The 56,586-nt window shown below is 65.8% G+C and carries 53 protein-coding genes (2 of these 53 cut by a window edge); 26 read left to right on the forward strand and 27 right to left on the reverse strand.

Going from position 1 to position 56,586, the window contains the following annotated elements:
• Positions 1 to 565 carry the 3' portion of a phytanoyl-CoA dioxygenase family protein gene (locus EWM63_RS23400; protein WP_229487461.1) on the forward strand. 287 nt of this gene lie to the left of the window's left edge, so 565 of the gene's 852 nt are visible here — the last part of the coding sequence; its start codon lies off the left edge, out of view; the stop codon is at positions 563 to 565.
• 35 nt (positions 566 to 600) lie between these two features.
• Here EWM63_RS23400 and EWM63_RS23405 read toward each other — a convergent pair whose 3' ends face one another.
• Together EWM63_RS23405 and EWM63_RS23410 are read right to left on the reverse strand one after the other, a co-directional pair.
• Positions 601 to 1,323 (reverse strand): HAD-IA family hydrolase, encoded by a 723-nt coding sequence (locus tag EWM63_RS23405; RefSeq protein ID WP_130188683.1) that lies wholly within the window; start codon positions 1,321 to 1,323, stop codon positions 601 to 603.
• 91 nt (positions 1,324 to 1,414) lie between these two features.
• A complete protein-coding gene (locus EWM63_RS23410) occupies positions 1,415 to 1,765 on the reverse strand; it encodes a hypothetical protein (RefSeq protein WP_229487462.1) in 351 nt (116 codons plus the stop codon).
• Between the two features lie 334 nt (positions 1,766 to 2,099).
• Here EWM63_RS23410 and EWM63_RS23415 point away from each other — a divergent pair, with 334 nt between their 5' ends.
• From EWM63_RS23415 to EWM63_RS23425, 3 genes are all read left to right on the forward strand, one after another.
• Positions 2,100 to 3,290 carry an alpha/beta hydrolase family protein gene (locus tag EWM63_RS23415; protein ID WP_229487463.1) on the forward strand — a complete coding sequence of 397 codons (1,191 nt, stop codon included), beginning with the start codon at positions 2,100 to 2,102 and terminating at the stop codon, positions 3,288 to 3,290.
• A 116-nt stretch (positions 3,291 to 3,406) separates the two neighbouring features.
• A complete protein-coding gene (locus tag EWM63_RS23420) occupies positions 3,407 to 4,114 on the forward strand; it encodes an SOS response-associated peptidase (protein WP_130188684.1) in 708 nt (235 codons plus the stop codon).
• Positions 4,111 to 6,645 carry an excinuclease ABC subunit UvrA gene (locus EWM63_RS23425; RefSeq protein ID WP_130188685.1) on the forward strand — a complete coding sequence of 845 codons (2,535 nt, stop codon included), beginning with the start codon at positions 4,111 to 4,113 and terminating at the stop codon, positions 6,643 to 6,645. Before EWM63_RS23420 ends, EWM63_RS23425 begins: the two co-directional genes overlap by 4 nt.
• Here the strand turns inward: EWM63_RS23425 and EWM63_RS23430 are convergent.
• On the reverse strand, positions 6,630 to 7,061 hold the full coding sequence (locus tag EWM63_RS23430) for a hypothetical protein (RefSeq protein WP_130188686.1): 432 nt from the start codon (positions 7,059 to 7,061) through the stop codon (positions 6,630 to 6,632). The two genes, EWM63_RS23425 and EWM63_RS23430, sit on opposite strands and share 16 nt — an antisense overlap.
• 347 nt (positions 7,062 to 7,408) lie before the next feature.
• Here EWM63_RS23430 and EWM63_RS23435 point away from each other — a divergent pair, with 347 nt between their 5' ends.
• The 7 genes from EWM63_RS23435 to EWM63_RS23465 all read left to right on the forward strand — a co-directional run bounded on the left by EWM63_RS23435 (position 7,409) and on the right by EWM63_RS23465 (position 13,398).
• Positions 7,409 to 8,002 (forward strand): phasin family protein, encoded by a 594-nt coding sequence (locus EWM63_RS23435; protein ID WP_130188687.1) that lies wholly within the window; start codon positions 7,409 to 7,411, stop codon positions 8,000 to 8,002.
• A 155-nt stretch (positions 8,003 to 8,157) separates the two neighbouring features.
• A complete protein-coding gene (locus EWM63_RS23440; protein WP_130188688.1) occupies positions 8,158 to 8,406 on the forward strand; it encodes a YgjV family protein in 249 nt (82 codons plus the stop codon).
• Complete coding sequence (trxC, locus tag EWM63_RS23445) at positions 8,403 to 8,840, forward strand: thioredoxin TrxC (RefSeq protein WP_130188689.1); 438 nt, start codon at positions 8,403 to 8,405, stop codon at positions 8,838 to 8,840. The genes EWM63_RS23440 and trxC overlap by 4 nt, the downstream gene beginning before the upstream one ends.
• Positions 8,841 to 8,920: 80 nt before the next feature.
• A complete protein-coding gene (locus EWM63_RS23450; protein WP_130188690.1) occupies positions 8,921 to 10,144 on the forward strand; it encodes an MFS transporter in 1,224 nt (407 codons plus the stop codon).
• 13 nt (positions 10,145 to 10,157) lie between these two features.
• Positions 10,158 to 10,778: a helix-turn-helix transcriptional regulator gene (locus tag EWM63_RS23455; RefSeq protein WP_130188691.1), complete on the forward strand. Its 621-nt coding sequence runs from the start codon at positions 10,158 to 10,160 to the stop codon at positions 10,776 to 10,778.
• A gap of 403 nt (positions 10,779 to 11,181) precedes the next feature.
• The gene (locus EWM63_RS23460) at positions 11,182 to 13,077 is read left to right on the forward strand and encodes a hypothetical protein (RefSeq protein WP_130188692.1); all 1,896 of its coding nucleotides are present in this window, start codon (positions 11,182 to 11,184) and stop codon (positions 13,075 to 13,077) included.
• A 60-nt stretch (positions 13,078 to 13,137) separates the two neighbouring features.
• Positions 13,138 to 13,398 (forward strand): hypothetical protein, encoded by a 261-nt coding sequence (locus tag EWM63_RS23465; protein WP_229487464.1) that lies wholly within the window; start codon positions 13,138 to 13,140, stop codon positions 13,396 to 13,398.
• A gap of 193 nt (positions 13,399 to 13,591) precedes the next feature.
• Here EWM63_RS23465 and EWM63_RS23470 read toward each other — a convergent pair whose 3' ends face one another.
• Positions 13,592 to 14,758, reverse strand: a complete 1,167-nt coding sequence (locus tag EWM63_RS23470) for a multidrug effflux MFS transporter (RefSeq protein ID WP_130188693.1) — start codon at positions 14,756 to 14,758, stop codon at positions 13,592 to 13,594.
• 182 nt (positions 14,759 to 14,940) lie between these two features.
• On the opposite strand from EWM63_RS23470, the gene epsC reads away from it, so the two are divergent.
• Complete coding sequence (gene epsC / locus EWM63_RS23475; protein ID WP_130188694.1) at positions 14,941 to 15,861, forward strand: serine O-acetyltransferase EpsC; 921 nt, start codon at positions 14,941 to 14,943, stop codon at positions 15,859 to 15,861.
• Positions 15,862 to 15,869: 8 nt separating this feature from the next.
• Here the strand turns inward: epsC and EWM63_RS23480 are convergent, their stop codons facing one another.
• From EWM63_RS23480 to EWM63_RS23515, 8 genes are all read right to left on the reverse strand, one after another.
• Positions 15,870 to 16,160 (reverse strand): putative signal transducing protein, encoded by a 291-nt coding sequence (locus tag EWM63_RS23480; RefSeq protein ID WP_229487465.1) that lies wholly within the window; start codon positions 16,158 to 16,160, stop codon positions 15,870 to 15,872.
• Between the two features lie 53 nt (positions 16,161 to 16,213).
• Positions 16,214 to 16,948: an ABC transporter ATP-binding protein gene (locus EWM63_RS23485; protein WP_130188695.1), complete on the reverse strand. Its 735-nt coding sequence runs from the start codon at positions 16,946 to 16,948 to the stop codon at positions 16,214 to 16,216.
• The gene (locus EWM63_RS23490) at positions 16,945 to 17,775 is read right to left on the reverse strand and encodes an ABC transporter permease (protein WP_371861252.1); all 831 of its coding nucleotides are present in this window, start codon (positions 17,773 to 17,775) and stop codon (positions 16,945 to 16,947) included. The genes EWM63_RS23485 and EWM63_RS23490 overlap by 4 nt, the downstream gene beginning before the upstream one ends.
• Positions 17,776 to 17,840: 65 nt before the next feature.
• Positions 17,841 to 18,824 carry an aliphatic sulfonate ABC transporter substrate-binding protein gene (locus tag EWM63_RS23495; protein ID WP_130188697.1) on the reverse strand — a complete coding sequence of 328 codons (984 nt, stop codon included), beginning with the start codon at positions 18,822 to 18,824 and terminating at the stop codon, positions 17,841 to 17,843.
• Positions 18,825 to 18,879: 55 nt separating this feature from the next.
• A complete protein-coding gene (locus tag EWM63_RS23500) occupies positions 18,880 to 19,719 on the reverse strand; it encodes a MetQ/NlpA family ABC transporter substrate-binding protein (protein WP_130188698.1) in 840 nt (279 codons plus the stop codon).
• 8 nt (positions 19,720 to 19,727) lie between these two features.
• Positions 19,728 to 20,393 (reverse strand): methionine ABC transporter permease, encoded by a 666-nt coding sequence (locus EWM63_RS23505; RefSeq protein ID WP_130188699.1) that lies wholly within the window; start codon positions 20,391 to 20,393, stop codon positions 19,728 to 19,730.
• Positions 20,386 to 21,186, reverse strand: coding sequence for a methionine ABC transporter ATP-binding protein (locus EWM63_RS23510; RefSeq protein WP_130188700.1), 801 nt, complete (start codon positions 21,184 to 21,186; stop codon positions 20,386 to 20,388). The genes EWM63_RS23505 and EWM63_RS23510 overlap by 8 nt, the downstream gene beginning before the upstream one ends.
• Before the next feature lie 28 nt (positions 21,187 to 21,214).
• A complete protein-coding gene (locus EWM63_RS23515; RefSeq protein WP_130188701.1) occupies positions 21,215 to 22,438 on the reverse strand; it encodes an acyl-CoA dehydrogenase family protein in 1,224 nt (407 codons plus the stop codon).
• A gap of 194 nt (positions 22,439 to 22,632) precedes the next feature.
• On the opposite strand from EWM63_RS23515, the gene ssuE reads away from it, so the two are divergent.
• From ssuE to EWM63_RS23555, 8 genes are all read left to right on the forward strand, one after another.
• Positions 22,633 to 23,235: an NADPH-dependent FMN reductase gene (ssuE, locus tag EWM63_RS23520; RefSeq protein WP_130188702.1), complete on the forward strand. Its 603-nt coding sequence runs from the start codon at positions 22,633 to 22,635 to the stop codon at positions 23,233 to 23,235.
• Positions 23,232 to 24,212: a sulfonate ABC transporter substrate-binding protein gene (locus EWM63_RS23525; protein ID WP_130188703.1), complete on the forward strand. Its 981-nt coding sequence runs from the start codon at positions 23,232 to 23,234 to the stop codon at positions 24,210 to 24,212. The genes ssuE and EWM63_RS23525 overlap by 4 nt, the downstream gene beginning before the upstream one ends.
• Positions 24,213 to 24,231: 19 nt before the next feature.
• The gene (gene ssuD / locus EWM63_RS23530) at positions 24,232 to 25,392 is read left to right on the forward strand and encodes an FMNH2-dependent alkanesulfonate monooxygenase (RefSeq protein WP_130188704.1); all 1,161 of its coding nucleotides are present in this window, start codon (positions 24,232 to 24,234) and stop codon (positions 25,390 to 25,392) included.
• A gap of 1 nt (position 25,393) precedes the next feature.
• Positions 25,394 to 26,200, forward strand: a complete 807-nt coding sequence (gene ssuC, locus EWM63_RS23535; protein ID WP_130188705.1) for an aliphatic sulfonate ABC transporter permease SsuC — start codon at positions 25,394 to 25,396, stop codon at positions 26,198 to 26,200.
• 26 nt (positions 26,201 to 26,226) lie between these two features.
• Entirely contained in the window at positions 26,227 to 27,045 is an 819-nt protein-coding gene (locus EWM63_RS23540; protein ID WP_130188706.1) for an ATP-binding cassette domain-containing protein, read from the forward strand.
• A 242-nt stretch (positions 27,046 to 27,287) separates the two neighbouring features.
• The gene (locus tag EWM63_RS23545) at positions 27,288 to 27,854 is read left to right on the forward strand and encodes a YceI family protein (RefSeq protein ID WP_130188707.1); all 567 of its coding nucleotides are present in this window, start codon (positions 27,288 to 27,290) and stop codon (positions 27,852 to 27,854) included.
• Positions 27,855 to 27,923: 69 nt separating this feature from the next.
• Positions 27,924 to 29,696 (forward strand): amidohydrolase, encoded by a 1,773-nt coding sequence (locus EWM63_RS23550; protein WP_130188708.1) that lies wholly within the window; start codon positions 27,924 to 27,926, stop codon positions 29,694 to 29,696.
• An 18-nt stretch (positions 29,697 to 29,714) separates the two neighbouring features.
• The gene (locus EWM63_RS23555; protein ID WP_130188709.1) at positions 29,715 to 30,119 is read left to right on the forward strand and encodes a DoxX family protein; all 405 of its coding nucleotides are present in this window, start codon (positions 29,715 to 29,717) and stop codon (positions 30,117 to 30,119) included.
• 3 nt (positions 30,120 to 30,122) lie between these two features.
• Here EWM63_RS23555 and EWM63_RS23560 read toward each other — a convergent pair whose 3' ends face one another.
• From EWM63_RS23560 to EWM63_RS23605, 11 genes are all read right to left on the reverse strand, one after another.
• Entirely contained in the window at positions 30,123 to 30,722 is a 600-nt protein-coding gene (locus EWM63_RS23560; protein ID WP_130188710.1) for a chromate transporter, read from the reverse strand.
• A complete protein-coding gene (locus EWM63_RS23565) occupies positions 30,719 to 31,282 on the reverse strand; it encodes a chromate transporter (RefSeq protein WP_130188711.1) in 564 nt (187 codons plus the stop codon). Before EWM63_RS23565 ends, EWM63_RS23560 begins: the two co-directional genes overlap by 4 nt.
• Before the next feature lie 54 nt (positions 31,283 to 31,336).
• Complete coding sequence (locus EWM63_RS31860; protein WP_165390901.1) at positions 31,337 to 31,501, reverse strand: hypothetical protein; 165 nt, start codon at positions 31,499 to 31,501, stop codon at positions 31,337 to 31,339.
• 457 nt (positions 31,502 to 31,958) lie between these two features.
• Positions 31,959 to 32,681, reverse strand: coding sequence for a response regulator (locus EWM63_RS32515; RefSeq protein WP_229487466.1), 723 nt, complete (start codon positions 32,679 to 32,681; stop codon positions 31,959 to 31,961).
• Between the two features lie 342 nt (positions 32,682 to 33,023).
• Positions 33,024 to 33,617, reverse strand: coding sequence for a phosphohydrolase (locus EWM63_RS23575; RefSeq protein WP_130190571.1), 594 nt, complete (start codon positions 33,615 to 33,617; stop codon positions 33,024 to 33,026).
• A 166-nt stretch (positions 33,618 to 33,783) separates the two neighbouring features.
• Positions 33,784 to 34,479 carry a YceI family protein gene (locus EWM63_RS23580; protein ID WP_229487467.1) on the reverse strand — a complete coding sequence of 232 codons (696 nt, stop codon included), beginning with the start codon at positions 34,477 to 34,479 and terminating at the stop codon, positions 33,784 to 33,786.
• 111 nt (positions 34,480 to 34,590) lie between these two features.
• The gene (locus EWM63_RS23585; RefSeq protein ID WP_130188713.1) at positions 34,591 to 36,657 is read right to left on the reverse strand and encodes a methyl-accepting chemotaxis protein; all 2,067 of its coding nucleotides are present in this window, start codon (positions 36,655 to 36,657) and stop codon (positions 34,591 to 34,593) included.
• Positions 36,658 to 37,128: 471 nt separating this feature from the next.
• Positions 37,129 to 38,037, reverse strand: coding sequence for a CheR family methyltransferase (locus EWM63_RS23590; RefSeq protein WP_229487468.1), 909 nt, complete (start codon positions 38,035 to 38,037; stop codon positions 37,129 to 37,131).
• Entirely contained in the window at positions 38,025 to 42,926 is a 4,902-nt protein-coding gene (locus EWM63_RS23595; RefSeq protein ID WP_130188714.1) for a HAMP domain-containing protein, read from the reverse strand. The genes EWM63_RS23590 and EWM63_RS23595 overlap by 13 nt, the downstream gene beginning before the upstream one ends.
• A 19-nt stretch (positions 42,927 to 42,945) precedes the next feature.
• Positions 42,946 to 44,826 carry a putative bifunctional diguanylate cyclase/phosphodiesterase gene (locus EWM63_RS23600; protein ID WP_130188715.1) on the reverse strand — a complete coding sequence of 627 codons (1,881 nt, stop codon included), beginning with the start codon at positions 44,824 to 44,826 and terminating at the stop codon, positions 42,946 to 42,948.
• Positions 44,827 to 45,060: 234 nt separating this feature from the next.
• Positions 45,061 to 45,246, reverse strand: coding sequence for a hypothetical protein (locus EWM63_RS23605; protein ID WP_130188716.1), 186 nt, complete (start codon positions 45,244 to 45,246; stop codon positions 45,061 to 45,063).
• Between the two features lie 419 nt (positions 45,247 to 45,665).
• On the opposite strand from EWM63_RS23605, the gene EWM63_RS23610 reads away from it, so the two are divergent.
• The 4 genes from EWM63_RS23610 (at position 45,666) to EWM63_RS23625 (ending at position 51,276) form a co-directional block, all read left to right on the forward strand.
• Entirely contained in the window at positions 45,666 to 46,265 is a 600-nt protein-coding gene (locus tag EWM63_RS23610) for an SMI1/KNR4 family protein (RefSeq protein WP_130188717.1), read from the forward strand.
• A 224-nt stretch (positions 46,266 to 46,489) separates the two neighbouring features.
• Positions 46,490 to 47,776 (forward strand): alpha/beta hydrolase family protein, encoded by a 1,287-nt coding sequence (locus EWM63_RS23615; protein ID WP_130188718.1) that lies wholly within the window; start codon positions 46,490 to 46,492, stop codon positions 47,774 to 47,776.
• A 287-nt stretch (positions 47,777 to 48,063) separates the two neighbouring features.
• Positions 48,064 to 49,170 carry a porin gene (locus EWM63_RS23620; protein WP_130188719.1) on the forward strand — a complete coding sequence of 369 codons (1,107 nt, stop codon included), beginning with the start codon at positions 48,064 to 48,066 and terminating at the stop codon, positions 49,168 to 49,170.
• Between the two features lie 33 nt (positions 49,171 to 49,203).
• On the forward strand, positions 49,204 to 51,276 hold the full coding sequence (locus EWM63_RS23625) for a methyl-accepting chemotaxis protein (protein ID WP_229487469.1): 2,073 nt from the start codon (positions 49,204 to 49,206) through the stop codon (positions 51,274 to 51,276).
• A gap of 151 nt (positions 51,277 to 51,427) precedes the next feature.
• Here the strand turns inward: EWM63_RS23625 and EWM63_RS23630 are convergent, their stop codons facing one another.
• Positions 51,428 to 53,470, reverse strand: coding sequence for a prolyl oligopeptidase family serine peptidase (locus EWM63_RS23630; RefSeq protein ID WP_130188720.1), 2,043 nt, complete (start codon positions 53,468 to 53,470; stop codon positions 51,428 to 51,430).
• Positions 53,471 to 53,591: 121 nt separating this feature from the next.
• Here EWM63_RS23630 and xth point away from each other — a divergent pair, with 121 nt between their 5' ends.
• Positions 53,592 to 54,410 (forward strand): exodeoxyribonuclease III, encoded by an 819-nt coding sequence (gene xth / locus EWM63_RS23635; RefSeq protein ID WP_130188721.1) that lies wholly within the window; start codon positions 53,592 to 53,594, stop codon positions 54,408 to 54,410.
• A gap of 34 nt (positions 54,411 to 54,444) precedes the next feature.
• Here the strand turns inward: xth and EWM63_RS23640 are convergent, their stop codons facing one another.
• The 3 genes from EWM63_RS23640 to EWM63_RS23650 all read right to left on the reverse strand — a co-directional run bounded on the left by EWM63_RS23640 (position 54,445) and on the right by EWM63_RS23650 (position 55,818).
• The gene (locus EWM63_RS23640; RefSeq protein ID WP_229487470.1) at positions 54,445 to 54,744 is read right to left on the reverse strand and encodes a barstar family protein; all 300 of its coding nucleotides are present in this window, start codon (positions 54,742 to 54,744) and stop codon (positions 54,445 to 54,447) included.
• A 40-nt stretch (positions 54,745 to 54,784) separates the two neighbouring features.
• Positions 54,785 to 54,982, reverse strand: coding sequence for a hypothetical protein (locus EWM63_RS23645; protein ID WP_130188722.1), 198 nt, complete (start codon positions 54,980 to 54,982; stop codon positions 54,785 to 54,787).
• A gap of 86 nt (positions 54,983 to 55,068) precedes the next feature.
• Positions 55,069 to 55,818: an MOSC domain-containing protein gene (locus tag EWM63_RS23650; protein WP_229487471.1), complete on the reverse strand. Its 750-nt coding sequence runs from the start codon at positions 55,816 to 55,818 to the stop codon at positions 55,069 to 55,071.
• A 310-nt stretch (positions 55,819 to 56,128) separates the two neighbouring features.
• On the opposite strand from EWM63_RS23650, the gene EWM63_RS23655 reads away from it, so the two are divergent.
• Positions 56,129 to 56,586, forward strand: the 5' portion of a protein-coding gene (locus tag EWM63_RS23655; protein ID WP_229487472.1) for a CHASE domain-containing hybrid sensor histidine kinase/response regulator family protein. 1,807 nt of this gene lie beyond the right edge of the window; only the first 458 of its 2,265 coding nucleotides appear in the window; the start codon lies at positions 56,129 to 56,131; the stop codon falls past the right edge of the window.

Consider the following 56,586-nt stretch of genomic DNA (forward strand, 5'->3'; position numbering starts at 1 on the left):
CTACCGGATCGTCGAAGCGGGCTTCGACGTGCCCGGTCCCGGCGCGCTGCACCAGCCATGGCACCGCGATTTCGCGAGCCCGGAAGCCACGCTCGTGGGGCGCCGGCTGAACTCGCTGGCATTCAATATCACCACGGTCGACGTCACCGAGGACATGGGGCCGTTCGAGATCGCGCCCGGCACGCAATGGGACGACCTGGCCGGCGGCCACCACATGTTCCCGGCCCAGGACCTGTGGCCGCGCTACGAGGCGCGCGCGCAGCGCAAGCTGGCGCAGATGGGCGACATTTCGGCGCGCTCGGCGCTGACCATCCACCGCGGTACCGCCAACCGCTCGGACAAGTCGCGGCCCGTCTTCGTGCTCGGCGTGGATGCGCCGGACGGCACGAATGCCGACAAGCACGACCTGCAGGTCACGCGCGGCTATTGGGACAGCCTGCCGGAAGACGTGCGCCGCCACCTGGCATGCCGCGTCGTCGACCGGCTCGAGCCGATCGTGCAGGGGCATGCGATCGCGGGCCTGCTGCAGGGTGTCGGCGAACCGACGATGGGTGGGCCGGGCTGAAATGTCGGGTGGCGCGCAGCCGCGCCATCGCGGGCTTACCCGGCCAGCAGTCGGCCGACCAGCGCCGGCAATTCCGCCATCGCGCCGAACACGTGAGCGGCGCCCGCGTCGCGCAGCAGCTGCGCCTGGCCCGGCGGGCTGTGCTCGCCGCCACCGAAGCCCAGCACGGTGGCGCCCGCGGCCACGGCGGCATGCACGCCGGTCACGCTGTCCTCGATGACGATGCAGCGTGCCGGGGCGGTGCCCATGCCGGCCGCGGCGGCCAGGTAAACGGCGGGATCGGGCTTCGGGCGGCCGGCGATGTCGGCCGTGTAGATGCCGCCTTCGAACAGCGGCGCCAGGCCGGTGCGCCCCAGTAATCCCTGCACGCGCACGTGGCGGCTGTTGCTGGCCACGGCCTTCACCAGCGCAATCGCCGCATAGGCATCGCGTACGCCCGGTATCGGCTGTGCCTTGCGGTCGCATTCGCCTTCCACCACGGAGCGCATCACGGCCAGGTCCGGCACGGTGGGTTCGGGCAGGCCAAGTTCGGCGCACACGCCGAGCACGAGCGCTTCCAGCTTCAGGCCGAGGCGGGGCCGGATCAAGGCGGCAAGCGCCGCGCGGTCGGCATGCAGCGGCGCCAGGAAATCGACGAGCGCCTGCAGGGCCACGGCTTCGCTGTCGATCAGCACGCCGTCGCAATCGGAAATCAGGTGGGTGTATCGTCCGCCGAGGGTGTCGGTGAGTGCGTCGCTGCGTGGTTCGATAAGCGTCATGCCCGGTCCGTCTGAAAAGTGACCGGACGATCATGCCATAACGGCGCGAATTGAACAGGCGTAACGGATCTCCCGGATAGGAGGGCGGCGCTCAGGCGCGGATGTCGATCAGCGTGCCGAGACGTTCGTCGGCGGCCTGGATCAGCTTGGCGGACAGGTCGAAGCCCGCCTTGTACATGAGGGAATTGGTGAGCGACGAGGCAAACGACGCGGCCGGGTCGGTGCCGGACGGCGCGCCGCCGACACGATCGGCGGCCGACAGGTCGCGCGCCGCGATCGACAGCGTGACGCCGGTGCCGGCCGGCCGCGCTTCGTTGAAGCTGGCCGACTGGGGAACGAAATGATCGGTGTTCATGTTGGCGGTGTTATGCGCCTGCACGCCCAACGCGTTGACATTGGCTTGCAGTCCCGTCAAGCCGATGCCCAATGCCGAAATCGCCACGAAGTTTTTCCCTCAAGAAGAGCCACCAGTTTACTGGAACCACGCCGTGGTGGCCCGGTTGATCCAGTCGGGCGCGGCAAGGGTGTCGTAAATAGGAGAAATCCACGGGAAAGCCGTGGATACCTCGGCAACGAGTTGGCTGAATGCCATGGCGGCTGCGCCGCCGGGAAGATGCAAGATGTGCGTGACTGACAATCCGGAGTTCCATAAAGCAACGAAATGGATGTTGCGAACGCGCAAAAGTTACTCAGATTAATCTTTTTGGATTGCAATAGATGGGGATTGACACCAGAATTGGGTTATTGCCTTACGCCAATTTTCCCGAGAGTTTGCCGTGTCCGTATCGTCCCGCCTTCGCCAGTTTGCCGCCGTCCTGTCGAGCACCGTGCTGTCGTGCGCCATGCTGGCACCGTCCGCGGGTGCGCAGCAGATCCCCCTCGATACGCGCCTGAACGAGCAGATCGTGATGGTACCGGCCGGGCCGCGGATGAACGTGAAGCTCGAGACCACGCTGTACAAGCCCGCCGGCCCCGGCCCGTTCCCCCTGTTGGTCATCAATCACGGCAAATCGCCGGGCGATCCGCGCGCACAGCCGCGCGACCGCTTCGTCTACATGGCCACGCAGTTCGTACGCCGTGGCTATGCGGTGATGGTGCCGATGCGTACCGGCTTCGCGCATTCGGGCGGCACGTATTCGGACTTCGGCTGCAACATGAAGGCCAACGGCTACCAGCAGGCCGGCGATATCGCCGACGTGGTGGCCTATGCGCGCGAGCAGGCCTATGTCGATCCGAACCGCATCGTCATCGCCGGGCAGTCGTACGGCGGACTGGCCAGCGTTGCGCTGTCCACGCAGGACTTGCCGGGCGTGCGCGGCATCATGAATTTCGCCGGCGGCCTGAAGGTGCACGGCGGCAGCTGCGACTGGCAGCAGTCGCTGGTGGGCGCCTTCGCCGAGTTCGGCCGCAAGAACCGCATTGAAACATTGTGGATGTATGGCGCCAACGACAGTTATTTCGGCCCCGCCCTCGTGAACCGCATGTACGACGCGTTTTCCGCCAACGGCGGCAAGGTGCAGCTGGTGGCCTACGGCCCGTTCAAGCACGATGCGCACACGATGCTGGGCAGCCGCGACGGCCAGCAGGTGTGGTTGCCCGAAGTGGAACGCTTCCTGCGCCAGCTGGGCATGCCGACTGAGCAGGTGTATGCCGTGGCCGAGCCGGCACCGCGGCCGCGCACCAACTACGCATTGCTCGACGACGTGGCGGCCGTGCCGTTCCTGCCCGAGAAGGGGCGCCTGCAGTACAAGGCCTTCCTGACCAAGCAGACGCCGCGCGCGTTCGCCGTGTCGTCGTCCGGCGCGTGGGGCTGGGCCGAGGAGGGCGAAATGCCGAACGAACGCGCCCTGGCCGCCTGCCAGGCCGCCAGCCGCGAACCCTGCAAGCTGTACTCGGTGGATGACTACGTGGTGTGGGGCGAAGTGACCGAGCAGCCGAAGGACACGATGACGGGCCGCACCGACTGAGTCCACAGCCGGGTTCGTGTCCACCATGGGGCCAGGCCCGTTTTCGGACACGAGCCGGGCCGTTGGTGCTGGCAGTCGTGCGCAGCGGCTGAATGCCATGCTGCTACCATGGCAACATGTGTGGACGCTTCGATCAAAACGACATCGCGCGGCGCTATGTTGCCGCCTTCGGCTGGGCAGACGCCGTCTATGACAGCGAAGCCCGCCCGACCTTCAACGCGGCACCCGGCACGTACCGGCCGGTCCTGCATCTCGTCGACGGCAAGCTGCATGTGGACGACCTTCACTGGGGCTACCGCGCCTCGTGGGCGGCGGAGAAGCTGCCCATCAGCGTGAACGCGCGCCTCGAGAAACTGACCAGCAGCTACTGGAGCCGTCTGATGAAAGGCGGCCGCGCCGTCGTGCCCGCGAGCGGCTGGTATGAATGGACGGGCGCGAAGGGCAAGCGCCAGCCGTGGCACATCCACCGCAAGGACCGCGAGCCGCTGTTCATGCTGGCGCTGGCCGACTTCCGCCCGCTGCGCGACGGCAACCCGGAGAACAAGGCCGAATCCGGCTTCGTGCTGGTGACGGCCGATGCCGAGGGCGGCATGGTCGACGTGCATGACCGGCGCCCCGTCGTGCTGAACGCGGCCGATGCGGCCACGTGGCTGGATCCGGACCTGCCGCGCGAACAGGCCGAGATGCTGGCGCGGCAGATGGCGCTCGGGCCCGGGGCGTTCGAGTGGTACCGGGTCAGCACCGAGGTCAATTACGCCGGACGCGATGGCGAGCACCTGGCCGAGCCGCTGCCGGAATCCCTGGACGGCGAGGGCGACGCATGAGCGGCAAGGCAAAGGCGGGATACGTCACGGTGCGCGGCGCGCGCGAACACAATCTCAAGAACGTCGACCTGGAGGTCCCGCGCGACGCGCTCGTCGTGTTCACGGGCGTGTCCGGGTCGGGCAAGTCGTCGCTGGCGTTCGGCACCCTGTATGCGGAGGCGCAGCGGCGTTACCTCGAATCCGTGTCGCCGTATGCAAGGCGGCTGTTCCACCAGATGCCGGTGCCCCAGGTCGACGAGATCGAAGGGTTGCCGCCCGCCGTGGCCCTGCAGCAGCAGCGCGGCACGCCCACCACGCGCTCCTCGGTCGGCAGCGTGACCACGCTTTCGAACTCCCTGCGCATGCTGTATTCGCGCGCCGGCGACTACCCGCCCGGCCAGGAACTGCTGTACGCCGAATCGTTCTCTCCTAATACGCCGGAAGGCGCCTGCCCGCAATGCCATGGCCTGGGCCGGGTGTACGAAGCCACCGAAGCTTCCATGGTGCCCGACGATACGCTGACGATCCGCGAGCGCGCCGTCGCCGCGTGGCCCACGGCGTGGCATGGCCAGAACCTGCGCGACATCCTCGTCACGATGGGCTACGACGTCGACACGCCGTGGCGCGACTTGCCGAAGAAAACGCGCGACTGGATCCTGTTCACCGACGAGCAGCCCACCGTGCCGGTCTACGCCGGCCTGACGCCGGAAGAAACGAAGCGCGCGCTGAAGCGCAAGGAAACGCCGAGCTACCAGGGAACGTTTACGGGCGCGCGCAAGTACGTGTTGCAGACCTTCGCCAACACGGAAAGCGCGTCGATGAAAAAACACGTGGCGCGCTACATGGTCAGCACCGAATGCCCGGCGTGCCGGGGCCGGCGGCTGCGCCCCGAAGCGCTGTCCATCACGTTCGCCGGGCACGACATCACGGAGCTGGCCCGACTGCCGCTGCAAAGGCTGGCGAGCACCATGGCGTCGTATGCCGACGGCACCGCGAAGGTGGGCGCGAAGCAGCGGGCGGAACATCCCGAAAAGCTGATCGTCACGCAGCGCATCGCGCAGGACGTGATGGCCCGGCTGGAGGTGCTGCTGGACCTGGGCCTGGGCTATCTGGCGCTGGACCGCGGCACGCCCACGCTGTCGCCCGGCGAGCTGCAGCGCCTGCGGCTGGCCACGCAGGTGCGCTCGAACCTGTTCGGCGTGGTCTACGTGCTCGACGAGCCATCGGCCGGCCTGCATCCGGCCGACACGGTGGCGCTGCTGCGCGCGATGGACCGGCTAAAGGCGGGCGGCAATTCGCTGTTCGTCGTCGAGCACTCGCTGGACGTGATCCGCCATGCCGACTGGCTCGTGGACGTGGGCCCGGCGGCCGGCGAGGGCGGCGGCCACGTGCTCTACAGCGGCGACCCCGCCGGCCTGCAAGCCATCGACGCATCGCAGACGAGGCGCTACCTGTTCCCCGCATCCGCGCCGCCGGCGCGTGAACCGCGCGCGCCGCAGGGCTGGCTGAAGCTGGCCGGTGTCACGCGCAACAACCTGCACCGGCTGTCGTGCGATTTCCCGCTGGGCGTGTTCAGCACCGTGACGGGCATTTCCGGTTCGGGCAAGTCGAGCCTCGTCAGCCAGGTGCTGGTCGACCTGGTGACGCGCGCGCTGGGCCATGAACCGGAAGTGGAACCGGAAGAGGGCGACGAGCTGGAACAGCAGGCCCCGGCCGCCCTCGAAGGCAGGATCACGGCCGGCCTGGAAACGATCCGGCGCCTGGTGCGCGTCGACCAGAAGCCGATCGGCCGCACGCCGCGCTCCAACCTTGCCACCTACACGGGTCTGTTCGACCACGTGCGCAAGCTGTTCGCCGAAACAAAGACAGCGAAATCGCGCCGCTACGATGCCGGCCGCTTCTCCTTCAACGTGGCCAAGGGCCGCTGCGACAATTGCGAAGGCGAAGGCTTCGTGATGGTGGAGCTGCTGTTCCTGCCCAGCGTTTATGCGCCTTGCCCGGTGTGCGGCGGCGCGCGCTACAACGCGAAGACGCTCGAAGTGACGTACCGCGACCGCAATGTGGCCGAGGTGCTGGCCATGACGGTGGACGCGGCGTGGGAATTCTTTGCCGAGGAACCGGCGCTGCGCCGGGCGCTGGACGTCTTGCGCGACGTGGGCCTCGGCTACCTGCGGCTGGGCCAGCCCGCCACCGAACTGTCGGGCGGCGAGGCGCAGCGCATCAAGCTGGCCACCGAGTTGCAGCGCGCGAGCCGCGGCAGCATGCTGTACATCCTCGACGAGCCGACCACGGGGCTGCACCCGGCGGATGTGGAGCGGCTGGTGGCGCAACTGCAGAAGCTCGTCGATGCCGGCAACACGGTGATCGCCGTCGAGCACGACATGCGCGTGGTGGCGGCCAGCGACTGGGTCATCGACATCGGCCCGGGTGCCGGCGAGGAAGGCGGCCGCATCGTCGCCGCCGGCCCGCCATCGAAGGTGGCCGCGGCGGCGGAGAGCCGCACCGCGCCTTACCTAAAACGGTTCTTGAAGGGGCGTCACAACCAGCCGTGAGCAGCCGCGTAGGCGGCCACGGCCAGCGCCGCGCTGGCCCAGATCATCGGCTTCACAGCGCCGCGGATGCTGTGCGCCAGCACGGCGCTGGCATGGTGCAGCCGCACCAGCGCCACCACGGCCAGCAGGTTCTGGGCCGCCACCGCGAGGTTCAACAGCACGGCGCCGGCGAGGCACCAGGCCACCGCATCGGCGCGGCGCTGCGCATCGCTTGCGGCCAGTTCGGCGCCGGCCAGCGCCAGCAAGGCGCCATGCGCCACGGCGAGTACCAGTCCATACAGGGTCGTGTTGACGAAACGGGGCTGGAAATGGCGGGCGCGAAATTGTGGCACGAGGGCGAGCACGTGCAGCGCGATCGCCAGGATCACGCCCATGCGCAGCGGTCCCGCGAGCTGGATCAGCAGGGTGGCATTCATTGCGATAACTCCCCGGTGCCCCGGATTGTTCCGGCATGACGCGGCTTGCGAGTGATATCGCAACATGATGCCGCAAGCAGCCTGTCGCCGAAGCGCCGCATTCGCCGGGAAGGGGGGCTCATACCGGCTGGGTCGCATGCGATCGAACATAGCGGCGATCACGAACGGTCGGCGCACGATAGCGCCCAATCGCGTTGTCCAGCCGTGCACGTTTGATCGAGATCATGCCTGGTCGTTCCAGCACACGTAGCCTTGTCACTCGCGCCACATGAGGTGGCGTCGATTCCCTGATCAACCTGTATTTTTTTCCGTTCATTTTTTTGCTCATCTACTATAAAGAGGCAACCATGTTCCCTTTTTCCCAGAGCATCACACCAGCCGCCAAGAACCATGTCCAGGCCCAGGTTTCGTTCTTCAATGACTTTTCCCGTTCGGTGTTCCAGTTGGCCCAGCAGATCAACGAAGTGAACCTGCAACTGGCCCAGTCCTGGCTGGAGGACCTGGCCTCCACCAGCCAGGCCGTGATCACGGCGGGCAAGCCCACCGAAGTCTTCTCGGTCACGGCGGCGCGCGCACAGCCGGCGGCGGACCGGTTCAGGGCCTACCAGCAGAAGCTGTCGAAGATCGCCGCGGAAGGCCAGACCAGGCTGATCCAGGTAGCCGGTGAGCACGCCGATGAAACGGCACGTGCCGCGCGCGAGTTCACGGATGAAGTCACGCGCGTCACGTCCGAGGAAACCGAGCGCACGCTGCGCCAGCAGCACGATACGATGCGCCAGCTGGCCAATCCGCTGGACAGCATGGTCGACAGCGCCACCCGCCAGGCCCGTGCCGCGATGGGCAATGGCCTGGACCTGGCCAACCAGGCGGCCCAGGCCGCCCAGGCCGCGACACGCAGCGCCGCCGGCCAGCCGCAGCGCAAGGAGGGGCAGCCGTCCTGACGGCAACTCGTCGTGGCGCCGCCCCAAGCGGCGCGCCACGCCGCCATGACACCCGGCCCGTCCGGTTCGGCCCTGCGGGCGCACCGCATCCATGCGACACCATCGTCGAACGGCGGCTACACTCGCCGTTCGATGGATGAGCTTTGGAGCGTGGGATGGGGGACTGGATTGATCTGTTGCAGTGGCCGGCCATGGCCGCATCGCTGCTGGCGGCGTGGCTGGTCGCGTCGCAGCGGCCGGGCCGGCGCCTTGCCGGCTTCATTGTTTTCCTGGTCAGTAACGCCATGTGGATCGCCTGGGGCGTGCATGACGATGCCTGGGCATTGATCGCGTTAAACTGCTGCCTTGCCGTCACGAATATCCGTGGCATCGTCAAGAACCGCAACGCACAGGAATCGTCATGACCACGCCCTTGCACACCGTTTGTCCCCACTGCGATGCCGTCAACCGCATGCCGCCGGAGCGGCTCGGCGAGGCGCCCACGTGCGGCAAGTGCCAGGCTTCGCTGTTTACGGGGCAGCCGGTCGACCTGTCCGGCGCAAGGTTCCTGAAACACATCGAGCGCAGCGACCTTCCCGTGCTGGTGGACTTCTGGGCGCCGTGGTGCGGCCCGTGCCGCAGCATGGCGCCGTTCTATGCGCAGGCCGCCCGGCAGCTGGAGCCCCGGGTGCGGGTGGCGAAGGTGGACACGGAAGCAAACCAGGACATCGGCGCGCGCTTCGGCATCCGCAGCATCCCCACGCTCGCGTTGTTCCACGGCGGGCGCGAAGTGGCGCGCCAGCCGGGCGCGATGGACACGAACGGTATCCTGGCCTGGGTGCAGCAGCATCTGCGCTGAAGACCCGCCAATGATGCAAATAATGCAGATTAGTAAATCAAAAAGTTTACTTATTGCCGGGTTGGCCGTATAGTCGGCGCATGAACCATCTCCTCCTGCTCACGGCGGCTTGCCTGCTGGCGCTGCTGTCCACCGTTGGCGCTTCGCTGCCGTACCCGATCCTGCCGCCGCTGTTCGCCTCGGGTGCCGCGAATGGCCTGAACGCGTTCATGGACCTGCCGCCGAAACTGCTGTTTGGCATCGCGCTGGCCATCAATCCCGTCGGACTGCTGATCGGCGCCACCTTGCTGGGGCCACTGTCGGACCGCTATGGCCGCCGGCCCCTGTTGCTCGGTACCGCATTCGGCGCCGCCGCCGGCCACGCGCTGACGGCATTTGCGCTGGTGCAGGAATCCTACCCGCTGTTCATCGTGGCGCGCTTCGCCACCGGCCTGCTGGAAGGCAACGGCTCGATCTGCCGCGCGCTGATCGCGGAGAAATTCACCGGCGCGGAGCGTACCCGCGGCCTGTCGCTGGTGAACGGCGCCTTCCACCTGGGCTGGCTCGTCGGCCCCATGCTGGCCGGGCTCACGCTCGGCTTCGGCATCGTGGTGCCGTTCGCGGCCGCCATCGTCGCGCTGGTGCTGGCCGGCGTGCTGGCGGCGCTGGCATTGCCGCGCGAGCCGGCGTCCCTGGAAACCTCGTCACTGTGGCAGGTGGCGCGGCACCGCCATGCACTGAACCTGCTGCGCCATGGCGAGCCGCGCACGCTGTTCTTCATCCAGCTGGCCGGGTTTTGCGGCGTGGCCGCGTTCTATGAGTTCTATCCGCTCTGGCTGGTCGAGGAGGGCCAGTACGATGCGGCCCGCATCGCGCTGATCAACATGGCGATGTGCGGCATCATGACCGCCGCATCCGTGGTGGCCGGGCGCATGATGGGCCAGTGCACGGGTGGGGAGTCGCTGCGCATGGCCGGATGGTTCGCCTGGGGCATTGCGCTGGCGGTCGCTTGCGTGGCGGTCGGCAATCTGTGGCTGGGGCTGGCGGCGATCACGCTGTTCGGCATCCCGAACGCGTTTTTCAACGCGACCGTGCAGCCGTGGGCCGCGGAGCGTTTCGCCGAACACGGGCAGGGCGCGGTGATGGGCCTGATGTCGACGACGTTCTGCCTGGCCACGATCCTGATGGCGCTGGTCGGCGCCGTGCTGGTCCTCATCGATACCCGCCTGGTGCTGGCGGTAGGCGCCGCAGCGAGCCTGTGGGCCGGCTGGCGCCTGCACGGCTGGCGCCGCGAGCTGGCACCGGCCCTGGGCACCATTCGTTGAAAGGAATTCTTTGATGAACACGTCCGAGCGCATCCTGTTCCTGCTGAAGACGCGCGGGCCGAAAACAGCGCAGCAGCTGGCCGACCTGCTCGAGCTCACGTCGATGGGCGCGCGGCGCCAGCTCGAGGCGGCCGAGGAAAAAGGGCTCGTGGCCTTCGAGGACGTGGCCGAGAAAGTCGGGCGCCCGTCGCGGCGCTGGCTGCTGACCGACGCCGGCCACGCGCGCTTCCCGGACCGCCATGCCGACCTCACGGTGGCGCTGATCGACCAGGTGCGCACGCTGTTCGGCGACGAGGCGATGGACAAGCTGATCGTTTCCCGCGAAGCCGCCAGCGAAGCGTTCTACCGCGATACGATCGGCACCGCCACCGCGATGGCCGAGCGGGTGGCGGCGCTGGCCCACGCGCGCGACGTGGAAGGCTACATGGCCGAGGTGGAAACGCAGCCGGACGGCAGCCTGCTGCTGGTGGAAAACCACTGTCCGATCTGCGCCGCCGCCCGCAGCTGCCAGCAATTCTGCCGCTCCGAGCTCGACGTCTTCCAGCGCGTGCTGGGCCCCCGCTGCACCGTCGAGCGCACCGAACACCAGCTCGCCGGCGCGCGGCGCTGCGCGTACCGCATCGTTCCTGCCTGAATGCGGGCGTCGTCGACCTGCCAGGGCTGCCCGGCAGCGGCCGCTTCGCAACGCGCGCACTCATTCATTCACCCACTCAATCACTTCGCCCCGGGGTTTGTTTCATACGAAACCGCACGGGCGACATTCCCCGCCTATGGTCCACCATCCCCGGCGATATTCGCCGGTAATATCGCGCGGGCGATGTGGTAAATATCTTTACTATCAAAATCGTAGTAACTGAATAATCGGCGAAATGCCCCGAGGGCATGTTGTTCGCGTTACAATTCCATTCGGAAATAATAGGGATTTATTTTCCGACGCAATGTAACAGCCCCCCGAGTTATTCCAGTATTCATCCATGACTTTCGATACAGCACGTTTTCCCGATAACCCTCCGTTACACTCCGATAAAACCTGGCCTTTGCTGCGAGATCCGCTGCTGCGGATCTCGGTATTCTTCCTGATCGCAATCGCCATCCTGATCAGCGTTACCCGGCCCCAGTTCCATGGTGACGCTTCCGAATATACGCTGATGACGGTGGCGCTCGCGAACCACGGCACGCCGGACATCACGGCAGCGGATGCCCATGACGCGGGCGCAGTGTTCCCATGGTTCGCCTGGCACCAGGCGGCCATTGCCGACCATCTCTCCAGGGGAACGCCGCTGCCGCCGGGGTTCCTGCGGGGAGAGGATGGCAAGGTACATGCGATCCATTCCTTCGGCTATTCGGCGGCGGCTGTCGTGCCGATGAAACTCGCCAGCATGATCGGCGCCAATCCCGCCAAGTGTTTTCTCTGGGTGGACAGCCTAGCATTATTGTTGCTGGTCTATTCGGCGTATGGGTTTTTCCGGTCGGCCGCAAAAGCCTTCATTCCCGTAGCCCTCATGGTCACCACGGTCGGTTGCTCATACTGGAACTGGGGAAGTCCGGAACTGTATTCAGCTAGCCTGGCCTTGTCGGCACTGCTCCTGATTGCGCGGTCACGGTCTGTGCTGGCCGGGCTGGCGATCGGCCTTGCCGGCATGCAGAACCCGCCATTGCTGTCCCTGCTGTTTTTCGGCCCATTATTCATGATCGCCGACGCGCGATTTGAACAGCCGTCGCGCAATATCCTCGGTGTCATCAAGGATTTCATTGGCGGGAAAATGGCGGCTGGAACGCTGCTGGGACTGGCTATCGGTCTGTCGCCGGTTTATTTCAGTTTCAAGTATTTCGGCACGTGGAATGTGATCGCGAAAGGCGCGACCGATTCCCGCCTGGTCAGCCTGCTGCGCCTGCATTCGTATTACTTCGATCTCAACCAGGGCCTGATCATCGCCATCCCGGGCGTGCTGCTACTGGTCGCACTGCTGGCCGCCAGGTATCGCCGCGTCGCGCTGATGCTCGTGCCGATCGCCGCCTGCTCGCTCGTGCTCGCGGTGCCTTCGCTGAGCACGCAGAACTGGAATTCCGGCGCGGCGGGCATGATGCGCTATGTCGTGTGGGGGGCCGTGCCCTTCCTGTTCCTGCTGCTGCTGGCCATCCGGCAGCTGACGACGTTGCCGGCCTGGTTGCCGATCCTGTTCCTGGCAGTCCAGCTTCCGTTCACGGTCCACGCGACAAAGTACACCCACATGGCATTCAGTCCGCTGGCGCTGTGGGCCCTGGAGCATGTGCCGGCGCTCTACAATCCCGAGCCCGAAATCTTCATCGACCGGTCGAGCCATGGGGAGCCGATGGTCGACTACGACACCGTGTATCGCTTCGGCAGCGGGGAAAAGCGCAAGACGCTGTACTACGATGGTTCCTACCGGGCCATCGCGCAATTGTGCCCGACGGGCTTGCCGTCCGCCGGCTCCGTGGTACGTGCATCGTACGATGGCTGGACCTACCTGAACGGCCCCGTTACCTGCTCCGCACGAGCGCTGGTCATCCGGAAGCTGGGAATCGAGGCATTTTCGCGCACGTCCGGCGCTCGGATCGGTAGTGGCTGGAGCCGCTTCGAATTCGGCACCGAGGAGCAAAGCGGCATCTGGTCGATCGGCAAGGAATCGACGCTCTATCTGGAAGTGCCGAAGACGGGCCTGAATGCGCTGTCGATCCACGGGGTCTATGGCCAGGGCAACCTGAGCACCGAGGTGATCGTCAATGGCCGGGCGCTGGGCAAATGGCACCTCGATCGCCCGAACCGGATCAGCCTGGAGTCGGTCGAGCACCACGGGACGCTGGAAGTCACGTTGAAACATGCCGCGCCGAAGGCACCGTCGGACGTGGATACGCGCGAACTGGCATTCTTCATGAAGCAGGTGGTAATCGCGTCGCAGGAGGACCGCTGACGCTTGCGCCCAGGATCCGCGCCGTCGTGTACAGTAGCAAAAACACAACGGAGGATCACCATGCCACTGGAAGATGAAGCACGCCGCAAGTTCGTGGCGGAAGTCTGGAAACGCTACGAGGAAGTGCAGAACTGGGCGATCGCCAACTGGCCCGACAGCGAGCATCCGCTGTCGACCAGCGATTTCGTCGAAGGCCGCAAGGAAATCCTCGGCCTGGGCCTTCCGCCCGAGCAAAAGCTCAAGCAGGAGCCGCAACCCGCGCCGGAACCGGAGGACGGCGGCCCGCAGTACCTCGATGTGACGCCGGCGCCATGGCCGTGATGGTCACGTAATGATTACCCGCGCCGCGCGGGAATCCAGCAGAGCAGGCTGACTACCAGGCAGCCGCGCCGTTGCAACTCTACCCCAAGTGTGCTGGGCCGGATTACCCGCGCCGTGCCGGAATCCAGCACAGCAGGCTGACCAGCAGACAGCCCCGCCGTTGCTACTCCTACCTCAGGTGTGCTGGGCCGGATCACCCACGCCGTGCGGGAATCCAGCACAGCAGGCTGACTACTAAGCAGCCCAGCACACCGCAGGCGAGCTTGAACGCACTGTCGAACAGCAGCGGTGCGATCAGCCCCGACACCAGCGCGAACAGCGTCATCTGGATGAACGATTGCATCGAGGCGGCCAGCCCGCTGTTGTCGGGGAACAGGTTCATTGCCAGCAGCGACAGCGGCGGCATCGCCAGCGCCAGCGCCAGCGAGTAGAAGAACAGCGGCAGCACGGCCCATGGCACCTCGGCCGGGAACAGCCAGGTGTAGGCCACGTTGGCCAGCGCGGCGGCCGCCATGCCCGCGTAGCTGATCCAGATCAGCTGCGCCTGTGTGCGCGAGCGCGCCAGTTTGCCCGACAATCCCGATCCCACCACCATGCCCGCGACGAGCGGAATGAACAGCCAGCCGAACGCCGTTTCGGGCAGGTGCAGGATGTGCATGATGAAGTAGGCGGCCGAGCCGATATACAGCGCAAAGCCGCCGAACGCCACGCCCAGCGCAGCCGACAGCAGCAGGAAGCGGCGGTGGCGCAGGACCTTCAGGTAGTTCGCCGCGATGAGCTTGAGCTCGAACGGATGACGCTTTTCCTGCGGCAGGCTTTCCGGCAGCCAGCGCCACACGGCCACGAACATCACCACGCCGAACAACGCCAGGAACCAGAAGATCGAACGCCAGCCCGTCGATACCTGCAGCCAGCCGCCGAGGATCGGGGCCAGTGCCGGCGCCAGGCCGAACACCATCATGATGTGGCCGAGGATCTTTTGCGCCTCCGCGCCCTCGAACCGGTCTTGCACGATGGCCCGGCCGACGACCGAGCCGGCGCCGGACGACAGGCCCTGCAGGACCCGGCAGACAAGCAGGAAACCCAGCGAACCGGCCAGCGCGCCGCCCACCGATGCGATGACGTAGGCGACGAGCGACCACAGGATGATGGGGCGGCGGCCGAGCGTGTCCGACAAGGTGCCGTAGAACAGCATCATGAACGCAAAGCAGAACAGGAACAGCGACAGCGTCTGCTGGATCGCGATCGGCGTGGCGCCGAACTCGGCGGCGATCGCCGGGAACGAGGGCAGGTAGGTGTCGATGGCCAGCGGCCCCACCATGGTCAGGCCGGCCAGCAGCACCGTCAGCAGGATATTCATGGAAAGAGTATCGTTATTGTTTTTCGGGCGCGTATTGTACGCCAGCCGTTCGCGGCGGGCCGGCACGGCCCACGGGCGCGTTCCGTGATATCGATATGCACTTATCGCATAACCGGGGCGGCGCGGATTTTCGTAGAATGCGCGTGCGCGCAGCCTGCGCGCCACATGAGTAGATGAAGAACATGACTATCGATACCTTCGACGGCACCGGCGTGAAGCCTGCCCATTGGGACCTGGATGCCGTGGTTGCGGCACTGCGCGTTTCGCGCGAGGCCACGCACAACATCCGCCACCAGCGCCGCGTGCGCGAGCTGCCTTCGCGCGAGGCATTGACCACCATCGTCAACGGCCTGTCGGCCGTGCTGTTCCCCACCCATTACGGGCGGCCCAACCTGACGGACGAGAGCATCGATTATTTCGTTGGCGATACGCTCAATACCACGCTGAACCGGCTGACCGAACAGGTGCGGCGCGGCCTGCAGTTTGCCGACGATGCCGACCTCACCGAGGAAACGCTCACGCAGAAAGCGCACGACATCACCCGCGCCTTTGCCGCCAGCCTGCCGGAGATCCGCGGCCTGCTGGTGTCGGACGTGCAGGCCGCGTATGCGGGCGACCCGGCAGCCACGTCCATCGCCGAGATCATGCTGTGCTATCCGGGCACAATCGCGATCCTGTATTACCGGCTGGCGCACCGGCTGCACCGGCTCGGCTCGCCGTTCCTGGCCCGCATGATCTGCGACATCAGCCATTCGCTGACCGGGGTCGACATCCACCCGGGCGCGCAGATCGGCGCGAGCTTCTTCATTGACCACGGTACCGGCGTCGTCATCGGCGAAACGGCGATCCTGGGCGAACGCGTGCGGCTCTACCAGCATGTCACGCTGGGCGCGAAACGCTTCCCGACCGATGCTTCGGGCATGCTGATCAAGGGCACGCCGCGCCATCCGATCGTCGAGGACGACGTGGTGATCTATGCCGGCGCCACCGTGCTGGGCCGCATCACGATCGGTGCCGGTTCCACCATCGGCGGCAACGTGTGGCTGACGCAGAGCGTGCCGCCGAACAGCAACGTGTCGCAGGCGCAGACGCGCAGCGACTGAAGCGGCGCTTACTCGGGCACGTCGCCCTCCTTCAGCGCCAGGTCGCCACGCTCGTAGGCGGCCAGTATTTCCTTCGCGGCGGCCAGGTCGCGCTCGTGCACCAGCACGCGTGCGCCGCCCATCGCGGGCGAGATCAGCTGGTCGACCTGGGAATGGTGGTCGTCGGCCACGGTGGCGGCGATGCCCGCCGCGTGCAGGCAGCCACGCAGCACGTGGGCCTCGGTGGGATCGAGGCAGCGTGCCGCGATCGTGTAGTCATCCTTGATGTCTTCCTTGATGGCGTTGCTCGTGTAGTCCATGATCGGCGTCTCCTGTTTCCACCGATTATGAACGACCGTCTGGAAATCGGTCGCTACAGAGCGTGCGCGGTGTACAGCGCGTCGAGGATCGTTCCCTTCAGGGCGGCCTGCGCCGGATCGTCGCGCCGGCGCGGGCCCGGTGGCCGCACGTATTCGGTACCCTGGCCGCTGCCGTCGAGCAGCACGATGCGGTCGCCCAGGAACAGCGCCTCGTCCAGGTCGTGCGTCACCATCAGGATCGTCAGCGCATGCTCGCGCGCCACCTTTTGCAGCAGGTCCTGCAGGCGGATGCGGGTAAAAGCGTCGACGGCGGAGAAGGGCTCGTCCAGCAGCAACACGCGTGGCCGGTTGTACAGGCCGCGGGCGATGGCGGCGCGCTGCGCCTGGCCGCCGGAAAGCTGGCGGGGCAGGCGATCGCCCAGGCCGTCCAGGCCGACTTCGGCCAGCAGCGGTGCCGGGGCGGCCGTGCCGCCGAACGCGACATCGCCGAACGCGACATTCTGCGCCACGGTCAGCCAGGGGAACAGCCGGGGTTCCTGGAAGATCAGGCCGATGTCGGCCGATACGCCGTCCAGCGGCTGGCCCGCCAGCGTGATGCGGCCCTGCCAGTCGCGGTCGAGGCCGGCCACGATCGACAGCAGGCTGCTCTTGCCGCTGCCGCTGGCGCCGACCAGCGACACGCATTCGCCGGCGGCCAGGCGCAGGCGGAAGTCGCACAGCACGGTGCGCTCACCGAACGATTTACGGGCAACGTGGATGTCGAGCAGGGGAGGGAACGTCACGTTCATGCGCTCCTCGCCAGGTCGTCGCGCCAGGCCAGCAGCCGGATTTCCAGCCGCCGCATCAGCGTGTCGCTGGCCTTGCCCAGCAGTGCCAGCAGCAGGATGGCTGCCAGCACGATATCGGCCCGCCCCGTTTCGCGGCCATCGCTGAGCAGGTAGCCGAGCCCCTTGCTGGCGGCGATCAGCTCGGCCGCCACCATGAACATCCATGCCAGCGACAGGCCGTTGCGCAATCCCGTCAGCAGCGACGGCAGCGCGGCCGGCAGCAGCACGCGCCACGCCAGCGCGGCGCCGCTCAGCCGGTACAGCCGGCCCACTTCGACGAGCTTGCGGTCGACACCGGCGATCCCCGAGGCGGCGCCCATGTACACGGGGAAGAAGGCGCCGATCGCGATCAGCACCAGTTTCGGCGCTTCGTCGATGCCCAGCCACAGCAGCAGCAACGGCACCCATGCCAGCGAGGGCACGGCGCGCAGCGCCTGGAACGTGGGGTCGAGCAGCGTGGCGATCCGCGCATCGAGCCCCACGGCCGCGCCGATGACGATGCCGAGCAGCGCGCCCGCCGCGTAACCGGCTGCCACGCGCAATGAACTGGCGAGCACGTGCCACAGCAGGTCGGTTTGCGCCAGCTGCGCCAGCGTGGCGGCGATCTCGGAAGGCGGCGGCAGCAGGTGCGCCGGTACGGTGCCGACACGCACCAGCGCCTCGACGGCCGCCAGCGCCAGCACCGGCAGCAGCAGGCCCCAGGCCGGATGAAGTCGCCTGCCACGTGACCGGCGCACCGGCGCCGGTGCCGGTGCCTCGGCGGGAGCAGGGGCCACGGTCGACGGCACGTGATCCGTGGCAGCGTGGCCGCCCACCAGCCCGATGCTCGAATGCAGCGCGGGTGGCGTCATGGTCAGGCCTTGCCGGTCAGGGCGCGGGCGAAGCGCGTGTCGACGAGATCGGCGATCGTCCTGTCCAGGTTCGTGCCCGGTTTCACCAGCGCTTCCTGCTGCAGGATCGGCGCGGCCTGGCGCAGCGCCGCCACGTGTTCTTCGCCCGGCTGCGGTTGCGAGAAATCGGTGCGCAGCTTGACCTGCAGGAGCGCCACCGGCAGCGACACTTTGGCTTCCTCGGCCAGGATGCGCGCCGCCTCCGAAGGGTTGGCGATGATCCACTTGCGGGCCCGTTCGTAGGCGGCCAGCACGCGCGTTACCTCTTCCGGGCGCTGCGCCAGGAACTCTTCGCGCACGTTCAGGAAGCCGTAGGTGTTGAATGCCACGTTGCGGTAGACGAGCCTTGCCCCGCCTTCCAGTTCGCTGGCGGCCATGTGCGGGTCCAGACCTGCCCATGCGTCGACACGGCCCTGTTCCAGCGCCGTGCGGCCATCGGCGTGCTGCAGCGCCACGTGCTCGATGTCGCCGCGCTTCAAGCCTGCCTGCTTCAGTGAGCGCAGCAGGAACAGGTAGGGGTCCGTGCCCTTGGTGGCCGCCACCTTCTTGCCCTTCAGGTCGGCGACCGAGCGCACCGGCGAATCCTTGCGCACCACGAGCGCCGTCCATTCGGGGCGCGAGTAGATGTACGGCGTGCGGATCGGATTGCCGTTCGCCCGTGCCAGCAGCGCCGCCAGGCCAGCCGACGAGCCGATGTCGATGCTGTTGCCGTTCAGGTATTCGAGTGCGCGGTTGCTGCCGGCGGAAAGCACCCACTTGATGTCGGTGCCGGCCGGCTTGAAGGCTTCCTCCAGCCACCCGAAGCGTTTCAGCACGAGGCTCGACGGCGAGTAATACGCATAGTCGAGGCGCAGTTCCTTCAGCGGCGCGGCGGCGCGCACCAGCGAGGGGACGGCCAGTACCGCGGCGGCACCGGCCGCGGATTTCAACAGGGTACGGCGTTTCATGGTTTTCATTTCCTTCAGGTGGTTCGTCCGGTGCCCGGAATGCTTGCCTGCATGGTTACTTGCTTGCCTGCTGGTTCGCTTCGAGGGCCAGCTGGTAGTCGGTCTTCGCGTAGTCGGCGAAATGCTTGTTGGTCACGGCAAGGAATTCGCGCGAGCGGTAAGCGGCGGCGATGTCCCTGGCGAACTGCTTGTCCTTGTCGGCCGTCTTCACGGCCACCAGGTTCACGTAGTTCGGCGAAATCTTCTCCGTCTTCAGGGCGTCGCGCAGCTTCAGGCCGGAAGCCAGCGCGTAATTGCCGTTGACGAAGGAGTAGTCCGTGTCCTGCAGGGAACGGGGCAGTTGCGCCGCTTCGAGCGGCACGAGCTTGATCTTCTTCACGTTCTGCGCCACGTCGCGTTCGGAGGCACGCACCGGGTCCACGCCCGGACGCAGCCTGATCCAGCCCAGCTGATCGAGCAGCACGAGGGCGCGCGCCTGGTTCGTCGGGTCGTTCGGCAGCGCCACGGTGCTGCCTTCCTTCACGGCGTCCAGCGACTTGTGCTTCCTGCTGTAGATGGCGATCGGGGCGGTCGGCACCGTCACCAGCGGCACGATGGCCAGCTTCTTCTCGGCGGCGAACCTGTTCAGGTAGGTGATGTGCTGGAACACGTTGGCATCGAGCGAGCCTTCGGCCAGCGCGAAGTTCGGCTGGATGTAGTCGTTGAATTCGACGAGCTTCACCTTGTAGCCCTGGCGTTCCAGGATCGGCTTGATGCCGAGTTTCACCTGGTCGGCATACGGGCCGGCACTGGTGCCGATCACGAGTTCCTTCGGATCCTTCGCGTAGGCCGACAGCGACGACAGCAGCAGGGCGAACAGGATGGCGCGGCGTGGCTTGAACAGCGGGTTGAACATAAGACTCCTTAGCGTTTGTCGAGCCGGCGCGCGAGGCGGGCGCCGGCGAACTGGATCAGTTGGACGATGAACACCAGCAGCACCACAGTGGCGATCATCATGTCGGTCTCGAAGCGGTAATAGCCGTAGCGGATGGCCAGGTCGCCGATGCCGCCACCGCCCACCACGCCCGCCACCGCCGAGTAGGACAGGAAGCTGATCGCCAGCACCGTCAGGGCCAGCACGAGGCCGGAGCGAGCTTCCACGAGCAGCACGCGCAGCACGATCTGCAGCTCGCTGGCGCCCATCGCATGCGCCGCCTCGATCACGCCGCGCGGCACGTCGCGCAGCTGCTGTTCGACGAGCCGGGCAAAATAAGGGATCGCCGCGCACGATAGCGGCACGCTGGCCGCGAGTGGTCCGATCGACGTGCCGGCGATGATGCGCGTGAGCGGGACGAGCGCCACGAGCAGGATGATGAAGGGGAACGAGCGCACGGTATTCACGAACCAGCCCAGCACGGCGGCGGCGAAGCGGTTCTGCAGCGGCTGGCCGTTCGAGACGAGGAACAGCAGCACGCCCAGCGGCCCGCCCAGCAGCACGGCGGCGGACAGGCCGATTGACAGCATCGTGAGCGTCTGCCCCAGCGCGGTCCACAACTCGGGCAGGAGGTCGAGCCAGGAAGTGTCAGGCATGCGCGCCCTCCCGGGTGGCGGTACCGAACAGCGATACCAGCTCGCGCCCCAGCGCGGTCACCGCATGCGACGTGCCGGGGCGGACCACTTCGGCCACCGCGCCATCGCCGATGACGGCAACCCGGTGGCAGAGGGCTGCCAGCACGTCGAGCTCGTGGCTGACGATCACGATGGTGACGTTCAGCCGCGCATTCACGTCGGCCAGCGTGGCCAGGATACTGCGGGTGGTTTCGGCATCGAGCGCCGACGTGGGTTCGTCGCACAGCAGCACGGCCGGCCCGCTGGCCAGCGCGCGGGCGATCGCCACGCGCTGGCGCTGGCCGCCGGAAAGCTGGGCGGGCCAGGCCTGTGCCTTGTCTTCCAGGTGCACCAGCGCCAGGCAGTCGGCCACGCGCCGCGCGATCTCGTCGCGCTGACGGCTCCCATGGATCTTCAGCGGAAACGCCACGTTGTCCGCCACCGTGGCGTTCTGCAGCAGGTTGAAGCCCTGGAAGATCATGCCGATGTTCTGGCGCGCGGCGCGCAGCGCGCGCTTGTCCAGGCTAGTGAGTTCCTGTCCGTCGACGGTGACGGTGCCGGTGTCCGGCCGTTCCAGCAGGTTGAACAGGCGCAGCAAGGTGGACTTGCCGGCGCCGCTGCGGCCGGCGATGCCGAAGATCTCGCCGGCGCCGATGTCGAGCGACACGTCACGCACGGCGGCGACACCGGGATCACGGCCATTGCCGAACGATTTCGATACACCGCGCAGCCGGATCAGCGGGGCCGCCGCCGGCAGGTGGGAAAAGGCATTCATTGTTTCGTGGTCCGCTCTTTGCGCCAACTCAGGAATAGGGGCTCGGTTCCGGCAGCGTGCCGGACAGCGCGTAGCGGCCCAGGTCGCGGTATTTGTAGTCGACCGGGTCGTGCAGCGTATGCACGCGCGCATTGCGCCAGTAGCGGTCGAAGCCGTAGCGGGCGGACGTGGAGCGGGCGCCGGTCAGCTCGAACAGCTGGCTGCCGATCTCGATGGCGGCGCGGTGCGCCAGCACCTTGGCTTCGGCGCCGGCAATGGCGAGTTCGCCCCGATCGCGTGCCGCGACATCGTTCCCCAACCGGTATACACGTTCCAGCTCGCGGCCCGCATGGTCGGCCAGCACCACGGCGGGACGCAGCAGCGTCCACAGTTCGCCATAGCGGTGCTGCACGAACGGGTCGTCCACGGCCCTGGCCACGCCGGAAGCAAACCAGGGCCGCGCTTCGCTGGCAGTGTAGTCGCGAGCCGCCGCGAAGGCGCCTTCGGCAATGCCCAGGTACAGGTTCGTCATGATCAGTTGCGCGACCTGCGACCGCACGGTCGACAGCGGCGTGGCCGCCTGCCCGGGGTGTTGCAGCACCAGCCCCACGGGCAGCAGCGTGCCGTGGAACTGCACGGTGCCGCTGTCGGTCTGCTTCTGGCCGAACGCGTCCCAGTCGGCGCGCACGTCGACGCCTTCGGCGCCCGTCGGCAGCACGCCGATCAGCGTCGATTGCGTGGCTTCGTGCCAGGCCGACACCGTCAGCCAGTCGGAACCCACCGAGCCCGAAGCAAAGCTCTTCGTGCCATTCAGCAGGAAACCACCCTTGGTATCGGTGGCCGCGAGCCGCCGGTCCAGCGGGTTCAGGGCATTGCCCCAGAACAGGCCATCGTCGACGGTGGCATGCAGCAGGTGGCGCTGCTGCTGCGGCGTGCCATACAGCTCGATGCCAGCCAGTTGCAGGTGGTGAAACGCAAACACGTGGGCCAGCGCGCTGTCGGCGCGCGCCAGGATGCGCACCGCCTGCAAGGTGGTATCCCAGCCGGCGCCCTGGCCGCCGAAGTCGGTGGGGATCGACAGCGTCAGCAGGCCGGACGCACGGATCAGCTGCCGCTCGTGGCGCGCATGGCCGCCCGCGGCATCGCGTTCGACGGCCGTCGCGGCCAGTTCGGCGGCAAGCGCGGTGGCGACCGCGAGCGGATCGGCCAGCCGGGATTCGGGCCGGGTCTCGATCGCGGCGGGTTGCCGCAGGGCGGGTTCGGGTGCGTTCATGGTGGTCGGAATAATGAAGACGCGCCAGTATCGCGTCCGCGCCGAAGTGCAGTCCACGAAGAAAAGCACGCTTCCATATGCGGGAAAATCATGCTGAAAAAATCACATATCGAAGTGCGAAAGCATTCGTTCTGCGATGCGGGATGGTGCCGTAGCCTTGCAACCATTGAATTGTCATAACAAGGCGAACAGACATGAGCATCCTCCTGATTTCCGGCAGCCCGGCCGTTCCTTCCACCTCCAGCCGCCTGCTGCACCATATCGGCGACAAGCTGGCCGCCCACGGCTACCGCACCACGCGGCTCAATGTGCGCGACCTGCCGGCGCAGGCATTGCTGGCGGCGGACAACACGGACGCGGTGGTGCGCGCGGCGCTCGCCGAAGTGGCCGATGCCCATGCGGTGATCGTTGCCACGCCTGTCTACAAGGCGGCGTATTCGGGGGTGCTGAAAGCCTTCCTGGACCTGCTGCCGCAGAATGGCCTGGCCGGCAAGATCGTGCTGCCGGTCGCGACGGGCGGCAGCCAGTCGCACCTGCTGGCGCTGGACTACGCGCTGCGCCCCGTGTTGCACGCGCTGGAAGCGGACCAGGTGCTGACCAGCATCTACGCCACGTCGCAGCAGGTGCAATGGAGCGAGCACGAAGGCGTGCTGCTGGCGCCGGAGATCGCCGTGCGGGTGGCCGCCGGCGTGGCCACGCTGGACCGGGCGCTCGGATACCGCACCGCGGCCGAGGAAGCGGCGCGCGCCCCGGCACGTTCGCTGCAGGACCACCCCTACGTGTCGCAGGCCGCATGATGACGGCACTGCAGAAACGCACGGCCCGCCGCCGCACCCTTGGCTTGCTCGTTGCTGCGGCCTTCGCGGCCACCGCGACCGGTTTCGCACCGCTGGCCCAGGCACAAGATAAAAAGGTGCTGCGCATCGGTTACCAGAAATACGGCACGCTCACGCTGCTGAAAGGGCGCGGCACGCTGGAAAAACGCCTGGCGCCGCAAGGCGTGACGGTGCAGTGGACGGAATTCCCTGCCGGGCCGCAACTGCTCGAGGGCCTGAACGTGGGCAGCATCGACTTCGGCACCGTGGGCGAGGCGCCGCCGATCTTCGCGCAGGCCGCGGGCGCCGCGCTGGTCTACGTGGGCAACGAGCCGCCGGCGCCGCACAGCGAGGCGATCATCGTGCAGAAGGATTCGAAGCTGCAGAGCGTGGCCCAGCTGAAAGGCAAGCGCGTGGCGCTGAACAAGGGTTCCAACGTGCACTACCTGCTGCTGCGCGCGCTGGAAAAGGCGGGCGTGGCCTACAAGGATATCCAGCCGGTCTACCTGCCGCCGGCCGATGCGCGCGCCGCGTTCGAGCGCGGTTCGGTGGACGCGTGGGTGATCTGGGATCCGTTCTTCGCCGCGGCGCAGAAGCAGCTCGGCGCCCGCGTGCTCGTCGACGGCAAGGGCCTCGTCGCCAACCACCAGTTCTACCTGGCTTCGCGCGACTGGGCGCGCGGCAATGCGCCACTGCAGAAGGTGCTGCTGGAGGAAATCGCCAAGGTCGACGACTGGGGCCGCGACAACGCGAAAGAAGTGGCGGCGATCCTGTCCGCGCAGACCGGGCTCGATCCGGCCGTGGTCGAACTGGCGGCCTCGCGCTACAGCTATGGCGTGAAGCCCGTGTCGGACGACGTGCTGCGCGAGCAGCAGAAGATCGCCGATGCGTTTGCCGGCCTGAAGCTGATCCCGAAACCCATCGCCATCAAGGATGCCGTGCTGGCATCGGCAAAGTAACCATCTTTACGGAGTTTTCATGTCGTTGAATTTGTTCTGGTTCATTCCCACCCACGGCGACAGCCGTTACCTTGGCACGTCGAAAGGCGCGCGCGCCGTCGATGCCGACTACCTCCGGCAGGTGGCCGTGGCGGCCGACACGCTGGGCTACGACGGCGTGCTCCTGCCCACCGGGCGCTCGTGCGAGGATGCCTGGGTAGTCGCATCCTCGCTCATTCACGCGACGAAGAACCTGAAGTTCCTCGTCGCCATCCGGCCCGGGCTCTCCACGCCCGGGCTGGCGGTGCGGATGGCCGCCACGTTCGACCGGCTGTCGAACGGGCGCCTCCTGATCAACGTCGTCACCGGTGGCGACCCCACCGAACTGGCAGCCGATGGCCTGACCGCCAATCACGCCGAGCGCTATGAGATTTCGGATGAATTCATCCGCATCTGGCGCGGCGCGCTGTCGGGCGAGGGCGGCGATGCCGGCTTCGACTTCGAAGGCAAGCACCTGCAGGTGAAAGGCGCAAAAACGCTGTACCCGGCCGTGCAGAAACCCTATCCGCCGCTGTACTTCGGCGGTTCGTCGGAAGCGGCGCACGAGCTGGCGGCCGAGCAGATGGACGTGTACCTCACGTGGGGCGAGCCGCCTGCCGCGGTGGCCGAGAAGATCGCCGACATCCGCCGCCGCGCCTCCGAACATGGCCGCACGGTGAAATTCGGCATCCGCCTGCACGTGATTGTGCGTGAAACCAATGAAGAAGCATGGCAGGCGGCCGACAAGCTGATCTCGCACCTGGACGATGACGTGATCGCCAAGGCACAGGCTTCGTTTGCCCGCATGGATTCGGAAGGCCAACGCCGCATGGCCGCGCTGCACGGCGGCCAGCGCGACAAGCTGGAAGTGTCGCCGAACCTGTGGGCCGGCGTGGGCCTGGTGCGCGGCGGGGCCGGCACGGCGCTGGTGGGCGACGCCGAAACGGTGGCCGCGCGCATCCGCGAATACCAGGACCTTGGCATCGAGACCTTCATCTTCTCCGGCTATCCGCACCTGGAAGAGTCGTACCGCTTCGCGGAACTGGTATTCCCGCTGCTTGGCAAGGGTAAAGAGCAGGGCGAGGTGTCGATCACGGGGCCGTTCGGCGAAGTGATGGCCACCGACATTGTGCCAAATCGCGTGCCGAAGAAGGCGGCGTGAGATGAGCAGCGCCGTCATTGCCTCCGCTCCGGCACGACCCGGCGCCTGGCCGCGCGTGCAGGCGGCGCTGGCCCCGTGGCTGCTGCCGATCTTCCTGCTGCTGGCATGGGAAGTCTCGGCCCGCACCGGCTGGCTGTCGAGCCGGATCCTGCCCGAGCCGTTGGCCGTGGCCACGGCGTTCTGGACGCTGGCCGCCTCCGGCGAGCTGTGGGAGCACCTGCGCACGAGCCTGTGGCGCGCGCTGTCCGGCTTTGCCGTGGGCGCCGGCCTCGGGCTGGCCCTGGGCCTGCTGACGGGCAGCTTCCGCCGCGCCGAAACGCTGCTGGACACCACGCTGCAAATGGTGCGCAACATCCCGGCCCTGGCGCTGATCCCGCTGGTGATCCTGTGGTTCGGTATCGACGAAACGGCCAAGCTGTTCCTGCTGGCGGTGGGCGTGTTCTTCCCGGTCTACCTGAACACGTTCCACGGCATCCGCGCCACCGATGCGGGACTGATCGAGATGGCGAAGTCCTATGGCTTGAAGGGCTGGCCGCTGTACCGCGACGTGATCCTGCCGGGCGCGCTACCCTCGATCCTGGTGGGCGTGCGCTTCTCGCTGGGCCTCGTGTGGGTACTGCTGATCGTGGCGGAAACGATTTCCGCGCAGGCCGGCATCGGCTACATGACGATGAATGCCCGCGAATTCCTGCAGACGGACGTGGTACTGGTGGGGATCCTGCTGTACGCGATCCTCGGCAAGCTTGCCGACCTGGTCGCCCGCGCGCTGGAGCGCAGGCTGCTGCGCTGGAATCCGAGTTACAGCTGAACCTTCACTGAATTTGAAAGAACACCATGCTGCATGCAACGTTACCCATCGATACCGAACCGTTTGCCTTCACGCCCGACCCGGTGGAAGCCGCGCCCGCAAGGCGGCCGCTGGCGCGGCAGGGCGTGGGTGTCCACCTCGAAGGGTTGACGAAATCGTTCGGCCAGCGTCGCGTGCTCGACGGCATCGGGCTGGAACTGAAGGCGGGCGAATTCGTGGCCATCGTCGGCCGCAGCGGTTGCGGCAAGAGCACCTTGCTGCGCACGATCGCCGGGCTGGACGCCGTCGACAGCGGCCGCGTCGCCGTGGGCAATGGCGTCAGGCAAGGCGCACCGGGTACGGAGGCGCCGCTGCGCATGATGTTCCAGGAAGCGCGGCTGCTGCCGTGGAAGACGGTGCTGGAAAACGTCGCGCTGGGATTGCGGAATGGATTGCACGCGGCCGCCGGCGCGCTGGCCGCCGTGGGGCTCGCGGACCGTGCCGATGCGTGGCCGGCGCAGTTGTCCGGCGGCCAGCGGCAAAGGGTGGCGCTGGCCCGCGCCCTGGTGCATGAACCGTCGCTGCTGCTGCTCGACGAACCGCTCGGCGCGCTCGATGCGCTGACGCGGATCGAGATGCAGCAACTGATCGAATCGCTGTGGCGCCAGCGCGGTTTCACGGCCGTGCTGGTGACGCACGACGTGCAGGAAGCGGTGGCGCTGGCCGACCGCGTGCTGCTGATCGAAGACGGCCGTATCACCGTCGACCTTGCCGTGGATTTGCCGCGCCCGCGCCATCGTGGCAACCCGGCGTTTGCCGCGATCGAGGAAAAGCTGCTGGACCGGCTGCTGGCAAGCCGCGCCTGATTCGTCCGGATCGTGCAAGGCGCCGTTCCCCTGCATGGGGAGCGGCGCCTTTCTCCTTTGGCAGATGCGAGGCCAGCCTCGCGCGGGCTATGATGGTTCTATTCCGGCGGGCGCCGCACTATCGATAATTTCGATAGCACAAGGGTAAATTTTCCGTTTTACACTACTCTCCGGTCGCGGACATAATGCCGCATCGACAATCTGTCGCCCGATACTGATTTTTAACCACCGGAGAATACAACATGAAAAAACTGATCGCCCTCGTCCTGGCCGCCGGCTTCTCGACCGCCGCGCTGGCCGCGCCGGAAACCTATGTGATCGACGACTCGCACACGTTTGCGCGCTTCTCCTACACCCACCTCGGTTTCTCGACGCAGGAAAGCCGCTTCGACAAGACCAAGGGCAAGATCACCATCGACCGCGCCGCCAAGACCGGTTCGACCGAGATCACGATCGACACGAAGTCGGTCAACACGGGCAATGACACGTTCAACAGCCATATCAAGGGCGCCGACTTCTTCGACGTCGAGAAATTCCCGACCATCACGTTCAAGTCGACGAAGTTCAACTTCAGCGGCGACAGCCTGGCGTCGGTCGACGGCAACCTGACCATCAAGGGCATCACCAAGCCGGTCAACCTGAAGGTCACGTCGTTCAAGTGCCAGCCGCACCCGATGGCGAAGAAGGATGCCTGCGGCGCAAATGCCACCGCCACGATCAAGCGCTCCGAGTTCAACGCCGGCAAGTACGCGCCGAACGTGAGCGATGACGTCACGCTGACGATGTCGGTCGAAGCCATCAAGGAATAAGCGGCCGCAAGACCCTCGGCGGGCAGCGGTCGCCCGGCAGTTTTTTAGTAGTTATCCAAGGAAAAAAGCATGAAGCGACTGATGCTCGCTGCCGCGATCGCGGCGGCAGGGACCAACACATCCATGGCAACCGACCTGATCGTCACCAATGCCAAGGTGGCGACGATGGTGAAGGACGGCCAGTTCGTCCAGGCCGTGGCGATCGACAACGGCAAGATCTCGGCGCTGGGCACGAATGCCCAGGTGCTGAAGCAGAAAACCGCGAACACCCAGGTGATCGACGCGGGCGGCCGCACGGTGATTCCGGGCCTGAACGACTCGCACCTGCACATCATCCGCGAAGGCCTGAACTACAACGCCGAACTGCGCTGGGATGGCGTCACGTCGCTGAAACGCGCGCTGGAAATGCTGAAGGAGCAGGCGGCCCGCACGCCGGAAGGCCAGTGGATCAAGGTGGTGGGCGGCTGGAACGAATACCAGTTCGAGGAAAAGCGCCTGCCCACGCTGGCCGAAATCAACGAGGCAGTGCCGGACAAGCCGGTATTCCTGCTGTACCTGTATGGCCTGGGCTTCCTGAACCAGAAGGGTATCCAGGTACTCGGCTACGACAAGGACACGCAATACAAGGATGGCGTCGTCGAACTGGGCGCGGACGGCAAGCCGACCGGGCTGCTGGTCGCCAAGCCGAACGCGCTGATTCTGTATTCGACGCTGGCGAAGACGGGCATGCTGCCGCGCGACCAGCAAGTCAATTCCACGCAACAGTATTACCGCGAGCTGAACCGCCTGGGCGTCACTAGCGCGATCGACGCGGGCGGCGGCGGCCAGGCCTACCCGGACGATTACGCCGTCAGCCTGGAACTGGCGAAGGACGGCAAGCTCACGGTGCGCACGTCGTACTACCTGTTCGCGCAAAAGCCCGGCAAGGAGCTGGAAGACTACCAGCGCTGGCTCACGCAGACAAAGCCGGACAAGAACGATCACCTGTTCTACGCCAACGGCTACAACACCGAGGGGGGCGGCGAGAACCTCGTGTGGAGCGCGGCCGATTTCGAGAACTTCCTGGAGCCGCGCCCGGACATGCCGGAGCACATGGAAGGCGAGCTGGAAGCGGTGCTGAAACTGCTGGTGAAGAACCGCTGGCCCTTCCGCATCCACGCCACCTACGGCGAATCGATCGAGCGTGACCTGGCCGTCATCGAAAAGGTCGACAGGGAGCTGGGGCTCAAAGGACTGCGCTGGTTCTTCGACCATGCCGAGACGATCTCGGACGACCAGCTGGCGCGGGTGAAGAAACTCGGCGGCGGCATCGCCGTGCAGAACCGCATGTACTTCCAGGGCGAAGCGTACTGGAAGCGCTATGGTGCGCAGACGCGCCAGATGCCGCCGATCCGCACGATGCTCAAGATGGGCATCCCGGTTGGCCTGGGTACCGATGGCACCCGCGTGTCCAGCTATGGCCCATGGCCGTCGGTCTACTGGGCGGTCTCCGGCAAGACGGCCGGCGGCCTGCAGATCTGGCAGGACAAGGACCGCCTGTCGCGCCACGAAGCCCTGCGGCTCATGACACGGGGCAGCGCGTGGATGAGCGGCGAGGAAAAGCTCAAGGGCACGCTGGCCGTCGGCCAGTATGCCGACCTGGTGATCCTGCCGCAGGATTACTTCACCATGCCGGTCGATGGCATCCGCAACCTGGAAGCGGCGCTGACGATCGTCAACGGCAAGGTGGTGTACGCGAACGATACGTTCGGCAAGTACGCACCGCCGGCGCCGGCCGTGCTGCCCGAGTGGAGCCCCGTGAAGTTCTATGGCGGCTATCAGAACAACAACGGCAACCGGTAACGGGACAGGGAGGGGCAGATGCTGAAACGCTTCATCGGAACCTCCACGCCGGATGCGGGCCTGCTGTTTGCCCGCCTGGCGGGTGCCGCGCTGCTGTTGTGGGTGCACGGCTTGCCGAAGCTGCTGCACTGGCAGCAGGAACTCGCCCACATCGACGACCCGCTGAACATGGGGCGCGGCATCACGCTGGCCTGTGCGCTGTTTGCCGAGGTGGTGTGCCCGTTGCTGATCGCCGCCGGCCTGTTCACGCGGCTGGCCTGCCTGCCCGTGCTGTTCCTGCTCGGCGTGTCGATGGTGCTCGTGCATCCCGACTGGTCCGTCGAGCAGGGGCAGTTCGGCTGGCTGCTGCTGATCGTGTTCGGCACGATCGCGCTGGCCGGGGCGGGGCGCTGGTCGCTGGACCGCCGGCTGGCCGCAGTCTGACGGCTACAGCCAGCCCAGGGCGCCGAGCAGGGCGCCCGCCGCCAGCAGCCACAATAAATGGATGCGGGTGCGCCAGATCACGAGCGCCGCCGCCACCGATACCGCGTACAGCGGCCAGTCGGTGGCGAAGTTGCCGTTCGCGCTGCCGAGGATGATGCCGGTTGAGACCAGCATCGCGATCACGAGCGGCGCCATGCCCTGCTTGAAGGCGCGGACGAGGCGCAACTCGCGGTTGCGGTGGCCCCAGTTCGCCGCCAGCAGCATCAGCACGCTGGACGGCAGCAGGGCGCCGACCATGGTCACCACCACGCCGAGCACCGCGGCGGCATAGCTGCCCGCGTTCAGGCCCACGTTCCATCCCATCAGCGCCACGAACAGCACGTTCGGGCCGGGGGCTGCCTGGGCGATCGCGATCGAATCGTTGAATTGCGTCTGCGTGAGCCAGCCATGCTGCTCGACGAGGTAACGGTGCATTTCCGCGGTGGTGGCGATCGTGCCGCCCACCGACATCAGCGAAATCACCAGGTAATGGACGAACAGGTCGAGCCAGTCGTGCCACGCCAGGGCAATCTGGAGCGGTTGCGAAACGACGTCGGCGCTCATGGCTTGAGCCTGTGCCAGGTAAGCACGCAGCCGGTGCCGCCCAGCACCAGCAGGGCGGCCAGCATGGGCACGCGCAACACGACGAGGCCGATGACACCCAGCGCGGCCAGCGACAGCGTGACGGCCAGCGGCAGCGGGTGCTTGCGCAGCGTGGCCGCCAGCTTGATGCCGGTGGCGACGATCATGCCCGCGGCCACCGCGGCCATGCCGCGCAGTGCGCCGGCCACACGGGGGTGGTCCGAATAATGGGAATAGATCGAGCCGAGCGTCAGCACCACCAGCGCCGGCACCAACAGCAGGCCCAGCAGGGCAACGGCGGCGCCGCGCAAGCCGAAGAAGCGGCTGCCGATGACCAGCGACAGGTTGCACACGTTGGGCCCGGGCATGGTCTGGGCGACGGCCCATTCCTCGATGAACTCATCGTGTGTCATCCAGCGCCGTCGTTCGACGATTTCGCGCTGCACCACGGGCAGCACGCCGCCGAAGCCCTGCAAGGCCAGTACGGTGAAAGCAATGAACAGTTCGGTCAGGGAGCGGGGGCGGTTCGGTGCATCGGTCATGGGCATCATTATCCGCGCCCTGTTGCCATGTGTCCACGCCGCCGCCTGCTCGGGTCAGCCGCCGCCGATTCCTTCCTGGATCACGCCGCTGCCGCCGCAATTCTGGCAAGACTTGCCATCCTCCAGCTTGCCGGTGCCATGACAGGCAGGGCAGACATCCTCGCCGCTGCCAGGGGTGCCAGGTGCCGCTTCATCGCCGGGATTGATTGGTTCGCTCATGGTGGTCTCCTTGGAAGAAGCCGCAGCATAGCGCGGCACCGCAGCCTGCACTGCGAGGCATTTAACACTCGGTGCATTCGCTGGCAAGCCGCGCCCGACGCACGGCGCAACCAGGCCGGGACAAGGGCGGGTCACCGACGGGTTATGCACAAATTATGGTTGGAGAAATAAGTGGGAACTTTTTTCAACACCTTGCAGCGATTTCACCGATGGGCTCGCAAGTGCTTGATTTTATTGAGGGCCGCGTTTGCCTTTTGAACGGGCAGTTTAAGGAAAATGGCGCCGTTACTGGCTGTTTGGGTTGTCAAGGGTGTCTTATCAACAAAGTTATCCCCAACCTGTGTGGATATTCCAAAAAATGCTTCAGAATCCGCTACTTAGCAATGCTTGTGTGGCGTGAAGCCAGCCATTTCGCCGTAAATGGGGGTGATGTGCGGGTTAGCCACAAACTGTATGCCTATACAGCGCCGTCCGCATCGTCATCGGGTGCGAAACGGCCTGTCACGGTAAACTGGCCTGTCGCCGGGCCAGGGGCGACCTGCACTCGTACGGGCACGGCGGGTTCGCCCAGATGGATTTCGCCGCTCCAGCCCTGTCCGGCACGCAAGGCGGCCAGCATCGCCGCGGCGGGTTCGTGCACCGACCGCAATGCCGCCTCGGCGCGGGCGATGCGCTGCTCCGCTTCGTGCAGGCTGTGATAGCTGCGCAGCGAGGCGATCACGGTCGTGAAGAGCTTGCGCGTCGTCAGGTCCGTCTTGCACCAGAAATCGTTGATGTCGTAGTCCAGGATGATGCTGTGCTCCAGCGCCTGGCCCGGCTGCCCCGTGCGCAGCACGACGCGCACGAGGGGATTGCGCAGCTCGTCGCGAATGCGCCGGGCCACCTTCAGGCCCGCGTCGGCCGTTTCCATGATCACATCGAGCAGCACGAGCGCCGTGTCGCCATGGCTGCGCAGCACGGACAGTGCCTCTTCGCTGCTGTAGGCATGCAGGAAGGACAAACGCCGGCCCATGAAATGCGCATTGCTGAGCGAAAACTTCGTCACGACGTGCACGTCCACGTCATCGTCGACGATCAGCACTTTCCAGGGCGGCGGCCCGGCCTGCGGCTGGGCATCCGGGGCCGGCATGTCGTCTTCTATCATCCAGCCTTCGCTGGCTTCATCCGTATTGACTTGCATGATGTACTCGCTGCAACGTGCATTAGACTACCTGATGCTGACACTATTCCTCGACGGCATTTTTGTCAAAGGTTGCGCCCGCGGCCGCACTGGTCGGCGTGAACGAAGTGCCTGCAAATTTTTTTCCGGCCCGTCGCCGGGCGCTTCCGGCATAGCCGAACCCATCTGTAAGTGCTTGATTTCACAAGGCGAAAAATTTGCCTCAAGAACGGGCATTTTGTTAAAACCCGCACCAGTACTGGGTTTCCGGCCTGTCAAGCCCCGCTTGTCCACATCGTTATCCACAACGGAAGTGGATAAGTACAAAATAAGCTTTAAAAACGGCTTGTTAGCAAGGCTCTCTCAAGTGATGCTTTGTTTCAACCTCAGCAATTCTTCCAGGAACCGTTCCGCTGCCAGTGTGGGCGGCCAGGGTTCCCATGGCGTGCCGCCATACAACGGGTGCAGTGGGTCGTCCACCAGCGGCCGCATGCGGATCTTCAGCGTGCGACGCACTTCGTCCGGTGACCAGCCAACGGCGTGCACGGCCTCGCTCGCGGCCGCAAGGCGGTCGGCACGCTTGTGGGCCAGGTAGGCGGCACTTGTCCACGCCGGCAGGCCATAGCGCAGGAAGACGGCTTGTTCCAGCCGTTGCGTCAGGTCGCGGAACGCGGTACCCAGGAAGGGCTTCAGCACGGAGATGCAATCGAAGCCCAGCAGGCCTTCTTCCGCATCGTGCAGCAGCTCGCGCAGCGCGGTGACCGGATCGAGTGGCGCGCCCGCCGCATTGCGCCGCAGCTGCAGCACCGTCAGCGAATGCTGGGCGACCGACAGGGGCAAGGGCCAGGCCGAATGGCCGCCCCAGCGGTAGGTGCGCGCCAGGCCCAGGGCCAGGTCGGCATCTTCCCAATCGAACGGGGTGGGGTCCAGCAAGTCGAGGCGCTTGCCGGACGGCATGCGAACCCAGGCGCGGGTACCGGGCCGCGCAACGGGCAGGCCCGTTGCCGCGCGGCGGCGCAAGGCATCATTGCCCGGATTGCCACGTTGGATGGCAGCTTGCTGACCGGCGCCACTGCCGTCGGCGCCGTCCTGGTTCCCGCCGTACTGATTCCATTTCATGACGCTATCGTACCGCTTCCGGCACCGCCGGGCGAGCCGGCAGCACGAATCGGATCTCCAGCGCATCCTGCACGGCCATCGCGCCGCCCATCACGGAAAAGGGTGTGATGCCGAAGTCGGTCTGTTTCAGTACCAGCGTGCCGCGCGCGGTGAGGCCGGGTGGGGTGGTGTCGAGCGCCGCGGGCACGGTGTAGCGGCGCGTCACGCCGTGCAGCGTGATGTCCGCCTGCACGGCGCCGGCAACGCCCGTTCGCTGCGCGCGCACTTCGACGAAGGGAAAGGTTTGCGCATCGAGCACCTTCGTCAGCATGTTGACGCGGGTGCCGGCGATCGCATCGGCCGAAGGCTGTGTCGTCAGCCCCGCTTCGCTGCGCAGTGCCGCTTCATCGACCGTCATCTCGTCGAGGCGAAAGCGCAGCACGGCCAGCCCGGCTGCCGGATCGACGCGGCCATCGATGCGCCGCGCCGCCACCACGTGGTCGTGACCGAGCCGGGCCAGCGCGCCGCCGCGGCGCACCGTCACCGCGATCAGCGCATCGTCGGCGATGCGCAGAACAGGGTTGGAAGCCGTGCCGGACGTCCGGCCGGCGAGCAGGTCGGCGAACGGATCGGCCGGCTGCGCCGGGGCAGGGAAGGAAGAAGCGGAAGATGCGGAAGGCGCGGAAGGAGCGGAAGGAGCGGGCGCGGAAGGGCCCCGCACCGGGGCGCAGGCGGCCAGCAGCAGGCACGCCGCGAGACACCGCCAGCGCGGCGCGGTGGCGACCCCGGCGCCTATTTCCCGCCTCCCGGAAAACGCGATGTCATGGCCGTGTCATTTCGCCATGAGAAGATGGCTTCGCTCTTTCAAATCTCTCCCGATTTGAATCCCTTCACCCGCGTCGCCGACGCGGGTTTTTTTTGCCCGCGTTTCGTCGAGCCTGAACTGGCGCACGATGCGCGCCAGGCCCGCCGCTTCTTCCTGCATGGTGGCGGCCGCCGCCGCGGCTTCCTCGACCAGCGCGGCGTTCTGCTGCGTCACCTGGTCCATGTGGGTGATCGCCGTGTTGACCTGCTCGATGCCGGCCGACTGTTCGTCGCTGGCGGTGCGGATCTCGGCCATGATGTTGGTGACGCGGCGCACGCTGTCGACCACTTCCTGCATCGTGGCGCCGGCCTGTTCGACGAGCTTGCTGCCCGCTTCCACCTGGCCGACCGAATTGCCGATCAAGGCCTTGATCTCGTGCGCGGCGGCCGCGCTGCGTTGTGCCAGCGTGCGCACTTCGCCGGCCACGACGGCGAACCCGCGGCCCTGCTCGCCGGCGCGCGCTGCTTCCACGGCCGCATTCAGCGCCAGGATATTGGTCTGGAAGGCGATACCGTCGATGACGCCGATGATGTCGACGATCTTGCGCGCCGACGCATCGATCGAACCCATCGTGTCGACCACCTGCGATACCACGGCACCGCCACGCGCCGCCACGTCGGAAGCGCTTTGCGCCAGCTGGTTGGCCTGGCGCGCGTTTTCCGCATTCTGGCGCACGGTGGCGGTCAGTTCTTCCATCGAGCTGGCAGTCTCCTCGAGGTTGCCTGCCTGCTGCTCGGTACGGTTCGACAAGTCCTGGTTGCCGCTGGCGATCTCGCCGGAGGCATGGGCGATCTGGTCCGCGCCCGAGCGCACCTGGCCCACCACGGCGGACAGGTTGGCACTGATGCTGTTCATCGCGCGCGTCATGCGGGCGATCTCGTCCTCGCCATCGACGTCCAGTTGCACGGTCAGGTCACCGGCGGCGATCTGCGTGGCGGCCTGTTCGACCTGGCGCAGCGGCTGCGTGATGTAGCGGCGCACGCCAAAGAACATCACCGCCGAAAAGCCCAGCAATGCGGCCACGCCGGCCGCGATGTACCAGTTGCGCAGCCGGGTTGCCTCGGCCGTGATTTCCTCGCGATACGCACCGCCGGCGATCACCCAGTTCCAGTCCTTGAAGGTGGAATACGCCACGATCTTTTCACGCGGCGACGTCTCGTCCGGGTTCAGCCACGGGTAGGTGATCAGGCCTTCCTTCTTCTCCAGGATCTCGCGGATGAACGGGCGTCCGTCCGAATCCTTCGAGTCGAGGATGACGTCGCCTTCGCGCTTGGGGTGCACGACCAGCTTGCCGTAGTTGGGGCCGGGCGTGGAATCGAGCACATAGAAATAGCCGGTGGTGCCCACCTTGATCGACTTGATCCGCTCCTTCAGCGTGGCCATTTCCTTCGACACGTCGACGCCCACGTACAGCACGCCCACCACGGTGCCGGCGGCATCGCGGATGGGGTCGTAGCGGGTGATGAACTGCTTGCCGAACAGCGTGGCCTGGCCGGTGTAGCTCTGGCCGGAACGCAGCACGGCATAGCCCGGGTGCTTGTGATCGAGGGCCGTGCCGACCGCGCGGCTGCCGTCTTCCTTCTTGGTAGTCGTCGACACGCGGATGAAGTCGTCGCCGGACGCGACGAAGACCGTGGCGCCGCCGCCGGTCGACGCGGTAAAGCGGTCGGGAATCGTGAAATCATTGTTCAGCACCGCGCCGCCGAATTTCAGCGCTGGCGTGCTGCGGCCGCCAACGTCGACGGTGGTTGCCGGATCCAGTGAGAATTCGCCCTTGAATTCGGCCGCCAGCACTCTCGCAAAGGCATTGACCTCGCTGGTGACGGCGGTATTGAACAGTTCCACCATGTTCTTCACACCCACTGTGTCCTGCTGCACGGCGACGATGGAACGCTCTTCCAGCATCCTTGTCGTGCTCGCGCTGATGATGGCGATCAGGGCCGCAAGCGTGATCGAGAGCAGGCCGAACGTCGTCGCCGTGATACGCGCGCCGACGCTCCAGTTGCGCAAATTGAATGTGGTGGTATTTGTCATGAAGGATCGAAGTCAAATGGTGGACCGGACAGCAGCGGGGACTGATGCATTGCCATTATCGGTGTGCCACAAGGAAACTTAAATAAAGATCGCTCTGAAGATCACTGCTGTCGCATCATCTGTATCTTGCAAGCAACTACGTAGAATCCCGTAGCGAAGATGGCGCCGGCAACATTGATAAAGTTTCCTTAATGAAGTTCTAAGCCTGCTCCAAACGTTCGATGGCAAAGTGTACCTGTACCGCGCAATCGCTGTTGCGCGGCAGGTTGCCGGATTCCTCAATCCGGCACGATTTCCGCAGCCGCGGCAAGGCCGGTGAATGATTCTCCAGCCTTGCGCGACCAGCCCGATCATTCCCCGCGCTCTCGACAGAAAGCGTTTTAACCGGTCCCCTCCTCAGATTGCGGCCGGTTTTTTTTTGCCCGCGCGCTTGTGCTCTCCGGCCTCGCACGTCATCCGTGAAACCCCCGATCAGGCGATCCGCTTGTACCAGGATTGCCCCGCGATCATGCGGCAATACTCGCCGGCCGGCAGGTCGTCGGCATCGAGTTCGCGGTCGATGCCGAGCACGCCCAGCACGGCCAGGCTGTCGTGAAACAGGCGCAGCACGCGCCGCCGCAACAGCGGGCCGAAATCGGGCAGGGCGCGGCGGCAGAGAATCAGCTGGAATTCGTTGAACGAGGAATCGGTGACGAGATTGTATTGCGACCAGATGATGCGGCTTTTCAGCTGCGGTACGGGCACCATCCGGCCGTGCTCGAGGTGAAAATACTCGGACAGCCGGCCGCTGCCGCCGGCCCGTTCGTAGCAGCGCTGGTAGTCCCCCATCTTGTCCAGCGGGATCGAGGCGGTCAGCGCTTCCTCGAGCAGTTCGTCGCTGGGGACCGTCGCGTGGATTTCCGTGCGCCACAGCAGCTGGCGCTCGGCCAGCAGCACGGCCGCCGTCCAGGCCTGCTCGGCGCCGGCGCAATCGGCCAGCCACACTTTCGGCAGCGGCGCGCCGGGCAGGCATTGCCCGGCCACGGCCAGCAACTGCGTCGCTTCGTCGGGATCGTCGAACATCGAGGCCGGCGCCACGCCCAGCGCACGCAGCAGGGCGCTCGACGCGGCCCCGTCGTGCAGCACGCGGTCCTGCAACTGCGAGATCGTGCGCAGGCCACGCCGTGCCATCAGGCCGTGCAGCTTGCGCTTGACGGCGGCCTGGTCGTGGCTGCGGAAATCGAAACCGAAGCGCTGTGCCACGGCTTCGAGCAGCAGCGCCAGTTCCAGCGCTTCCACTTCCGGGGCCGGCACGTGCCGGCGCTCCACGAACGTTCCACTCGCCGGGCCCGTCTGTGCCTGGGTGCGCGCCCAGCGGTGCGCCGCCATCAGTGCAACCACACGCGCATCAGCGACAGCAGCTGGGCCACATCGACCGGCTTGGTGATGTAGTCGGAGGCGCCGGCGGCGATGCACTTGTCGCGGTCGCCCTTCATGGCCTTCGCCGTCAACGTGATGATGGGCAGTGACTTGAATTTCGGAATGCGGCGGATTGCCCGCATCGTGTCATAGCCATCCATCTCCGGCATCATGATATCCATCAGCACGATCTCGATCGTCGGATCGCGCTCCAGCACCTCGATGCCATCGCGGCCGTTTTCGGCGAACGATACCTGCATCTGCTCCCGCTCGAGCAGCGAGGACAGGGCGAAGATGTTGCGCAGGTCGTCGTCGACGATCAGCACCTTGCGCCCGGCCAGGCCGGAATCCTGCGCGTGCACCTGTTCGAGCATGCGCCGCTGCGGTTCCGGCAGGCTGGCGTGCGAGCGGTGCAGGAACAGCGCCGTTTCGTCCAGCAGGCGCTCGGGCGACCGGGCATCCTTGATGACGATGGTCTTGGCGTAGCGTTTCAGCTTGGCCACTTCGCGGCGGTTCAGGTCCTTGGCGGTATTGATCACCACCGGCAGGTCGCGCAGTGTGAGGTCCTTGCCGATGAGATCGAGCAGGTCGAAGCCGGAAATGTCGGGCAGCGTCAGGTCCAGCACCATGCAGTCGAAATGACTGGTGCGCAATGCCGCCAGCGCTTCCTCGCCGGTGCCGACGGCCGTGATGTCCACGTCGGTGGCGCCGATCAGCGTCACGATCGCGTCGCGCTGGCCCGGCTCGTCGTCGACGACGAGCAGGCTGCGCTTGCCGCCCAGCAGAAACTTCTGGATCCGCGCGAACTGCTCGACCAGCGCTTCCTTGCTGACGGGCTTGTTCATGAACGAGATCGCGCCGGAACGCAGCGCCCGTTCGCGCTCGCGCGACGCGGACATCACGTGCACGGGGATGTGCCGCGTGCCGGGATCGCGCTTGAGCCGGTCCAGCACCGTGAAGCCGTCGATGTCGGGCAGGTCGAGGTCGAGCAGGATCGCCGACGGCACGTAGTCGCGCGCCAGCGACAGTGCTGAATCGCCCTGCACGGTGACGATGCCCTTGAAGTTCTTTTCGCGGGCAAATTCCAGCACGATCTTGGCGAAGCGTTCATCGTCCTCGATGATCAGCACCGACGGGTCGCCCGGCGCGGTCAGGCCCCGGTCATCCAGCGTGGCGCCGTAGGTCTCGGCCTCCGCATCCGTATCGCCCGTGGCCAGGCTGGCCGGATCGGCCGCGAACTCGTCGGCCGGTGGCGCCGAGTAGATCACTTTCGGCGGCATCGGCACGGCGCGCAGCGTGGCCGGGCGCGGCTGGTCGATGGCGATGAAGCCGGCGCGGTTGTACGGCAGGTACAGGGTGAAGGTGGAACCGCTGCCCACTGTCGATTCGACGCGGATCTCGCCACCCAGCAGGCGTGCCAGCTCGCGCGAGATCGACAGGCCCAGGCCCGTGCCGCCATACTTGCGGGCGGTGGACCCGTCGGCCTGCTGGAACGCTTCGAAGATCAGCTGCAGCTTGTCCGAGGCGATGCCGACGCCGGTATCCTTCACGGAGAACGCGAGCACCGCGTCGGCACTGGCCAGGCTCGGGTTGTCCGGGCTCCAGCCGTTGTCGACCAGGCCGATATCGAGCGATACCTGGCCATGCGAGGTGAACTTGAACGCGTTCGACAGCAGGTTCTTCAGCACCTGCTGCAGGCGCGTCGTGTCCGTCATCAACGAGGCGGGCAGGTTGTCCTTCAGCGCCACGTTGAAGCCGAGGTGCTTGGCTTCGGCCATGTGGCGGAACGTGCGGTCCACGTAGTTGCGCAGGTTGGCGAAACGGTATTCGGACACATCCAGCGTGACGGTGCCCGATTCGATCTTGGACAGGTCGAGGATGTCGTTGATCAGCGTGAGCAGGTCGGAGCCGGAGCCGTGGATCGTCTTCGCGAATTCCACCTGCTTGCCCGACAGGTTGCCTTCCGGGTTGTCGCCCAGCTGCTGTGCCAGGATCAGCAGGGAGTTCAGCGGCGTGCGCAGTTCGTGCGACATATTGGCCAGGAACTCGGACTTGTATTTCGACGACAGCGCCAGCTGGGTCGCCTTTTCCTCCAGCGCCAGCTTGGCCTGTTCCACCTCGCGGTTCTTGCGTTCCACCTCGATGTTCTGCTCGGACAGCAGGCGCGCCTTTTCCGCCAGCTCCTGGTTGGTCTGCTGCAGTTCCTGCGCCAGCGACTGCGACTGCGTCAGCAGGGATTCCGTGCGGCTGTTCGCCTCGATCGTGTTCAGCACCACGCCAATCGATTCCATCAGCTGGTCGAGGAAGGAGAGGTGGGTTTCGGTGAACCGGTCCAGCGAGGCGATTTCAATCACCGCCTTGACCTGCTGCTCGAACAGGATCGGCAGCACGACGATATTCGTTGGCGGCGCCGAACCCAGGCCGCTCGAGACGACGATGTAGTCGCGCGGCACGTCGGTCAGCCAGATGCGCACCTTCTCCAGCGCGCACTGGCCCACCAGCCCTTCGCCCGGCAGGAATGACGTGGGCACCTTGCGGCTGGACCGGTACCCATAGCTGGCGATCATGCGCAGCCGCGCATCGTCCATCTGCGAATCCATCATGTAGAACACGCCGTGGTGCGCCGACACGAGCGGCGCCAGCTCCGAGAGGATCAGCTTCGTCACCGCCTGCAGGTCGCGCTGGCCCTGCAGCAGTCGCGTGAAGCGCGCCAGGTTGGTCTTCAGCCAGTCCTGCTGCGCGTTTTTCTGCGTGGTTTCCTTCAGGTTGCGGATCATCTCGTTGATGTTGTCCTTCAGGTACGAGACTTCGCCGCGCGCTTCCACCTGGATGGAGCGCGACAGGTCGCCGCGCGTCACCGCCGTTGCCACTTCGCCGATCGCGCGCATCTGGTTCGTCAGGTTCGCCGCCAGCTGGTTCACGTTTTCGGTCAGGTCCTTCCACGTGCCGGCCACGCCGGGCACATTGGCCTGGCCACCCAGCTTGCCCTCGGTACCCACCTCGCGCGCCACCCGCGTCACTTCGGAGGCGAACGACGACAGCTGGTCGACCATCACGTTGATCGTGTCCTTCAGTTCCAGGATCTCGCCCTTCACGTCCACCGTGATCTTCTTCGACAGGTCGCCACGCGCCACGGCGGTGGTCACCGCCGCGATGTTCCTGACCTGGCCGGTCAGGTTCGACGCCATGAAGTTCACGTTGTCGGTCAAATCCTTCCACGTGCCGCCCACGCCGGGCACGTAGGCCTGGCCGCCCAGCTTGCCTTCGGTACCGACTTCACGCGCCACGCGCGTGACCTCGGACGCGAAGGAAGACAGCTGGTCGACCATCACGTTGATGGTGTTCTTCAGTTCGAGGATTTCGCCCTTCACGTCGACCGTGATCTTCTTGGACAGGTCGCCGTTCGCCACGGCGGTGGTCACCTCGGCGATGTTCCTCACCTGGCCCGTCAGGTTGCCGGCCAGCTGGTTCACGTTTTCCGTCAGGTCCTTCCACGTGCCTGCCACGCCGGGCACGTTCGCCTGGCCACCCAGCTTGCCTTCGGTGCCGACTTCGCGTGCCACGCGGGTCACTTCCGATGCAAAGGAGTTCAACTGGTCGACCATCACGTTGATGGTGTTCTTCAGTTCGAGGATCTCGCCCTTCACGTCCACCGTGATCTTCTTCGACAGGTCGCCGTTGGCCACGGCCGTCGTCACGTCCGCGATGTTCCGCACCTGGCCGGTCAGGTTGCCCGCCATCGAGTTTACCGAGTCGGTCAAGTCCTTCCACGTGCCGGCCACGCCCTTCACCTGCGCCTGGCCACCCAGCTTGCCTTCGGTACCGACTTCACGCGCCACGCGCGTCACTTCGGAAGCAAAGGAAGACAGCTGGTCGACCATCACGTTGATCGTGTTCTTCAGCTCGAGGATCTCGCCCTTCACGTCCACCGTGATCTTCTTGGACAGGTCGCCGTTCGCCACGGCGGTCGTCACCGCCGCGATGTTCCTCACCTGGCCCGTGAGGTTCGACGCCATGAAGTTCACGTTATCGGTCAAGTCCTTCCACGTGCCGCCCACGCCGGGCACATAGGCCTGGCCGCCCAGCTTGCCCTCGGTACCGACCTCGCGGGCCACGCGCGTCACTTCGGAAGCAAAGGAACGCAACTGGTCCACCATCACGTTGATGGTGTCCTTCAGTTGCAGGATCTCGCCGCGCACGTCCACCGTGATCTTCTTCGACAGGTCGCCGTTCGCCACCGCCGTCGTCACCTCGGCGATATTGCGCACCTGGGACGTCAGGTTGCCGGCCATCGAGTTCACCGAGTCCGTCAAATCCTTCCACGTGCCGGCCACGCCCTTCACCTGCGCCTGGCCACCCAGCTTGCCTTCGGTACCGACTTCGCGCGCCACGCGCGTGACCTCGGACGAGAACGACAGCAATTGCTCCACCATCGTGTTGGCGGTGGTGGCGGCGCGCAGGTACTGGCCCTTCAGCGGATGGCCGTCCACTTCCAGCGCCATCGTCTGCGACAGGTCGCCCTTCGCCACGGCGCCGATCACGCGCGCCATCTCGGTGGTGGGGCGCACCAGGTCATCGATCAGCGTGTTGGTCGCGCTGATGATCGTGGCCCAGCCGCCGGACACGTTGCTGACGGAGGCCCGCTGCGTCAGCCGGCCTTCGCGGCCCACCACGCGCGAGACCTCGGTGACCGACTTCACGATCCGGTCGTTGGTTTCGATGATGTCGTTCAGCGTGTCGGCGATCTTGCCGGAAACGCCGGTCCAGTCGGACGGCATGCGCGCCGAGAAATCGCCTTTTTTCAATGCCATCAGGGTTTGCAGGATCAGCTTCAGATCCAGTTCCTCGGGCAGTTCGGTCATGTCGTTCATCGACCAGTCCTTCTTATCATCAGGATTGTTGTTCAAGTAAGTCAGCCAGGACAAGGTCCGGCAAGGCCTGCGCCAGCTCGGTGGCGCTGCGCGGCATGGAGAACAGCGCGCCCTGCCAGCTGTCGCACCCCAGGGTGGCCAGCACGGCCAACTGGTGGGCACGGTCGACGCCGGTCGCGGCCACTTCCATCGACAGCGCCCGCGCCAGGTGCACGATGGCCGCTACCAGGTCGGTGCCGCCGGCATCGTCGCCGATATTGCGCACGAACGCGGCGTCGATCTTCAGGATGTCCAGCCCCAGCCGCTTGCAGGCGGCCAGGCTGGTGCCGGTGTGGCCGAAGTCGTCCAGCGCCAGCAGCACGCCGCCGCCCTGCAACTGGCGCAGCAGCGGCTCGATTGCCGCATGGTGCGCGGACAGCAGCGTCTCGCAGATGTCCAGCACGATCACGCCGGCGGGCAGGGCGTGCCGCCGCACTTCGGCCAGCAGGCGGGCGGGCAGGTCCGGCCCCAGCGCCGGCGCCGTCAGGTTCAGCGCCACGCGGGCTGTCGACAGCGGCGCATCGCCCGCGCGCCAGTCCGCGGCCTGCGCGCATACGGTGGCCATGACCCAGGAATCGACCCGTTCGAGCAGGCCGCGGTCCTGCACCACCGGCAGGAAGGCTCCCGATTCGATGCGGCCCAGCCGCGGGTGATCCCATACCAGCTGCGCCTCGACACCGCGCACGCGGCCGCTGGCCAGGTCCAGCTGCGGCTGGTACAGCAGCGCGAGCTCGTCGTGCGCCAGCGCGTGGCGCAGCTCCCCCGTCCATTGTTCGCGCGCATGTTCGCGGCGGTTCATCTCTTCGTGGAAGAAGCGGATATTGCCGCCCTGTGCGGCCACCTTGCCGATGTCGCTTTCCCGCTCCTCCTTGGCGCGGTACATCGCCAGGTCGGCGCTTTTCATCAGCGCGCGGGCGCTGGCGCCATCATGGGGGTAGATGCCGATGCTGGTCGACGTGTGTACCCGGTGCCCACCGATCGCAAAGGGCCGCGCATGCGCGTTGGCGATCTTGCGCGCGACCCGCGCCGCGTTCTCGCCGGGTGCCTTGCCTTCGATGAGCACCACGAATTCGTCACCGCCCAGCCGCGCCACCACGTCCGAGGCGCGCACGGCGGCCGACAGCCGCGCCGCCACCTGCCGCAGCAGTTCATCGCCCACATCGTGGCCGAAGCCGTCGTTGATCTGCTTGAAATCGTCCAGGTCGAGGAACAGCAGCGCGAACTGGCTGCGCCGGCGGTCGCTCGACGCCACCGCGTGTTCCAGGTGCTGGATCAGCGAGCGGCGGTTCACCAGGCCGGTCAGCGCATCGCGCGTCGACAGCTCATGGGCGCGCTGCTCAGCCTGCTTACGCTCGGCCACTTCCAGCTCCAGGTCGCGGTTGACCCGTTCCAGGTCCTGCAGCCGCTGCGAACGCAGCTCCGCGTTGATGCGGCGCGTTTCCTCGGCATGCGCCTGCAGTTGCAGGTGCTTGCGGGTGAGGTCGACGAAGGTGCGCACCTTGGCCAGCACCACCTGGGGAATGAGCGGCGCGCACAGGTAATCGGCCGCGCCCAAGGTATAGGCGCGCAGCCGCGGCGGCTCGTCGTCCGGCAGGGCGGTGACGAAGATCTGTGGCACGGTGGCCGAACGGGGATGCGAACGGATCTCGGCGGCTGTCTCGAAGCCATCCATGCCCTGCATCTCCACGCCAAGGAGAATCAGCGCGAAATCATGGCGCAGCACTTCGCGCAGCGCCTCATGCCCGGACCGGGCCTTGACGAGCTCATAACCGACATCGTCGGCATCGGCGCCCAGCAGGCTCTCCAGCGCCAGCAGGCTGGCGGGATCGTCATTTACGAGAAGAACTTTGGGAATATGCACAAGGACGCTACCCGGTTTGTCTTGGTTGTAGTTTTGTTGTCGTAAAAGATACGCTTGTGCGGGCGCCAGTCAAGCAGATTCAGCCGCGGCCCGACAGCGAATATAGCAAAAATGAAATTGCAGCAGGAAACTATCGAGCGCAGGTGAGGATGGGGGAGGGACGCAGGGGGCGCGGGCTGCCTCGGGAGGCGGCCGCGATTGCCAGCCGCCAGCGCGATCCGGCGGCGCGGCAGCTCATATCGCGGAGAGCCAGCCGTTCTCCTCCAGTTCCAGCATGACAGCGTCAAACGCCTGCCTGGGGATGATGCAGTTGACGCGGTAGCCACCCACTGGGTGCATGCCGTCGATGGCTGCAATCACACCCGGAAATGCGGCGAATATCGACAACAGGGCAGTTCGCTCGTTTTCGGTGCAGGTCATGTCGCCTTTCCGCCGGATCAATCGCAAATAACCCATCGTGCATTACCCATCGAATGGAACCGCCATCGCTGGCCGAGGCATCATAATATATGAGGCGTTTAACAGCACCGTGCCGGAAAACCTCGAACCATTATCTCATCATTGCATATGGCAAGTAGAACGAACCCGTTGACGATCAACCAGATATTCGAACGGTTAGCCGAGCTGGACGGTCAACCCTGGAGCTGGAAGACATTCTCTCCGCCACCAGCTCCGTTGCCCGGTCCCCGTCCTTCTTTCAGCCTTTCATCTTGCTGCGCCGCGAATGGCCCGCCATAGCTCTGCCTCGCGATGTATCGCTTTCAGTCAACCGCGGTCATCCAGCGTGCATGCGGACATTTGATCGCCCAAGCCCGATTTTTATAAACATAAGGAATTGCATGTCACCTTCTCTTTTGACGCTGCTGGATGAAATGCGTACGCTGGAACAGCGCAGCGGCACTCCAGCAGGCGGACTCTGGTATAAGCGCTTTCCTGTCGAAACAGCCGCATCGCTGGCTGCCGTTGAGCAAAGCACCGGTTTCCCGGTTCCGTCCGACCTCAAGGATCTCCTGCTCTCGTTCGGCGGATTTTACTTCCCCATGCACGTCGCCGGCTTTACGGTGACATTCCATGGCGTTTCCCCATACCCGCGCCCGTTCGGAGGCTTGGCCGATCTTCTTGACGCGAGATGGTGCTGGGGTGACTACCGCGACGACGAGGACTTTCCTGAAGATGCCATCGCAAGATTGAATACGAACTTTGTCTGCTTCGGTCACTGCGATGTGGATGAAGACTCGGCGGACCATTTTTTCTACGACCGTAGCGGCAACTTCGGCGTGCTCCGGTTCGATCAGGAGTTTCGCGACCGGGATGCAATCGATTACCTTTATGAATTGTGTGAAGGCACTAACCGCCGCGCGCCACTTGCACTCGACGAGGTGCTGACACAGCCGCTCCGGTATTGCCTTTGGGGCGAGCCGGACGATGACCTGGAATGAAGCCGCCATCAACGCCGGCTTGGCGGTTCTGCTGACGCCGTACCGTTCCCGGGCAGGCTACCTGGACATCTCGCCACGGTGAGCCAGCCGTGACACGTCGCGCCATGGGGCGGTGTTGTACTTCAGTGCTATTTTCCTCCCGCGCTCCCTCGGGGCGATCCGATCAGCAAAGCGGGAGCGCAGAATAAGACGTTCTCATGTGTCTCTGTGCCGGGAGGAACGGTATGCCCAACTTGCTGCGAGCAATGGCCATGGTGGTGACACTGTGTGCCGGTTGCCTGTCGGATCGGGCCTATCACAACGGCCTGGCCAGCACGTCCGCCACGCCGGTCGATACGGAGATGCACGGCAGGTATGTGCTGGCCCATGTCGAATTCGATGACCAGGGCTGGTTTCACGACGCGCGGCAGCGGCAGGCGTTGTTCGAGACGCTGCATGGGCTGAGGGCGCGGAACCAATCCATGCTGATCGTTACGTACACGCACGGCTGGAAGCACAATGCGGGTGAGAACGACACGAATCTGCGCGATTTTCGCAAGCTGCTCGCGGAGCTGGCGGCGATCGAGCGTCAACGGCGACCGAACGATACCCGTACCGTCGTGGGTGTTTATGTCGGCTGGCGCGGCGCCAGCGTGTCGGTGCCCTTCGTGGACAACCTCACGTTCTGGACACGCAAAGCCGCTGCCGAGCGCATAGGGCAGCGCTCCGTCAAGCAGCTCTTTTTCGAACTCAACCAGTTCCGCACGATCGCCAATGGCTGGGACATTCCCGACCAGTTGGCACGGGACGATGAAACGCAGCTGATTTTCGTCGGTCACAGCTTCGGTGGCCTGATTACCTATCACGCGCTGTATGCGGCAATTCTGGAACGCGGCCTGCAGGTCGACAAGTTGGGCCGGTACCGGCCGGCGAAAAGCGTTGGCGACTTTGTCTTGCTGGTCAATCCGGCGTTCGAAGGCGCGGACTATGAGCCGATCTGGCAGGCGGCCCGGTCGCGCGGCTGCTTCCCACCGGCCCAGAAGCCGGTCATGGCGATCATCACGTCCAGCGCGGATGCGGCGACGCGCGTGGCATTTCCCCTGGGCCGCCTGTACACGTACCTGCAATCGGCGCCCTTGCCTGGCGAGCGGGAAACCGTCCTGCACACAGTGGGGCATCTTGACCGCTACCGCACGCACCGCCTGGTCGACTTGCCTGTCGGGGAAACAGGGACAGCACCCGATGCCGCGGCGCCGCCCAACGTCGAACCCGTCACGAAAATTCTCGATTTGCAATTGGTGAAGACGGACAACGCCGTGCCCGCGCGCATGCCGTATCTGGTGATCCAGGCAGGGCCCGGGCTGATTGCCGATCACAGCGACTTCTGGAACGAGCGCTTCCGAAAGTTCTCCGTGCGTTTCATCACGACCCAGATCCTGTCACTGAAGATCAGGGGTGAGGCAGCACGAGCGCGGCCAGCGGGACCGCAACGTGACGATTGCCCCGGTTTTATCGGCAATGTTCCGGGATGACGGCGGTTACGGGTATCAACTGTAACGCTGAGTTCATGAACAGTGACCGCAGGATTCGTCATGGCTCCATGTGCGCAGCCTGCCTGCAGGCCCGGGTGCCTGCGCGTTCGAGCTCGCGCCTGATCGCTTGCGGTCAAGGTATCCGCTGACCTTTTGCCAAGCTTCGTTGCCAGATCGGCAGCCTCCTGCCGCTGAACTGTTGTTTTTTACTGCGCGGGCATCAAAGTCAATCGTCCCTCCCAACTGAGCGCGTAGATTAGCCTCATCAAATCGTTCTGGAGCGACACATGCGTCGACATCTCCTGCTCGGCGGATTGGCAATGCTGCAACTGGGCCTTGCCGGCGCCCAAACCACGTCCGTGACCGTTTATGGCAGCCTCGATGCGGGCCCGACACGCGTCTCAAATGTGCGCGGCCAGGGGGTCACGCTGGTCGACGACGGCGTGCTGCAGGCCGACCGCTTCGGCATCCGCGCGACCGAAGACCTGGGCGGCGGCATGCAAGCGATCGCCCAACTGGAAGGCGGCTTCGCCACCAGCACCGGCGTCCAGCCGCGCAACGGCGTGCTGTTCAACCGGCTGGCGTTTGTCGGCCTGTCGGGCCGCTATGGCACGCTGGCGCTGGGCCACCACAGCAACATGATGTTCGACGCCGTGGGCAAACTCAGCAACGGCGTCCTGTTTGGCAGCTTTTACGCGTTCCACCCGGGGAATTTCGACGAGACCGCCAATGTGGGCCAGATCGACAACGGCATCAAGTACACCAGCCGCGAAATCAATGGCATGACGGTGGGTGCCGTGTACGCGCTGGGCGAACAGCCGGGCGACTCTTCGCGCAACCGCGCGTGGGGCATCAATTTCACGTATGCCAGCGGCCCGCTGCGCGTCGGCGGCGCCTGGACCAGCGCCAACAACAAAGTGCTGAACATCGGCCAGTCGCTGGGCTTGCGCAGCCTGCTGGGCCAGTCGCTGATCGGCGGCACCGCCGGCGCGCCGGTCTTCACGCCGCTGCAGGCCAGCAACGTGCGCAACACGGGCCTGGGCGTCAGCTATGCGCTGGATGGCGTGCTTCTGCACGCGGCGCTGGTGCGTTCGCGGCTCCAGGCCCTGGCGGGCGAAACCACGATGTCGACGCCGGAACTGGGCGTCAACGTGCGCGTGGGCGCATCGGCATCGCTGAACACCTCGCTGTCGTCGTCGCACATGGATGGCATGCGATGGAACCAGGCTGGCGTGAACTACGTGTATTCGCTGTCACGCCGTACGGAGGTGTACGCGATGGCGATCATGCAACGGGCCCACGGCGATGGCGCGGTGGCAGCGATCAATTCGCTGGGCTATGCGTCCGGCCAGCGCCAGAATGCGCTGCGGCTGGGCGTGCACCATCTGTTCTGAAGCCAGCCTGCAAAACACAGCAAAGGAATTGCCGTGAACTTCTTCAAGCATTTGTCGATCCAGAAGAAACTCATGCTGAGCATGGGTGCGTGCCTCGTGTTCACGCTGCTGTTCGCCTGCGGGCTCAGTACCTGGGTGACGGCCGGCGGTATCGCCGAACGCGTCGTCGAGCAGGAATTGCCCGCCGTGGTCGGCGAAATCCGCAACGACCTGCTGCGCGAAATAGCCCAGCCGCTGGCGTCGGCGCAAGATATCGCCACCAACGACTATATCCTGGCATGGGAAAAGGCCGACTTGCCGGACACGGGCCTGGAGGGGTGGCAGCGCTACGCCGCGTCGATGAAGAACCGCCTGAAAGCCAACAAGATCTTCTGGGTCTCCGGCGCCACCGGCAAATACTTCACGGAAGAGGGCTTGTCGCGCACGCTGGACCGCAAGGCGCCGGGCTCGGCCTGGTTCAACACGTTCCTCAGCAGCGGCAAGCCCTACACGCTGCGCATCGACCGCGATGTGACGGACGGCAGCTACAAGCTGTTCATCAATGCCCGCTTCGACGGCGGCGGCGACAAGCAGGGCATCGCCGGCCTCGCACTGTCGATCGATGCGCTGGCGCAGCGCATCAACAGCTACCAAGTCGGTCCGTCCGGCTATGTCTACCTGGTCCGCGCGGACGGCACGTTGCTGGCGCACCGCCAGAAGGAACTGGTCGACGGCAAGCACAGCCTGACCGACCTGACCGGTTTCACGGAGGAAGCTTCGGCCGCGCTGCTGAAAGGCGGCAAGTACAGCACGACGACCTACCAGGGTGCCGATGGCGCCCAGATCGTGGCGGCGTCGTTCGTGCCGGAACTGGACCTGTACGTGATCGCCGAAGTGCCGGAATCGGAAGCCGTGGGCGCGCTGGTCCGCCGCTCCACGCTGGCCGCCGTGGCGGCCGGTATCGCCGGTATCACCATCGGCTTGCTGGTGGTCTATGCGGTCAGCCGCGCGATCGCCGCGCCGGTCGCGCGCGCCGCCGCCATGCTGGGCGAGATCGCCGACGGCAACGGCGACCTGACGCGCCGCATGCGGGTGGAAACCAGCGATGAGATCGGCGCACTGGCCGGCGCGTTCAACCGCTTTGCCGCGTCGCTGAACCAGACCATCGGCAAGATCCGCATCGGCACCGACACCATTGCGCACGCCAGCCGCGAAATCGCGGCTGGCAACATGGACTTGTCGGGCCGTACCGAAGCGCAGGCCGGCAGCCTGGAAGAAACCGCGTCGACGATGGAAGAACTGACGGCCACCGTGCGCCAGAATGCCGACAATGCGCGCCAGGCCAACGAGGAGGTCACGTCGGCGTCCGACCATGCGACCCGGGGCGGCAACGTGGTCGGCGAAGTGGTGCAGACGATGGCCGCCATCAAGGACAGTTCGAACAAGATCGTCGACATCATTTCCGTCATCGACGGCATCGCGTTCCAGACCAATATCCTGGCGCTGAATGCCGCCGTGGAAGCGGCCCGCGCGGGCGAACAGGGGCGCGGCTTTGCCGTCGTCGCGTCGGAGGTGCGGACCCTGGCGCAGCGCTCGGCCACCGCCGCCAGGGAAATCAAGGAATTGATCAACGATTCCGTCGACAAGGTCGATACCGGCGGCAAGCTGGTCCACAGTGCCGGCGAAACCATGCAACAGATCGTGACTTCCGTGCGGCGCGTGGCCGACATCATGGGCGAGATTTCCGAAGCCAGCCGCGAACAGAGCGAGGGCATCGGCCAGGTCAACGATGCCGTCGTGCAGATGGACGACGCCACGCAGCAAAACGCGGCCCTGGTCGAGCAAGCGGCCGCCGCGGCGCAATCGCTGCAGGATCAGGCAGCGCACCTGGCCGAGGCGGTGGCCGCGTTCAAACTCGACATGTCGCAGGTGGACGCGCCGCTCGCGGTGCAATTGGCGGCGCCTCGTCCCGCCACGAGCACGGCCGCTCTGCCCAGGCCGGACACGAAAGCGGCGGCAAAGCCGTCGGTGAACAAGCCCGCCGCCAGCAAGGTGGAAGCCGGCAAGCCTGCCGCGCCGCAACGGGTGCAGAAGGCGCCGGTTGCAGACGAGTGGGAAGAGTTCTGATGGCGCGTTAATGTCGCGTTAATGGCAAATTACGGTGTTTTGGTGCCACCAGGCCGATTTGGTGACGCTCGTCTGTTCATCACCGGTCACGCGCCAGCTGACTTCTTCCGAACTTGCCGCGCTACGCAGGGCGGATCGCTCGCCGTCCACGCTACGTCAACTGCGCCAGCAGGAACGCATACGTCAGCGCCCACATCTTCGCCTGCTGGTCGTTGTTGGCGGCGCCGGCATGGCCGCCCTCGGTGTTTTCCCAGTACAGCACGTCGTGCCCCTGTTCGCGCATCTTCGCCACCATCTTGCGGGCGTGGCCGGGGTGCACGCGATCGTCGCGCGTCGAGGTGGTGAACAGCACGCGCGGGTAATGCTTGTCGGGGAAGACGTTGTGGTACGGCGAATAATCGGCGATGTATTGCCATTGCGCGGGATCGTCCGGGTCGCCGTACTCGCCCATCCACGAAGCGCCGGCCAGCAGCTTGCTGTAGCGGCGCATGTCCAGCAGCGGCACCTGGCAGACGACGGCGTTGAACAGATCCGGCCGCTGCGTCAGCGCGGCGCCCACCAGCAGGCCGCCGTTGCTGCCGCCCATGATGCCCAGGTGGCGCGGGCTCGTGATCCGGCGCTTGATCAGGTCTTGCGCGACGGCGATGAAGTCGTCGAAGGCGCGCTGGCGGTTGTCCTTCAGCGCGGCCTGGTGCCAGCGCGGGCCGAACTCGCCGCCGCCGCGGATATTGGCCAGCACGTACACGCCGCCGTGCGCCAGCCATGCCGCGCCGGTCACGCCGCTGTAGAACGGCTTCAGGGACACTTCAAAGCCGCCGTAGCCATACAGGACGGTGGGATTGCTGCCGCTGGCCTTCGTGTCCTTGCGCTGGACAACGAAGTAGGGCACCTGCGTGCCGTCCTTCGATGGCGCGTGGAATTGCCGCACTTCGTAAGGGGAGGCGTCGAAGAAGCCGGGCAGCGCTTTCAACGGCGTGCGCTCGTCGCTGCCGGCGTGGGCCAGATACACGGTGGTCGGCGTCAGGAAATCGGTGACGGTCAGGAAGTAGTCGTCGGACGCGATCGCATCGAGCGGCGCCACTTCCAAGGTGCCAAAGGCCGGCGCATCGACATCGCGTCGTTCCCAGCGGCCATCGGCGTGGTGCAGCTCGACGAGCCGGTTCTTCACGTTGTCGAGCACGTTCAGCAACAGGGCCGAACGGGTCGATGCCACGCCGTCCAGCGATGCCGTCGCCGTCGGCGTGAACAGCACCTCGAACCGGCGTTCACCCGCCATGAAGCGGCGGAAGTCCGTGGCCAGCAGCGCGCCTTGCGGATAGGTCCGGCCGTCGATGGTCCAGTCCGAGCGCAGGTCGATGACCAGCTGGTCGCGCACGGTGTAGGCGCGGGCATCGTCCGGCTTCTCCACTTTCACCAGCCGGTCGCCTTCGCGCAGGAACAGCTCGCTGCTGTAGAAGCCGATCTGGCACATCACGAACTGGAAGCCGTGGCCGGGTGTGAAGTCGCGCCAGGCGCCCACGCCCAGGTCCGTCGGCAGGGCTTCGTACACGGTGCGGGCGGCGGCCAGCGGCGTGCCGCGCCGCCATTCTTTCACGATGCGCGCATAGCCGGACGTCGTCATCGAGCCGGGGCCGAAGTCGGTGGCCACGAACAGCGTGTCGGCGTCGATCCATGCCGTATCCGTCTTCGCTTCGGGCAGGTTGAAGCCATCGGCCACGAAGCTGCGCGACGGCATGTCGAATTCGCGCACCACGACCGCATCGCCGCCACCGCGCGACAATGACAGCAGGAAGCGCTCGCCTTTCGGGTATAGCGACAACACGCCGCTCCACACCCAGTTTTCGTTTTCGTCGGCGGCCAGCCTGTCGATATCGAGCACGGTTTCCCATTGCGGACTGGCCAGGCGGTACTGATCCGGCGTGGTGCGCCGCCAGATGCCGCGCACGTGGTCGGCGTCGCGCCAGAAGTTGTACAGGAAGTCGCCATGCTTGCGCACGAACGGGATGCGCTCGTGCGAGTTCAGGATGGTTTTCAGGCGCTCGTGGAGGCGGAGGTAATGCGGCCCCGCTTCGAGTTCGCCGAGCGCCGCGTCGTTCTGCTGCCCCACCCACGCCAGCTGGCGTTCGCCGCCGACGTCTTCGAGCCATGCGTGCGGATCGTCGGGAAGGGCGGCGGCGGGAGGGGACGAAGACATGCTGGCTCCTGGATCGGCGGAAGCCGTACTCTACACGATGGCCGCCGCTCTCCGCATCCGTGTGGCAAATGTCGCGCCGTGCTGTCACAATCGCAACTCGTCATCGTTCCGGGGAGTTTTCATGCGCATCGCCACCTTCAACATCAACGGCATCGGCGCCCGCCTGCCGGCCCTGCTGCAATGGCTGGAAGAAGCGCAGCCGGACGTGGCCTGCCTGCAGGAGCTGAAAGCGCCGCAGGAAAAGTTTCCCGCCGCAGCCATCGAAGCGGCCGGCTATGGCGTGATCTGGCATGGGCAGAAAAGCTGGAACGGCGTGGCGATCCTGGCGCGCGGCACGCAGCCGGTCGAAGTGGGGCGCGGCCTGGCGGGCGATCCGTCGGACGAGCAGAGCCGCTACATCGAGGCGGTGGTCAACGATGTCGTGATCGCCGGCCTGTATCTGCCGAACGGCAACCCGGCGCCGGGCCCGAAGTTCGACTACAAGCTGAGCTGGATGGAGCGGCTGATCCTGCGCGGCGAGCAATTGCTGGCGACGGGCGCGCCGGTGGTGATGGCCGGCGACTTCAACGTGATCCCCACGGACCTGGACGTGTACAAGCCGGAGCGCTGGCTCGACGATGCGTTGTTCCGCCCTGAAACGCGCGAAGCGTTCGAGCGCCTGATCGCGCAGGGCTGGACCGATTCGCTGCGCACGATGCACCCGGGCGAAAAGATCTATACGTTCTGGGATTATTTCCGCAACGCGTTCGGGCGCGATGCCGGCATCCGCATCGACCATTTGCTGCTGAGTCCATCGCTGGCGCCGGCGCTGAAGGCGGCCGGTGTCGACAAGGACGTGCGGGGGCGTGAAAAGCCGAGCGACCATGCACCCACGTGGATCGAGCTCGATCCGAAGAAGATCCCCAAGGTGCCGAAAGTCACGGCGAAGGCGGTGCCTTGAACCGAAAGAGTTCAGGCCGATCCAGTACGAACGATCAGTAGACGACCCGCGCCGCGAGCATCGGCAACTGCCTGGACATGCTGTCCAGGCAACCCTTCATGATCGCGGCATCGCGCGGGAAGCGCCTTTCGAAAGAAGGCCATCCCGCGATTTCCAGGTGCTCTGGCATATCAACCAAGCCAGTAATCGCATCATGGAAGGCGTCCCAGTTCTTCCCATACCAGGCGGGAAATCCCAAGGCATCGGCAAGCATCCGATTCAGGTGATCGAGATCTGCCACGTCGGACAAATCAAGTACGATCCGGCGAACTCTCATGGGGCGGCGTTCGGCCACGATCCGGGCAATCCAGCGGGAGTGCAGCGGATCGGCGGCGTCACGCCAGCGCCTCCTTCGCGGCTTCCTCGGGCGTCAGCCCATCGTAGAACTGGTCGGTAAACCACTCGACCTGCTCTTCGATGTGATCCTGCGCTTCCCTGACGGTCGCGCCGCCAGCCACCAGGAACCCTTCCACTTCGATACACCACTGGATGAACGCCAGCGTTTCCTCGTCCAGTTCTTCTTTCTTGGCCATACCATTACCTCTTCCGTTGCAGTCTTCGGTGAAACGGTGCCATGCACCGTGTCCGATTTTACCGTAGCACCGGAAGCGGCCGGCATTCAGCGGCCCGGTCCGCCCGATGCATGGAACGGTTCGTCGAACGGTTCGTCGAACAGCTCATGCCCCTGCCAGCGTGGCAATTGCGGCTGGCTGGCCATCGCCACGGCGGCGTGACCGAAGCCGAGGCTGCGCGCGAGGCGTGGAAAGGCGCGGCAGTACACGGTTTGCACGCCGGCCAGCCGCGCAAGGTGACGGTAGTCGACCACCATGCCCGGCGGCACGAGCGCGAGGATCGCGGCGACGCGGGTGCGCCAGTCGTCATCCCACGCGGGCAGTATCGTGGGCAGCATCGCGACCGGGTCACCCGCCGCGATGGCGCCGCCGTGCACGACCCGCGCCAGCATGCCCCGTGCGCGCCCGATGGCGGCCGCGATGCCCGGCTGGCGGGCATCCAGGTAGCCGCACGCTTCGCACGCGAACGTGAGCCGCAGCACGGCGTCGCGGCCCACGCGCAGCAGGGTGCCGGAAGCAAAGGTCGACGTGTCGACATCGAGCAGCAGGTTTTCGCGCAGCGTATGCGGCGCCAGGCCGTGCCGCGCGTAGGCGGGGGCGCCGGCCAGCAGCACCTGGCGCGGCGACAGGGCATCCGCGTGCCGGTCATCGGCCAGGCCCAGGCCGGCGATGGCTTGCGCGGCGCTCACCGCGCGCGGCATTGTGCGCGGGCTGGACCGCAGTGCGATCGCCTGCACGCGCCCGATGACGGGGGCGTCGGCGGGCGACGAAGTGATCGGGGCGTGCGGGATGTGCAAGGTGGCGCAGGAGGATCGGGAAATGTTGCCGAGTGTATCAGGGCGGCGTGCGGGACAGGCATCGCGGCGTCCAGGCCGTTACCATTGCTGAAAAGAGACAGCTTGCGGAATGGGTGCGGGGACCATCGCGCGCTGCGCACCGCCTGTTTTCCGCTGTGTCCTCTCAAGTGCTGGCATGGCCGGGCCTTATCATGTGCGATCGAGCGCTACCACGAACGGTGTCGCGATGACGGCAATGCCCATTCAAGGTATGCTGCTGTATTGCAAGAAGTACTCACTGAAACCAATGCGCAAAACCGGCGAATCCAGGATGTCACCCGCGTTATCCCGCCTCCTGCAATGGGGAATCGGGCTGGCGCTGGCGGCCGCGGTGGGGCTGGCGCTGTATGCGGCCACCATGAAATCGGTGGATGACAATGCGCGCGTGCGCTTCGACAACGCGGCCCGTGCCACGCAGTACAGCATCAGCGCCAGCGTGAAGGCGTATTCGGACGTGCTGCGCGGGCTGGTGGCGCTGTTCCAGGCGTCCGACGGGCTGTCGCGCCAGGAGTTCAGCCTGTACGTGGCCAGCCTCGACGTACCGCGCCATTTCCCGGCCATTGAACTGATCAATTATGCTCCGGACGTGCGGCACGAGGATCGCGCCGCCTTCGTGGCGGCCGTGCGCGCCGACCGTGGCGTGGACCCGGCCGGCTATCCGGCATTCGACATCCGCCCGCCCGGCCAGCGCCCGCGCTACGCGCCGCTGACGTGGCTGGAACCGATGCT

This window comes from Pseudoduganella lutea (assembly GCF_004209755.1).
Classification (GTDB): Bacteria; Pseudomonadota; Gammaproteobacteria; order Burkholderiales; family Burkholderiaceae_D; genus Rugamonas; species Rugamonas lutea.

What these genes read in the sequence shown, in the direction of transcription:
- EWM63_RS23405 (WP_130188683.1), bottom strand. Translation starts at nt 1,323, where the DNA reads ATGACGCTTATCGAACCACGCAGCGACGCACTCACCGACACCCTCGGC.
- EWM63_RS23420 (WP_130188684.1), top strand. Translation starts at nt 3,407, where the DNA reads ATGTGTGGACGCTTCGATCAAAACGACATCGCGCGGCGCTATGTTGCC.
- EWM63_RS23425 (WP_130188685.1), top strand. Translation starts at nt 4,111, where the DNA reads ATGAGCGGCAAGGCAAAGGCGGGATACGTCACGGTGCGCGGCGCGCGC.
- EWM63_RS23430 (WP_130188686.1), bottom strand. Translation starts at nt 7,061, where the DNA reads ATGAATGCCACCCTGCTGATCCAGCTCGCGGGACCGCTGCGCATGGGC.
- EWM63_RS23435 (WP_130188687.1), top strand. Translation starts at nt 7,409, where the DNA reads ATGTTCCCTTTTTCCCAGAGCATCACACCAGCCGCCAAGAACCATGTC.
- EWM63_RS23440 (WP_130188688.1), top strand. Translation starts at nt 8,158, where the DNA reads ATGGGGGACTGGATTGATCTGTTGCAGTGGCCGGCCATGGCCGCATCG.
- trxC (WP_130188689.1), top strand. Translation starts at nt 8,403, where the DNA reads ATGACCACGCCCTTGCACACCGTTTGTCCCCACTGCGATGCCGTCAAC.
- EWM63_RS23450 (WP_130188690.1), top strand. Translation starts at nt 8,921, where the DNA reads ATGAACCATCTCCTCCTGCTCACGGCGGCTTGCCTGCTGGCGCTGCTG.
- EWM63_RS23455 (WP_130188691.1), top strand. Translation starts at nt 10,158, where the DNA reads ATGAACACGTCCGAGCGCATCCTGTTCCTGCTGAAGACGCGCGGGCCG.
- EWM63_RS23465 (WP_229487464.1), top strand. Translation starts at nt 13,138, where the DNA reads ATGCCACTGGAAGATGAAGCACGCCGCAAGTTCGTGGCGGAAGTCTGG.
- EWM63_RS23470 (WP_130188693.1), bottom strand. Translation starts at nt 14,758, where the DNA reads ATGAATATCCTGCTGACGGTGCTGCTGGCCGGCCTGACCATGGTGGGG.
- epsC (WP_130188694.1), top strand. Translation starts at nt 14,941, where the DNA reads ATGACTATCGATACCTTCGACGGCACCGGCGTGAAGCCTGCCCATTGG.
- EWM63_RS23480 (WP_229487465.1), bottom strand. Translation starts at nt 16,160, where the DNA reads ATGGACTACACGAGCAACGCCATCAAGGAAGACATCAAGGATGACTAC.
- EWM63_RS23485 (WP_130188695.1), bottom strand. Translation starts at nt 16,948, where the DNA reads ATGAACGTGACGTTCCCTCCCCTGCTCGACATCCACGTTGCCCGTAAA.
- EWM63_RS23495 (WP_130188697.1), bottom strand. Translation starts at nt 18,824, where the DNA reads ATGAAACGCCGTACCCTGTTGAAATCCGCGGCCGGTGCCGCCGCGGTA.
- EWM63_RS23500 (WP_130188698.1), bottom strand. Translation starts at nt 19,719, where the DNA reads ATGTTCAACCCGCTGTTCAAGCCACGCCGCGCCATCCTGTTCGCCCTG.
- EWM63_RS23505 (WP_130188699.1), bottom strand. Translation starts at nt 20,393, where the DNA reads ATGCCTGACACTTCCTGGCTCGACCTCCTGCCCGAGTTGTGGACCGCG.
- EWM63_RS23510 (WP_130188700.1), bottom strand. Translation starts at nt 21,186, where the DNA reads ATGAATGCCTTTTCCCACCTGCCGGCGGCGGCCCCGCTGATCCGGCTG.
- EWM63_RS23515 (WP_130188701.1), bottom strand. Translation starts at nt 22,438, where the DNA reads ATGAACGCACCCGAACCCGCCCTGCGGCAACCCGCCGCGATCGAGACC.
- ssuE (WP_130188702.1), top strand. Translation starts at nt 22,633, where the DNA reads ATGAGCATCCTCCTGATTTCCGGCAGCCCGGCCGTTCCTTCCACCTCC.
- EWM63_RS23525 (WP_130188703.1), top strand. Translation starts at nt 23,232, where the DNA reads ATGATGACGGCACTGCAGAAACGCACGGCCCGCCGCCGCACCCTTGGC.
- ssuD (WP_130188704.1), top strand. Translation starts at nt 24,232, where the DNA reads ATGTCGTTGAATTTGTTCTGGTTCATTCCCACCCACGGCGACAGCCGT.
- ssuC (WP_130188705.1), top strand. Translation starts at nt 25,394, where the DNA reads ATGAGCAGCGCCGTCATTGCCTCCGCTCCGGCACGACCCGGCGCCTGG.
- EWM63_RS23540 (WP_130188706.1), top strand. Translation starts at nt 26,227, where the DNA reads ATGCTGCATGCAACGTTACCCATCGATACCGAACCGTTTGCCTTCACG.
- EWM63_RS23545 (WP_130188707.1), top strand. Translation starts at nt 27,288, where the DNA reads ATGAAAAAACTGATCGCCCTCGTCCTGGCCGCCGGCTTCTCGACCGCC.
- EWM63_RS23550 (WP_130188708.1), top strand. Translation starts at nt 27,924, where the DNA reads ATGAAGCGACTGATGCTCGCTGCCGCGATCGCGGCGGCAGGGACCAAC.
- EWM63_RS23555 (WP_130188709.1), top strand. Translation starts at nt 29,715, where the DNA reads ATGCTGAAACGCTTCATCGGAACCTCCACGCCGGATGCGGGCCTGCTG.
- EWM63_RS23560 (WP_130188710.1), bottom strand. Translation starts at nt 30,722, where the DNA reads ATGAGCGCCGACGTCGTTTCGCAACCGCTCCAGATTGCCCTGGCGTGG.
- EWM63_RS23565 (WP_130188711.1), bottom strand. Translation starts at nt 31,282, where the DNA reads ATGACCGATGCACCGAACCGCCCCCGCTCCCTGACCGAACTGTTCATT.
- EWM63_RS31860 (WP_165390901.1), bottom strand. Translation starts at nt 31,501, where the DNA reads ATGAGCGAACCAATCAATCCCGGCGATGAAGCGGCACCTGGCACCCCT.
- EWM63_RS32515 (WP_229487466.1), bottom strand. Translation starts at nt 32,681, where the DNA reads ATGCAAGTCAATACGGATGAAGCCAGCGAAGGCTGGATGATAGAAGAC.
- EWM63_RS23575 (WP_130190571.1), bottom strand. Translation starts at nt 33,617, where the DNA reads ATGCCGTCCGGCAAGCGCCTCGACTTGCTGGACCCCACCCCGTTCGAT.
- EWM63_RS23585 (WP_130188713.1), bottom strand. Translation starts at nt 36,657, where the DNA reads ATGACAAATACCACCACATTCAATTTGCGCAACTGGAGCGTCGGCGCG.
- EWM63_RS23595 (WP_130188714.1), bottom strand. Translation starts at nt 42,926, where the DNA reads ATGAACGACATGACCGAACTGCCCGAGGAACTGGATCTGAAGCTGATC.
- EWM63_RS23605 (WP_130188716.1), bottom strand. Translation starts at nt 45,246, where the DNA reads ATGACCTGCACCGAAAACGAGCGAACTGCCCTGTTGTCGATATTCGCC.
- EWM63_RS23610 (WP_130188717.1), top strand. Translation starts at nt 45,666, where the DNA reads ATGTCACCTTCTCTTTTGACGCTGCTGGATGAAATGCGTACGCTGGAA.
- EWM63_RS23615 (WP_130188718.1), top strand. Translation starts at nt 46,490, where the DNA reads ATGCCCAACTTGCTGCGAGCAATGGCCATGGTGGTGACACTGTGTGCC.
- EWM63_RS23620 (WP_130188719.1), top strand. Translation starts at nt 48,064, where the DNA reads ATGCGTCGACATCTCCTGCTCGGCGGATTGGCAATGCTGCAACTGGGC.
- EWM63_RS23630 (WP_130188720.1), bottom strand. Translation starts at nt 53,470, where the DNA reads ATGTCTTCGTCCCCTCCCGCCGCCGCCCTTCCCGACGATCCGCACGCA.
- xth (WP_130188721.1), top strand. Translation starts at nt 53,592, where the DNA reads ATGCGCATCGCCACCTTCAACATCAACGGCATCGGCGCCCGCCTGCCG.
- EWM63_RS23645 (WP_130188722.1), bottom strand. Translation starts at nt 54,982, where the DNA reads ATGGCCAAGAAAGAAGAACTGGACGAGGAAACGCTGGCGTTCATCCAG.